The organism is Streptomyces sp. CT34 (genome assembly GCF_000805335.1).
GTDB lineage: Bacteria > Actinomycetota > Actinomycetes > Streptomycetales > Streptomycetaceae > Streptomyces.
Map to the genome: position 1 here is coordinate 3924371 of NZ_KN708638.1, position 45995 is coordinate 3970365.

The window sequence follows — 45995 nt, forward strand, 5'->3', positions numbered from 1 at the left end:
CGTCGAGCCGGGAGGGCCAGCGGCCCATCCGCCAGGCGGGCAGCGCGACCCTGGTCAGCAGCCGGTCCCAGCCCGCGTACGCCAGCCCGACCTGCTCCTGGGCGACGATCCGCAGGCCGTAGTCGACGGTCTGGGCGCGCTCGGAGGCGGCGGCGGCCACCCCGCGCTCCATGATCGTGGCGTGTTCGCGGCAGGCGCGCAGCAGCAGCCGGGCCACCCGGCCGACGAAGCGGAGCGGGAGGCCGCGCAGCGGGCCCCGGGTGCGGGCCGCGACCGCGACGGCGGCGTCCAGGCCGCGGATGAAGCGGCGGGCGGCGGCTATGTCGGGGTGCGCCGACGGGCCGGTGCCGGCGACCACCGGGGCCAGCAGGGCGCGCAGCTCGGCGACCCGCATCCACCACAGGAACGGTGAGCCGATCACCAGGACCGGGGCCTCGGGCGCCCGGCGGCCGGCGCGCCGCACGGGCCGCGGCGGGCCGTGGGCGCGGTGCGTACGGTCCTCCAGCCAGCTGTCGCAGTCCGGGGTGAGCGCTATCGCGGACGGGGCGGGGACGTCGAGGCGGTCGGCGAGGTCGCGGACGAGACGGTAGAGATCGGGGGCGGACTCCTCGGAGATCGGCACGGAGGGGCTGAGGGCGGGCCGGGCGCGGACGACGACCGCGGCGACCAGCGCGGCCAGCAGGAGCGTGAGCACGGCGGCCCCGCTGACCGTCCAGCGGGCGATGCCCCAGCCGCCGTCCGCGCCGAGGCCGGCGCCGAGATGGCCGGTGGCGCCGCCCGCGAAGAGCACCACGGCAACCGCGGCGGGCAGTATCGCCGCGGCCAGCGCCGCACCGCGGACGCGGAGTACGGCCAGGGCGCGGGCACGCGCCGCCAGGACGCCTGTTTCCGGACTTGCCACGAGCCTGTACACCCCCTGCTGTCCTGATGGAGCCGGACCGAGAGAACGGAGAGAACACGGGACGGGGATCGGGACGGACGGACGAAGATCATGCGGTGGGTGGGCGAACGAGGTCACTCCCCCACCACTGTGGCACCGGCCACTGACATCGCAATGCCGGTGACCCACTTGCCGGACGCCACCGTGGCAACCGTGCCGGATGAGGGCGCTGCGACCGCAGGACGCTTGCGCGGCACCCTAGTTGGGGGTTGTTGTTTCGTCAGCCGGTTACCGGTGTGGTCACTCGATGGAATGGCTTTGGGTAAAGCCGGGGACCGGTGGCCGGTCGGTCTGGGCCACTTCCCGGGTGTCCGGAAGGCCCGGAAGCGGCCGAGGCATATGCCATGGGGAATGACATATGCCTCGGAGCCACGGGTCCGGCGCGGGCGTACCCGCCGGGAGACGCGCTACGCCTCCGCCGCCGCCTTGGCGGCGATGTCGGTGCGGTGCTGGGAGCCGTCCAGGGAGATCCGGCCGACGGCCCGGTAGGCGCGCTCCCGGGCGGTGGCCAGGTCGACACCGGTGGCCGTGACGGACAGCACCCGGCCGCCCGCGCTGAGCACCGCGGCCCCGTCGCGCCGGGTGCCGGCGTGCAGCACGTACGCCTCGGGGGCGTCCTGCTCGGCCACGTCGGCCAGGCCCTCGATCGGGTCGCCGGTGCGCGGGGTCCCCGGGTAGTTGTGGGAGGCGATGACGACGGTGACCGCGGCGCCGTCGGTCCAGCGCAGCGGCGGGAAGGTGGCCAGGGTGCCGGTCGCGGCGGCGTGCAGCAGGCCGGCCAGCGGGGTCTTGAGACGGGCCAGCACGACCTGGGTCTCCGGATCGCCGAACCGCGCGTTGAACTCGATCACGCGGACCCCGCGGGAGGTGATCGCCAGGCCCGCGTAGAGCAGCCCGGAGAAGGGGGTGCCGCGGCGCCGCAGCTCGTCGACGGTGGGCTGGAGCACGGTCTTGTGGACCTCGTCGACCAGCTTCGGGTCGGCCCAGGGCAGCGGGCTGTAGGCGCCCATCCCGCCGGTGTTGGGGCCCTCGTCGCCGTCGTGGGCGCGCTTGAAGTCCTGGGCGGGCTGGAGCGGGACGACGGTCTCGCCGTCGGTGACGGCGAAGAGCGAGACCTCCGGGCCGTCCAGGAACTCCTCGATGACGACGCGGTCGCAGGCCAGGGCGTGGGCGCGGGCGGCTGCCACGTCCTCGGTGACGACGACGCCCTTGCCGGCCGCCAGGCCGTCGTCCTTGACCACGTACGGGGCGCCGAAGGCGTCCAGCGCCTCGTCGATCTCCTCGGGGGTGGTGCAGACGTAACTGCGGGCGGTGGGCACGGCCGCGGCGGCCATCACATCCTTGGCGAACGCCTTGGAGCCCTCCAGCCGTGCGGCCCGGGCCGAGGGGCCGAAGACCGGGATGCCGCGGTCGCGTACGGCGTCGGCGACGCCCGCCACCAGGGGAGCCTCGGGGCCGACGACGACGAGGTCGGCCTCCAGGCGCGCGGCGAGTTCGGCGACGGCCGCGCCGTCAAGGGCGTCCACACCGTGCAGTTCGGCCACCTCGGCGATGCCGGCGTTGCCGGGAGCGCAGTGCAGCGCGGTGACGTCGGGGTCGAGGGACAGAGAGCGGCACAGGGCGTGTTCGCGGGCGCCGCCGCCGATGACGAGGACCTTCACGGGTGCAGCCTAGACGAGCGGGGCGACGGGCCGGATGCCGGCCCGCAGGGCGGCGGGCGCGACCCCGGACGCGGGCCGCCGGGCGGCCGGAAACCGTCCGCCCCCGCGGCGGCGACTCTTTCGGGTGAGATCCGCGGCGGCCCTGTACCCGATCCCGCACCACTTCCGGGCGGAAACGGCGGGACCGCGGACCGGTGGCCAGCCGTTCGGAGGTAGGAAAGGGGACGTGCGCAGTCGCCGTCTCGTACGCCACGGGCGCACCGCACATGTCCGTACAGAGGGAGCGCACGGGTGAGTCAGCCGGAGATGCAGCCCGAGGGTCCCCCTCGGGGGGAGGGCGGGCGGGAACGGGGGGACCGCGGGCGGTACCCGGACCGCTTGTGGGACCGGCGGCGGCCGGCGCGCCGGGCCACCGACCGGATGCGGGGCCGGGGCGATCTCATGGGGCGGGCCTTTCCCGGCGGTGACTGGGGCGAGCCGGCCGACCGGCTGGACGCGCTGTACCTGTGGACCGAGGAGAACGCGCTGCGCACCGCAGACTGGTATCTGCACGACCGGCTGGCCAAGCGCCGGGGCGCGCGGGCGCTGCGGATGGGCACCGCGGCCGGGGTGACCGCGGGCGGGGCGCTGCCGCTGCTGGACCTCGCCGGGGTGTGGGGGCACGGGGCGCCGTGGGGGGCGCTGGCGCTGCTGCTGGCGGCGGTCTGTGTGGGCGGCGACCGGTATTTCGGGGTGACCACCGGCTGGATGCGCGATCTGGCCACCGCGCAGGCGATCCACCGGCGACTGGAGGCGTTGCAGTTCGACTGGGCGTCCGAGGGGGTGCGCGAGGTGCTCGGACCGACGGAGGGCACCGCGAGCGAGGCGGCGGAGCGCTGCCTGGCGGTGCTGCGGCGGTTCAACGAGGACGTCGGCGAGCTGGTCCGGGCCGAGACGGTGGACTGGATGGTGGAGTTCCGGTCCGGGCCGGTGCCGCAGGCCACGCAGGCGGTGCTGCCATGGGCTGCGCCGCGGCGGGAGGGCGCGGGGCAGGCGGGGCGGTTCGCGCTGCCGCCCGGTGCGCGGCCGAACATGCCGCGGCAGCGGCCACCGGAGACGCCCCGCTGAGGGCTCGCCGGGAGCGCGGTGGAGGACGGACCGGGCGGGCCGGCGGGGGGCGTGGCGTCCCCCGCCGGCCCGCCCCGGTGCGGTGCCCGGGCCGGTGCGGTGTCGGTACCGGCGGTGCCCGTACCGGTACCGCCGGATCAGCTGAAGACGATCATGGAGCCCTGGCCCAGGCTCCGGGTGGCGGCGGCGTGCAGCCCGAGCCAGACGTGCCGCTCCCTGGCGAACGGGCCGTCGTCCAACGGGGCCGCGCCCGCCCGCTCCTCCAGCGAGGTGGGGCCGGCCGGCGGCGCGGGCGCGGCCGGCGGGTTGGCCGGGTCGATGCCGAGGGCCGGTGCGACCAGTTCGAGGTCGCGCAGCAGACCGTGGGAGGACCCCAACGGGCCGCCGCCGGCGAGCAGTTCGTCGTTGGCGAGCGGGTGCGGGAAGTCGACCGGGACGTACGCGCCCGCGTGGTCGTAGTGCCAGACCAGATGGGACTGCTGTGCGGTGGTCTCGAACATCTCCAGCAACTGCTCGTAGTCGCCGCCCAGTTCGTCGACCGGGGTCACCTCCAGGCCGCACAGCCGCAGGAGGTAGGCGCGGCGCAGGAAGTGCAGCGCGTCGTAGTCGAAGCCGGCGACCGGTGCCACATCGCCGGAGAGGCCCGGCATGTAGCTGAAGACCGGGACCGTCGGCAGGCCCGCCTCGGCCAGCGCGCTGTCGTAGGCGGCGATCTCCTCGGAGAACGGGTTGTCGGGGCTGTGGCACAGCACATCGACGAGGGGTACCAGCCACAGGTCACATGCCACGGGTGAGGGCTCGCTTCCGGTCGGGGACGGGGACACCGGCGCACGTACAGCTACGGGTACGGCCCATTACGGCCGATGGTCGGGACAGCGTAGTGCTACCCGGGCTTTCCGACGAGAGCGAGGGAGTGCTCGTTGTACTCGGCGATCAGCCGCTGGGCGTCCGGCAGGTCGTGCCGCAGGAGGGCGTCGGCGAGTTCGCCGTGGCCGTGCCAGAGGCGGCCCCTGAGCTGCGGCTCGCGGCGCAGCAGGGGCACCGCGAACATCCAGGTCTGGACGCGGAGCCGGTCGAGGAAGTCGCTGATGTAGGCGTTCTTGACGATGCCGCTCAGCTCGCGCCAGAACCGCAGGTCGTAGCCGATGAGGACGTCCAGGTCGCCGGCGCGCGCGGCGCGTTCGGCCTCCTCGGCGCGGCGCCGGATGGAGATCAGCACCTCGGCGGGGGTGGCCAGCAGGGCCCGCTCGGCGCCGCTGCGGAAGATGCCCTCGATGATCAGCGTGCGGGCCTCGACCATGGCGCGGAAGTCGTCGGCGGTGAAGGCGTGCACCTTGAAGCCGCGGTGCTGCTCGACGTCCAGGAGACCCTGGGCGCACAGGTCGAGCAGCGCCTCGCGCACCGGCGTCGCGGAGACGCCGTACTGGTCGGCGATCTCCTTGACGGTGAAGGGGTGGCCGGACGGCAGCCGGCCGGCCAGCACCTCCTCGCGCAGCGCGTCGGCGATCTGCTGGCGCAGGGTGCTGCGCCGTATGACTGAGCTCTCTCCGCCGGCGGCCATCCGGTGCGTCTCCTTCGACGTCCATGACCGCAGGTGAGCGCGGCCCTCGCCCACGATAGGCGAGGGCCGCCGGGGGCCGCCCACGATGGGTGCCGCGGCCGGCCGGCTCAGGCGGTGTGCGCGTCCGCGGCGGACAGCGCCTCGTCCAGGGCGGCCAGGCCCTCCTTGGCCTCGGCCTCGGTGATGGTGCAGGGCGGGACGACATGCGTCCGGTTCATGTTCACGAAGGGCCACAGGCCGCCGCGCTTGCAGGCCGCGGCGAACTCGGCCATCGGGGCATTGGCGGCGCCGGACACGTTGTACGGCACCAGCGGTTCCCGGGTCTCCTTGTTCTTCACCAGCTCCAGGGCCCAGAAGACGCCCATGCCACGGACCTCGCCGACCGAGGGGTGCCGCTCGGCGAGGGCGCGCAGCGCCGGGCCGATCACCGTCTCGCCGATCTCCGCGGCGTTCTCCACGATCCGCTCCTCGGCCATCGCGTTGAGGGTGGCGACGGCGGAGGCGCAGGCCAGCGGGTGGCCGGAGTAGGTCAGGCCGCCGGGGTAGGGCCGCCGGTCGAAGGTGGCGGCGATCCCGGCGCTGATGGCGACGCCGCCGAGCGGTACGTAGCCGGAGTTGACGCCTTTGGCGAAGGTGAGCAGGTCGGGGGTGACGCCGAAGTGGTCGGCGGCGAACCAGCGTCCGGTACGGCCGAAGCCGGCCATCACCTCGTCGAGGATGAAGACGATGCCGTGGCGGTCGCAGATCTCGCGGACGCCGGCGAGGTAGCCGGGCGGCGGGACCATGATCCCGGCGGTGCCCGGGACGGTCTCCAGGATGATCGCGGCGATCGACTGCGGGCCCTCGAAGGCGATGGTCTCTTCCAGGTGGGCCAGGGCGCGCTCGCACTCCTGGGCCTCGTTCTCCGCGTGGAACGGCGAGCGGTAGAGGAACGGGCCCCAGAAGTGGACGACGCCGGCCGAGGCGGTGTCGGAGGGCCAGCGGCGCGGGTCGCCGGTCAGGTTGATCGCGGCGGCGGTGGCGCCGTGGTACGAGCGGTAGGTGGACAGCACCTTGGCGCGGCCGGTGTGCAGCCGGGCCATCCGGACCGCGTTCTCCACGGCCTCGGCGCCGCCGTTGGTGAAGAAGATCTTGTCGAGGTCGCCGGGGGTGCGCTCGGCGACCAGCCGGGCGGCCTCGGAGCGGACGTCCACGGCGAAGCCCGGGGCGATGGTGCAGAGCCTGCCGGCCTGCTCCTGGACGGCCGCGACGACCTTGGGGTGCTGGTGGCCGATGTTGGTGTTGACCAACTGGGAGGAGAAGTCGAGGTAGCGGTTGCCGTCGTAGTCCCAGAAGTACGAGCCCTCGGCACCGGCGACCGGCAGCGGGTCGATCAGGCCCTGCGCGGACCAGGAGTGGAAGACGTGCGCGCGGTCGGCGGCCTTGACGGCGGCGCCGGTTGCCGGGTCGGGATGCTTCGTCGTCACGGTCGGTACCTCGGAATCGCTCGCGGGGGTCCGCCGCTGGACAGGAACGGCGAACGGCTCCCAGCCTAAGGATCACGGTCCGCCGACCGGTACCGACACTTTGTATGGCGCTCACCACGCGCGCGGACAGAATGTCTACGGTCTGGAGGAAACTCCAGGGATGCCCGGGGTGGGATCCAGGGATGCCCGGGGGGCGGGATGCCTCCCCCGGGCTCCGTCAGGAACCCCGGCGCCCGGTGTGCGGCGCGCGGGTCGCGGCGCTCAGGCCGCCGCGGTGGGAAAGGCGGTGCGGACCGCCCCTTGCCAGTGGTCGGCGTACAGATGGGGCCGCAGCGCCGACAGCCCGGCGCAGTACTTGGTGAACTCGGCGGCCCGGAGCCCGTATCCGGTCAGCAGCCGGTCGGCCTCGGTGAGCCGTCCGCAGGTCTTGGTGTCGACGAGGACCAGCCCGCCGTCGGCCCGTACGGTGCGGCCGGTCTCCAGGTCGCGGCAGAGGAGGGCAGCGTCGCAGGTGACGCGCTGGCCGTCCGCCACGAAGGTCGTCCGCTGGTGGTCGGTCTCCAAGGAGCGGCCCAGTTGGGTGGGGGCCTGGATGCCGTACGTGCGGTCGAGCACGGCGGCGAGGAAGCCGCGCGGGGCGTCGCCCAGGGCCGCGGCACCGGGCAGCAGCGGCCGGCGGTGCTTGACCGTTTCGCCGTGCCGCCCCTTGAGCTTGATCTCGAACTGCCGCTCTCCGGTGTCGGCGTAGAGCCGTTCGCGGATCTTGTAGCGGAGCCGGCTGCCCTGCCGGTGGTCGTGGAAGGAGCGCAGGTCGGGGGTGTCGTAGTAGAGGCAGTGGTAGCGGAACCAGCGGCGGCCGTTGATGCACAGCACCGCGAACGGGCCGCCGGGCCGCCGCCGGTCGGTGAGTTCGGCCGCGAAGGCGGCGAAGACGTCGACCGGGACGAGGTAGGTGCTGCTGTAGCGGGCGAGGAGTTCGGCGCGGGCCTGGACCTCGGCCAGCGGAACCGGTCGGGCGGCCATCGCGGCGCGCGCGACGGCTCGTACGGCGGGTATCACACGGTCTCCTTGGGATGGGGGACGGGGGATCGTGCACGCCTTGGCATCGTGAGGTGTCTGTCGTCGCTCTGTGCGGCTGTGTCTCTCTGCGCTTGCGTCCCTGTGCTTGCGTCTCTGTGCTTGTGTCTCTGTGCGGTTGTTCTCCGCTCTCGACGATCGGTAACCCCGGAAAGTTCCGGGTCGCGGAATCAGTCATCCATTCCGTCAATTCCCGGACAGGGACGGCTCGTTGACGACACCACAGCCCATCGGCACACCGGCCCGTACACCGCGCCGCGGGGAACCCCTCCCTCGTGGACGGCGGCGACACGACCCGCCCCTGCGGGCGCACGCCTTGGCCGAATACCGCCCCACCGGCCGGTGGTACGGCCTCGATATCCTCACCGCGGACGAGTTGGCGCTCCCACTGGGCGGGGCCGGTGAGACCGTGCTCCGGATGGAGGCCACCGGGCCCACGTACGACTGCCGGTTCGCGGCCACCCTCAGCGTGGTCTCCGGCCCGCCCGACACCTGCCGCCCCGGCTCCGCCAGCACGCTGGAGCCGATGGCCGGCAAGCTGCGGCGCACCTTCGACGACGCGGGCGGCCTGGCGCCGCTGCTCTATACGAAGACGGGGTGACGGCACCGGCGTACTGCCAGTGCCGCCACCCCGTGCGGCGGCCGGCCCCGACGGGACCGGCCGCCGAGGCCGTGCCGGATTCCTCCGGCTCCCCCGGATTCCTCCGGATTCCTTACGACAGGAACGAGTTGATCTCGATGGTCTCGTCCCGGCCCGGGCCCACGCCGATCGCGGAGATCGGGGCGCCCGACATCTCCTCCAGCGCCTTGACGTACGCCTGGGCGTTCTTCGGCAGGTCGGAGAAGGTCTTCGCCTGGGTGATGTCCTCGGACCAGCCCGGCAGCATCTCGTAGACCGGCTTCGCGTGGTGGAAGTCGGTCTGGCTGTAGGGCAGTTCCTCGACGCGCTTGCCGTCGATCTCGTAGGCCACGCAGACCGGGATCTGCTCCCAGCCGGTGAGGACGTCGAGCTTGGTGAGGAAGAAGTCCGTCAGGCCGTTGACCCGGGTCGCGTAGCGGGCGATGACCGCGTCGAACCAGCCGCAGCGGCGGTCGCGGCCGGTGGTGACACCGCGCTCGCCGCCGATCCGGCGCAGCGCCTCGCCGTCCTCGTCGAACAGCTCGGTCGGGAACGGGCCGGCGCCCACACGCGTTGTGTAGGCCTTGAGGATGCCGATGACCCGGCTGATCTTGGTCGGGCCGACGCCCGCGCCGGTGCAGGCACCGCCCGCGGTCGGGTTCGAGGACGTGACGAAGGGGTACGTGCCGTGGTCGATGTCGAGCAGGGTGCCCTGCCCGCCCTCGAAGAGCACGACCTTGTCGTTGTCCAGGGCGTTGTTGAGGATCAGGGTGGTGTCGGCGACATAGCCCTTGATCTGGTCGGCGTAGCCCAGCAGTTCCTCGACGACCTGGCCGGCCTCGATGGCGCGGCGGTTGTAGAGCTTGGTGAGCAGCTGGTTCTTGACGTCGAGCGCCGCCTCGACCTTCTGGATCAGGATCGACTCGTCGTAGAGGTCCTGGACCCGGATGCCGGTGCGGTTGATCTTGTCGGCGTAGGTCGGGCCGATGCCGCGGCCGGTGGTGCCGATCTTCCGCTTGCCGAGGAAGCGTTCCGTCACCTTGTCGACGGTGATGCCGTACGGCGTGATCAGGTGCGCGTTACCGCTGATCAGCAGCTTGGACGTGTCAACGCCGCGCTCGTTGAGTCCGCTCAGCTCGGAGAGCAGGACCGCCGGGTCGACGACGACACCGTTGCCGATGACCGGGGTGCACCCCGGCGAGAGGATTCCGGAAGGGAGAAGGTGCAGTGCGTACTTCTGGTCGCCGACGACGACCGTGTGGCCGGCGTTGTTGCCGCCCTGGTAGCGCACCACGTAGTCCACGGACCCACCGAGCAGATCGGTGGCCTTTCCCTTGCCTTCATCACCCCACTGAGCACCGAGCAGCACAAGTGCGGGCACAGGCGTACACCCCTTCCGGGCGGGGCATGTCCAACGTGCGTGGATGGCGTGGCGTCGCGTGTTCGCGCAGACGTCATCGCCAGAGCCGTCGGACCGGTGCCCCGGAATAGACGAAGCCCCTGGCGCAATAGCGCAAGGGGCTCTTGCACCGAGATGCTACCTGAGGAAGGACCGAGGTGTCGGCGCAGCCTTCTGGGCACTCTCCCGCGGACTCCGTTCGGGGGTGCCCCCTGCTTGTGGTCATCGACCCGGTAGCCCGCAGTACGGACGGCGAGTCCGTACGGATCGCGAAGGATGTCCTGTGCGCGGGCGCGGGAGCGAAAATCTGTCTCCCCGAGGGGCCCGAGGAATTCGCCAGGGCGCTGGCCCGGCGCGGCCACCGGCGCCCGGTGGTGATCGGCGACGACCGCGCGCTCCTGCGGGTCGTGGGCCTGCTCCACAGAGAGCGGGAGCTGGCCGGGGTGCCGCTGTCGATGGTGCCGGTGGGCGCGCCGGCCGCGGTCGCGCTGAGCCGGACGCTGGGCGTCCCCACGGACGCCGTCGCCGCCGCGCGCGCCGTACTGGACGGCGGGGAGCGGCCGATGGACCTGCTCACGGACGACAGCGACGGCATCGTGCTGGGCGGGCTGCGGATCCCCTGCGGGCACGGGGCACCGCCGGAATACGGGGCGCACGGCGATCCCGGGCAGTGCGGCGGCTACGGCCCGCCGGGTGCCGTCGGGACGACCGGGTATACGGGCGAGGCCGGGGCCCCTGGAGACGACGCGGCGGACCCCGGGGGCGGCCACCGGCCCTGGTGGCGGCCGGCCGCCAGGACCGCCCGGACGGCGCTGTCGCTGCTTGCTCCGGCGACCGGGCTGGGCGGCCGGCGCGGACGGGTGCCGGCGCAGCGGCTGCGACTGCGGGTCGAGGCGGACGGGGCCCTGCTGGCGGACCTGGACCGGCCGGTGCGCGGGGTGTCGGTGGTGCCGGGCAGGGTGCGTACCGAGGGCGGCGCCGGTCCGGACGGCGCGGATGCCGCGGACGGCGCGAGCGGTACGGCCGGCGCCCACGGGCCGGCGGCACCGGACGTTCCGGCCCCGTCCGGCGGGCTGGCCGAGGTGGTGGTCCACTGGGCCGGCGGGGGGCACCCCCTGCGCGCCTCGGCGCGGGCGGTGACGGTGTCCGGGGCGGACTTCCACTACCGGGCGGACGCGCTGGTCGGCGGCCCGGTCAGGACGCGCACCTGGACGGTGCAGCCGGGGGCCTGGCGGTTGCAGTTGCCGCTGCCGCGTCGGGACTAGGAGCCGGGCCTGTCCGATGGGCCAGGCCGGGCCGATGGGCCAGGCCGGGCCCGGGGAGCGGCCGGCGCCGGGCTCTCAGCGCCGGGGGGCCTCGGCCGGGGCCGTGCCGTTCTGGTCGGCGCGCAGCCGGCCGACGTGGTTGCGCCAGCGGTCCATCAAGCCGGTGAGCTCGTCCTGAAGGAACTCGATGAAGGCGAGGGTCTCGGCGATCCGGCGGCCCGCGTCGGAATCCTCGCCCAGGCTCTCGACGCCTTCACGCAGGGTGTGCTCCCAGCGGACGAGGACGCTGTCCCGGCGGGTGAGCGCCTCGTACCACTGGTCGCTGTGGACGCGGTACCGGTCGCGGCGGGAGCCCGGCTCGCGCTCGCGGCTGACCATGCCCACCTGGGAGAGATAGCGGATCGCGCCGGAGACCGCGGCGGGGCTGACCTGGAGCCGCTCGCCGAGTTCGGCCGAGGTCAGCACGCCGGTGTCGGAGGCGAGCAGGCAGGCGAAGATCCGGGCCGGCATACGCTGCATCCCGGCGTCGACCATCTGCGCCGCGAACCGCTCGACGAACGTCGGAACGGCGTCGTCACGGATGTCACGGACGTCACGGCCATCGTGGTCGGCACGGCCGTCGCGGTCGTCGCGCCCGGCTGTGTCCCGTGCGTCCCGTGCGTCGGGTGTGTCCTGTGCGGTCCGTCCGCTCTGCCGGTCGCTGCTGCTCTGCCGTCGCTGCTCACCCATACCCGCATCATCTCCCCTGATCAGAGCCACTTCGCCAACTTTATACGGTTTCTTAACTTCACAAATTTATGAATCTAGCGTACCTTCGGAATCATGACGAAGGCGATCAGCGTGTCCGGCCTCCACAAGTCCTTCGGCCGGACACAGGCGTTGGACGGCCTCGACCTCGATGTCGAGGCCGGTGAGGTGCACGGCTTCCTCGGGCCCAACGGCGCGGGCAAGTCCACGACGATCCGGGTGCTGCTGGGACTGCTGCGCGCCGACCGCGGCACCGCCCGGCTGCTGGGCAAGGACCCCTGGCAGGACGCGGTCGCGATCCACCGCCGCGTGGCCTATGTGCCCGGCGACGTCACCCTGTGGCGGAATCTCTCCGGCGGCGAGGTCATCGACCTCTACAGCCGGCTGCGTCAAAGGGGCGGCGCGGAGCGCCACCGGTGGGGCGGTGGCGGGCTGGGGGCACCTCCCAGCGGTAGCTGGGGGAGGGCGGGCGGGCTCGACACCGCGCGCCGGGCCGAGCTCCTGGAGCGCTTCGAGCTGGACCCCACCAAGAAGGGGCGCACGTACTCCAAGGGCAACCGCCAGAAGGTCGCGCTGGTCGCCGCCTTCGCCTCGGACGTCGACCTGCTGATACTCGACGAGCCGACCTCCGGGCTCGACCCGCTGATGGAGGAGGTCTTCCAGTCGTGCGTGGCGGAGGAGCGCGACCGCGGCCGTACGGTGCTGCTCTCCAGCCATGTGCTGTCCGAGGTCGAGGCGCTCTGCGACCGCGTCAGCATCATCCGCAAGGGCCGCACCGTGGAGTCCGGTTCCCTCGGCGAGCTGCGGCATCTCACCCGTACGTCCGTCGTCGCCGAGCTCGCCGGATCGCCCGAGGGCCTCGCCAGGCTGCCCGGCGTCCATGGCCTGGACGTGCGGCCGGGGGCGGGCGGCGCGGGCTGCCGGGTCCGGCTCCAGGCCGACACCGACCAGCTCGACGCCGTGCTCCGACTGCTCGGTGCGGCGGGCGTGCGCAGCCTCAGCAGCACCCCGCCCACTCTGGAGGAGCTGTTCCTGCGCCACTATCAGGACGACGTCCGCCGGCCGGGCGGCGCCCGCACCGAAGGGGCGGTCGCGCGATGACCGCGGTAGCGGCGGCCCCCGCCCGCGCCGGGGGAGCGCGCCATCTCGCGGGCACCGGCGCCCTGTTGCGCCTCGCGCTGCGCCGCGACCGGCTGATGATCCCGGCGTGGGTGCTGGTCCTCGGACTGTCCGTCGCCGGCATGGGCTCGTCCCTCCAAGCGCTGTACGACACCGCCGCCAAGCGCGCCGAGCTGGCCGCGTCGATGAACGCCAACGCCTCGCTGCGCGCGCTGTACGGACCGGTCCTCAGCGACTCCGTCGGCGGCCTGGTCGCCTGGCGGATGGCCGGATTCGGCGCGGTGCTGGCCGCCGTGATGAGCCTGCTGATCGTCGTCCGGCACACCCGCGAGGAAGAGGAGACGGGCCGTCAGGAGCTGCTCTCCGCCGCCATGGTGGGACGCCGGGCACCACTGACCGCGGCCCTGCTGGCGGCGCTCGTCGCCAACGCCGGGCTCGCCGTGCTGATCGCCGCCGGACTCGCCAAGTCCGGGCAGCCGGCGGGCGGTTCGCTCGCGCTCGGCATCGCGGTCGGCGGCGCAGGCATGTTCTTCGCCGCCCTTGCCGCGATCGCCGCGCAGCTCACCGAGAGCGCCCGGCTGGCCAAGGGCCTGACCGGCGCGGCCCTCGGGCTGGCCTTCGCGCTGCGCGCCGCCGGTGACGCCGCGGCGGCCCCGGCCAGGGCCGCCGCCAAGGGGAGCGGCGCCCCCCTGCTCACCTGGCTCTCGCCGGTCGGCTGGTCGCAGAACCTCCGGGCGTACGCCGGTGAGCGCTGGTGGGTGGTGCTGCTCTTCGCCGCCGCGACGGCCGTGGCGACGGCGGCGGCGTACGCCCTCACCGCCCGCCGCGACGTCGGGATGAGCTTTCTGCCGGCCCGCCCCGGACCGGCCCGCGCGCCGCGGTCGCTGGGCGGCCCGTCCGGCCTGGCCTGGCGGCTCCAGCGCACCACCCTGCTGGGCTGGACGGCCGGCTTCGCGCTCGCCGGTGCGGCGTTCGGCGGGATCGCCAAGGGGGCCGCGAGCATGGTCGGCGGCAATCAGCAGACCCGCGAGATCTTCGAGCGGATGGGCGGCCAGCGGGGGCTGACCGACGCCTTCCTGGCCACGATGACCGGCATGCTCGGCATGATCGCGGCGATCTACGCGGTGGGCGCGGTGGTCCGGATGCGCGCCGAGGAGACCGGTGACCGCGCCGAACCGGTCCTGGCGGGCGCGGTGGGCCGTATGCGCTGGGCATGCGGTCATCTGGCCGTCGCCGTGGCGGGCAGCGCCGTGCTGCTGGCCGCCGGCGGGCTGACCCTGGGCGTCAGTTACGGCGCCTCGGTGGGCGATATCGCCGGCCGTACGGGTCCGGTGCTGGCCGCCGCGCTCTCCCAGCTCCCGGCGGTGTGGACCCTCGCGGGGCTGGCGGTGCTGGTCTTCGGCCTGCTGCCGAAGGCGACCGGCGCCGTCTGGGCCCTGGTCGGCGGCTGCCTCGCCCTGGGCTGGGTCGGGCCCGCCCTCGATCTCCCCCAGTGGGCGATGGATCTCTCGCCGTACGGGCATCTGCCCAAGCTCCCCGGCGGCACGGTGACGGCCGCGCCCTTCCTCTGGCTGCCGGCCCTGTCGGCGGTCTTCATATCCGCCGGCCTGACCGGCTTCCGGCGCCGCGACATCGGCTGACCTCCAGTCGTGCGCCGCCCGAGCTGTAGCGGACTCCGGCGGCGCACTCCCGCCGGCCCACCGCACTGTCCACAGCCTGTGGACAGTGCCCGCCGGAAGCGCTGTCCGACATGCCCTCCCGGTGTGCCGACCGGCCGGCGCACCGGCCGCGCAGGTACCCGAAAGGAGATCATTATGGCGCCGCCCACCCGCCGTGGCGGCCGGCCGGGCCCCTCAGCCGCCCGGTGTCACCAGCCGCGCCTCGTACGCGAACACCGCCGCCTGGGTGCGGTCGCGCAGCCCGAGCTTCACGAGAATCCGGCTGACATGCGTCTTCACGGTCGATTCGGCGACGACGAGATGGGCCGCGATCTCACCGTTCGACAGCCCCTGGGCCACCAGCACCAGCACCTCCGTCTCCCGCTCCGTGAGATCGCCGATGCGCTCCTGGGCCGGCGCACGGGGCGAGCCGAGCCGGGAGAACTCGCTGATCAGCCGCTTGGTGACGGTGGGGGCGAGCAGCGCCTCCCCCGAGGCGACGATCCGCACGCCCTCGGCGAGCTGGCCGGCCGAGGCGTCCTTGAGGAGGAAGCCGCTGGCTCCGGCGCGCAGCGCCTGGTAGACGTACTCGTCCAGGTCGAAGGTGGTCAGCACGAGCACCTTGGCGTCCGCGTCGGCGGCGACGATCTCGCGGGTCGCCTCCAGGCCGTTCATCTCCGGCATCCGGATGTCCATCAGGACGACATCGGGCCGCAGGACCGCCACCTTGTGCACCGCCTGCCGGCCGTCGACCGCCTCGCCGACGACCTCGATGTCCGGCATGGCGTTCAGCAGCACGGAGAAACCCTCGCGGACCATCACCTGGTCGTCGACGATCAGCACGCGGATCATGCCGCACCCCCGCCCGGCGTGGTCTCGCCCGCCGTGTTCCCCGCGGGAATGAAGGCCGCGACCTCGAACCCGCCGTCCTCGGTGTGGTCGGCGGTCATCTCCCCACCCAGCATCTGCACCCGCTCCCGCATACCGAGCACCCCGTGCCCGGCGCCCGGGGACGGCTTGGCGAGCCGGCTCGGGGCACCGTTGACGATCCGCAGCCCGAGCCCGCCCAGGACGTACGAGATCTCCACCCGGGCCTCCGCGCCCGGCGCATGCCGCAGTGTGTTGCTCAGCGCCTCCTGCACGATCCGGTACGCGGACAGCTCGACGCCCTGCGGCAGCGGCCGGGGCGCCCCGGTGATCACCGCCTCGACGGTCAGACCGGCGCTGCGGACGCTGCCCAGCAGCCCATCGAGACTGGCGAGCGTCGGCTGCGGGGCCTCCGGGTCGCTCTCGGCGAAGGCGTCCGGATCCTCGGAGCGGACCACGCCCAGGATGCGGCGCAGTTCGGTGAGCGCGGCGACCGCGTTCTCGCGGATGGTGGCGAAGGAGGTGGCGAGTTCGGGCGGGGTGTCCGCCACCCGGTACGGCGCCGCCTCGGCCTGGATGGCGATCACCGACATATGGTGCGCGACGACATCGTGCAGCTCGCGGGCGATCAGGGCGCGCTCCTCCAGCAGGGTGCGCCGGGAGCGCTCCTCGGCGGTGACGCTCTGCGTCTCGACGACCTGCCGGCGCTCCTCGCGCCAGGCGCGGATCGCCGCGGCGGAGACGAGGACGACGCCGGAGAAGAAGGCCACCTCGGTCATGCCGCCCACGGCACCCCCGCCGGCCAGCGTCGACAGCACCGCGCCCGGCACGAAGGTGACCAGCCACATCTCCACCGCCAGCCGCGGCCGGGTGCGCAGCACCACCAGCGTCATCACAGCGAGGTGGATGGCGAAGGCCGCGCCGCCCCACGGGCTGCCGTACGGGCCGAAGACCCGCATCCAGACCAGCCCCAGGACGACCGACAGCAGCGACAGCCAGAAGGCGCCCACCGGCCGGAAGAGGGTGAGCGCCGGCGGCGCGGCGAGCAGCAGCGCGGACCCCGCGACGAGGACGCCGCGGATCGGCCCCATCTCATAGCTCACGGTGAAGGACGCCAGGAAGACGCACACCGCGAAGAAGCCGACGGCGGAGTGCGGCAGCCAGCGCGCCGCGCGCTTGACCCGCCCCGGCAGCCACGGCACCCACCGGTTCAGCTTGGCGTCGTCCAGCGGCGGCATCGGGCGGAGGGCGAAGGCGTCGACGAGCAGGTCCTGGCGCAGGGTGTGCAGCGCGCCATGGGCTATGCGGGCCTCCGAGCGCAGGGTGCTCTGCGTCTGGGTCGTCTCATTCACGCAGACAACGGTAAGCAGCGAGCGCCGCCCGGGCGTCCCCACGGAAGCGGATCTGCGGGCGTCCGTCTCAGGTACTACGTGGACGGGAACGGCTGCCCCGCAGGTCACACGGGCGACGGGCGGTCGCCGCCGGCGCCAGGGTCATATCGGTCACATCCGGATATCCAGCGCAAGGCAGGCGGCTGTGACACTGCCCGGCCGATCGATACCGGCCTCCAGACACGGACTGCCGCCCCGCCCTCGGCCGAGGTCATGCCCTCGGCTGCCGTCCCGCCCGACGACCACCGTCCCGCCCGGTGGACGCCGTCCCGCCCGGTGGCTACCGGCCGGTATCGGCCCCCCGGCCGGGGTCCGCCGGGAGCCCCCAGGTCTCTCCCCGCTCCCCCCGGGCTCTCCCCCCTCCGCCCGGCATCCCGCCGTCAGCCCGTCCGCCGGCCCTCCTCGCGCAGCAGCGCGAGGAGGGTGCGGAAGGCGGCGGTACCGGGCGTGATGGGTGCGAAGTGGCCGACGTCCGGGAGTTCGCGGAGCTCCGTGGCCGCGGGGTGGGCGGCGGCGTAGCGGCGCGAGAGGTCCGGCGGGACGTCCGGGTCGGCGGTGCCGTGCAGCAGCGTGACCGGGACGCCGGCGGGCGGGTGGGCCATCGGGTCGGCGGCGGCCAGGCGTGCCGCGAACCCCGGCCCGGCGCCGAGCAGTTCGGCGACCGCGCCGTTGCTCAGGCCCAGCTCGTGCGCGCGGGCCAGATCGGCGACCGGCGCGACCGCGACGACCCGGGTCACCGGCGCGCCGGGGCGGGCGGCGGCGAGCAGCGCGAGGTGCCCGCCCGCCGAGTGCCCCACGAGGACGACGCCGCGGTGGCCCGGCGCGGCCCCCGCCGCACCGCCGGCCCCATCGCCGGACGCACTACCGGCCCCCGCCGCGGCTTCGGAGCCGGGCACCGCACCGACCGCCGCGCCCCGGGCCGCGCCGATGGCCGCCGCCGCGTCCGCGAACGTCTGCGGCGCGCCGCCGCCCGCGCCCACCCTGCGGTACTCGGCCAGGGCGACCGGCAGACCGTGGCGGGCCAACTCGGCGGCGCACGGCGACAGATGGCGCCGGTCGTACGCCGCGCGCCAGAACCCGCCGTGCAGCAGCACCACCAACGGGCCGCCGGGACCGGCCCCGGCCCCCGGCTCCGGCCACCGCCCGTACAGGTCCACCAGCTGGTCCGGATGCGGCCCGTACGCCACCGTGCGGACCGGCGCCACCGGGGCGAGCCCCAGCAGCGCCGCCTCCTCGCCGGCCGCGCTCACCCGCCGTCGCCGCCGGCCGCCGGGCCCTCCGCGGCCGGCGGCCCCGCCGCCGTCGCCGCCGCACCGGGCCCCTCGGCCGCCTCGCGCTCCGCCTGCTCCCGTAGCACCTCGCCGAGCACCCAGGCCGCCCGCTCCGCGTCCGCGAAGGTCGTGTAGAGCGGGGTGAAGCCGAAGCGCAGCACGTCCGGGTGGCGGAAGTCGCCCACCACGCCGCGCCGGATGAGCTCGTCCATCACCTCACCGGCACCGACCGCCTCCAGCGACACCTGGCTGCCGCGCCGCCGGTGCTCGTACGGCGTGACCGAGCGGACCCGGCCCGGCGGCGCGTACTCGTTGACGCACTCCAGGAAGAAGTCGGTCAGCGCCAGGCTCTTGGCGCGCACCTCCTCGATGGAGACGCCGTCCCAGACCTCCAGCGCCGCCTCCAGCGCCAGCATCGACAGGATGTCGGGGGTGCCGACCCGGCCGCGCACGATGCCGTCGGCCGGGGTGTAACCGGGGTCCATCCCGAACGGGTCGGCATGCGAGTTCCAGCCGGGCAGCGGTGACTCGAACCGCTCCTGGAGGCTCTCCCGGATGTAGAGGTACGCGGGCGAACCCGGGCCGCCGTTGAGGTACTTGTACGTGCAGCCGACGGCGAGATCCACCCCGTGCGCATCCAGCCCGACCGGCAGCGCACCGGCGCTGTGGCACAGGTCCCAGACGGCGAGCGCGCCCGCGGAGTGCAGCGCGGCGGTGATGCCGGGCAGGTCGTTGAGCTCACCGGTGCGGTAGTCGACGTGGTTGACCAGCGCGAGCGCGGTCCGCTCGGTGACCTCGTCGGCGATCCTGGCGGGCTCGACCGGGCGCACCGCGAGACCGGCCATCCGGGCCGCCGAGCGCGCGATATAGCCGTCGGTCGGGAAGGTCGTGGCGTCGACCAGGATTTCCGTACAGCCCTTTCCGGCCATCCGGATGCCACCGACCACCGCCTTGAAGATGTTGACGCTGGTCGAGTCGCCGACCACCATCCGGCCCGGCGCCGCCCCGACCAGCGGCGCGATCCGGTCGCCGATCCGCTCGGGCGCGGTCCACCAGCCCGACTCGGTCCAGGACCGGATGCGCAGCTCGCCCCACTCACGGGTGATGACGTCCGCGATCCGGCCGGGCACCGAGCGGGGCAGCGCGCCCAGCGAGTTGCCGTCCAGGTAGACGGTGTCCTCGTCGAGGACGAAGCGGTCACGGGTGGTGGTGAGCGGCCCGGCGGCGTCCAGCTCCGCGGCGCGCACCGCCTCCTTGCGCGGGCCGGAACCGCCGGACGGGCCGGAACCGCCCGACGGGCCCGAATCGGCGGACGAGCCCACGGACTGCCGCGGCGTCACCGGGCGCTCCGGGCTCCCGGCGCCCTCGGAGCGCTGCACCCCGCTGATCTCGGGGCTCTCGCCGTTCTCAGGACTCTCGCTGTTCTCAGGACTCTCAGACATGGCTTCGCGCCGTCCACAGCTCGGGGAAGACGTTCTTGCGGGCCCGCTTCTCCAGCCAGGCGACTCCCGCGGACCCACCGGTACCCATTTTCGCCCCCATCGCCCGCCGGGTCGCCACCAGATGGTCGTTGCGCCAGCGCCAGACCAGCTCGGCGACATCGGTCAAGAGCTCGCCGAGCCGGACCAGTTCGGACTCCTGCGGCCCGGCGAAGATCTCGGCCCACACCGCCTCGACGGCCGGGTCCGGTTCGTAGCGCAGCGCCGGGTCCCGCCGGAGCACGGCCGCCGGGACGGCATGGCCGCGGCGCGCCAGCAGCCGCAGCACCTCGTCGTACAGGCTCGGTTCCTGGAGCGCCTTCTCCAGTTCGGCGTGCTCCTCGGTGGCGCCGCGGTGCGGCACCAGCATCGACGCGGACTTCTCGCCGAGCAGGAACTCCAGCCGCCGGTACATCGCGGACTGGAACCCGCTCCCCTCGCCGAGCGCGGCACGGTAGGAGTTGAACTGCGCCGGGGTCAGCCGGGCGAGCGGCTTCCAGGCGGCGTTCAGCGCCTCCAGCTCGTACGTGGAGCGGCGCAGTGCGTCCATCGCCACCGTCAGATCGTCGCGGCGCAGCGCATCGGCGGCGGTCTGCCACTCATGGACGATGACGGTGAACCACAGCTCCATCACCTGGGTGGTGACCAGGAAGACCATCTCGCCGGGGTCGTCGGAGTGCGGCTGCTGGAGATGGGTGAGGACCCGCGCCTGGACGTAGTCCTCGTACGGGGTGGTGGTGCAGCTGCCGATGCTCAGGTCGGGACCGAACGGCGGGTCCGCATCGAGGGCCTCGGGCCCCTCGGTGAGCTCGGCGGCCTCAGGGGCCTCGGCGTCCGGCGCCGGCGGGCGGTGCGCGGGATCGGTGGGAGACGGATGCGACATGAGGGACTCCTCAGGTGCGAACTCCGGGTAGCGGTCCGCTCCTTCCTTGTCGGCACGGGAGCCCCGGTCCCCTCAGGCTCGGGATGACCCGGCCCACTGAAATCATCGGTGCTGGGCTACCACCGCGCAAGGGTTGGCCGCGGGCATGCGGCCGGTCCCCGGGGCCCCGGCCCCCGGGGGCCCCGGCCGTACGGCGCGGGAGCCGTCCCGCCCCGTACGGCGGGTGCTCCTGCCAGGACAGCGCGTTCCCGTCAGGACAGCATCCCGGCCGTCAGGACGACGTGTCGGCCGTCAGGACAGCGGTTGGCCGTCAGGACAACATGTTCCCGTCAGGACAGCGTGTCGGCCGCGGTCGGCGAGGAGTCCCGCAGGAAGGCCGTGCAGCGCTCGTACTCGTCCTGCTCACCGATCGCCTGGGCGGCGCGGGCGAGGGCGTGCAGCGCCCGCAGGAAGCCGCGGTTGGGCTCGTGCTCGAAGGGCACCGGGCCGTGGCCCTTCCAGCCGGCCCGGCGCAGCGCGTCCAGGCCACGGTGGTAGCCGGTACGGGCGTAGGCGTACGACTCGACGGTCCGGCCGGCCTGGAAGGCGTCGTCCGCGAGCTGGGCCCAGGCCAGCGAGGAGGTCGGGTACTTCGCGGCGACATCGGACGGCGCCGTGCCCGACGCGAGCAGCTCGCGGGGCTCGGGGTCGTCGGGCAGATGGGTCGGGGGCGGTCCCCCGAGGAGGTTCTCGTGAATGGGCATGGTCCCAGTTTGCCTGGTCGCTGCGCTGGGCTTGCACCCCACGTTGTCGGCTTTCCCGCCGTGGGGGGTGGCTTCGTTGCGCCTGCGGCGCGGGGCTGCTTCCCGCCGTTCCGCTGCGCTGGGCATGCACCCCACGACGTCCCGCCGTACCGGTGCGCCGGGCTTGCGCGCGACGTTGTCGGCTGTCCCGCCGTGGGGGTTGTTCGCCGTTGCGCCTGCGGCGGGCGGGGCCGCTGCGCGGGGCTTTCGGGGTGCGGTGACGGGTCTGCGGGGTGGGGTGTCCGGACTGCTGCGCTTTACGTCCGGACACCCCACCCCGCAGGCCCGTCGCCTCCCGTGGGTGGTGGGAAAACGGTGGGTGGTGGCTGGGGGTTCTGCTACGGGCCCGGGTCTTCCGGGTCGGGGGTGGTGTCGCCCGGGTCCAGGGGCGGGGAGCTCACACCGCAGTGGTACGTGCACTCGGCGTGGCAGGGCTCCGGGGTCCGCAGGATGTCGCCGCGGACGGTCAGCCAGGCGGTCAGCGCGCCCAGCAGCAGCACGAGCGCGCACAGCAGCATGGCCCGCCGGAAGGACGCCGAGAAGTCGGCCGACGAGCGGTACGCCTCCGGGCCCATCCCGGCCAGCAGCGGCAGCGCGGCCACCGCCACCAGGCTCGCGGCCCGTGCCGCCGCGTTGTTGATGCCGCTGGCCAGGCCCGCCCGGTCCACGTCCACCGAGGCCAGCACGGTGGCGGTGAGCGGGGCGACCAGGGTCACCATCCCGACGCCCAGCACCACGAGTGCCGGCAGGACGTCGGCGAGGTAGGACGCACCAGGGCCGACCCGGGTCATCAGCAGCATCCCGGCCGCGCAGAGCACCGGGCCGGCGGTGAGCGGGATACGCGGTCCGATGCGCTGGCCCAGCTCGCCCGAGCGGGCGGACAGCAGCAGCATCAGCACGGTCGTGGGCAGCAGCGCCGTACCGGCCTGGAGCGCGGAGTAACCCGCTACGACCTGGAGCTGGAGCACGGTCAGGAAGAAGAACCCGCCGAACGCGGCATAGACGCACACCGTCACCGCGTTGACCGCGGTGAACTGCCGGACGGCGAAGATCTTCGGCGGCAGCATCGGATCGGCCCGCCGGCGCTCCGCCCGGACGAACGCCACCCCGAGCAGCACCCCGGCCACCGCGGGCCCGATCACCCCCGGTGCGACGCCCTTTCCCGGTGCCGCGATCAGCGCGTAGGTCACCCCGGCCAGCGCCAGCGCGCCGAGCACCGCACCCGGCACGTCGAAGCCGCGCACCCCGCGGGCGCCCCGCTCCCGGGTCTCCGGTACGTGCCGCAGCGCCACCGGTACACAGACCGCCGCGAGTGGCACGTTCAGGAAGAACACCCAGCGCCAGCCGGCCCCGTCCACCAGCCAGCCGCCGATGAACGGGCCGATCGCCGCGGCCACCCCGCCCAGCCCCGACCAGGCGCCGACCGCCCGCGCCCGGTCGTCCGGGTGGAAGACTGCCTGGATCAGCGCGAGCGAACCGGGGGTGAGCAGCGCCCCGCCGACGCCCTGGAGCGCCCGCGCCGCGACCAGCACCCCGGCGTTCGGCGCCAGCCCGCACACCAGCGAGGCCGCCGCGAACCACACCACGCCGATGACGAAGATCTTGCGCCGCCCGAGCCGGTCGCCCAGCGCCCCGCCCAGCAGGATCAGCGAGGAGAGGGTGAGCATGTAGGCGGTGACGGTCCACTGGAGGACCGCGAGATCCGCGTTGAGGTCCGCGCCGATCCGCGGCAGCGCGACATTGACGACCGTGCTGTCGAGCATCGCCATACCCGACCCCAGCACGGCCGTCGTCAGCACCCGGCGGCCCTGCGGCGAGGCCAGCCGGATCCCGCCGGGCTCATCCATGGCGCGGCTCACTCATACCGTGAGCATGCCCCGCTTCGCGTCCGGCTGCCCGCGGAGAGCCGGACCGGCCCCGGACGCGGCAGGGCCCCGTACCCGGAACGGATACGGGGCCCTGGTGAACCGCGGTGCCTACTTCAGCTTGGTGCCCGTGGAGCGCAGGTTGGCGCACGCCTCGGTGACGCGCTTGGCCATCCCGCCCTCGGCCAGCTTGCCCCAGCTGCGCGGGTCGTAGGTCTTCTTGTTGCCGACCTCGCCGTCGACCTTCAGCACACCGTCGTAGTTGCGGAACATGTGGTCCGCGACCGGTCGGGTGAAGGCGTACTGGGTGTCGGTGTCCAGGTTCATCTTGACCACGCCGTTCTCCAGCGCGGTGGCGATCTCCTGCTCGGTGGAGCCGGAGCCGCCGTGGAAGACGAAGTCGAACGGCGCGGTCTTGCCGTACTTGGCTCCGACGCCCTGCTGGAGGTCCTTCAGCAGCTCGGGACGGAGCACGACGTTGCCCGGCTTGTAGACGCCGTGGACGTTGCCGAAGGAGGCGGCGAGCAGGTAGCGGCCCTTCTCGCCCAGACCCAGCGCCTCGGCGGTACGCAGCGCGTCCTCGACCGTGGTGTAGAGCTCGTCGTTGATCTCGTGGGTGACGCCGTCCTCCTCGCCACCGGTCGGGGTGATCTCGACCTCAAGGATGATCTTGGCGGCGGCGGCCTTGGCCAGCAGATCCTGGCCGATGGCCAGGTTGTCGGCGAGGGTCTCGGCGGAGCCGTCCCACATGTGCGACTGGAACAGCGGGTTCTCGCCGTTGGCGACGCGCTCCGCGGAGATGTCCAGCAGCGGGCGGACGTAGCCGTCCAGCTTGTCCTTGGGGCAGTGGTCGGTGTGCAGCGCGACGGTGATGTCGTACTTCTTGGCCACCACATGCGCGAACTCGGCGAGCGCGACGGCGCCGGTCACCATGTCCTTGTTGTACTGACCGCCCAGGAACTCCGCACCACCGGTGGAGATCTGGATGATGCCGTCGCTCTCGGCCTCGGCGAAACCACGCAGCGCTGCGTGCAGGGTCTGCGACGAGGTCACGTTGATGGCCGGGTAGGCGAACTTGCCCGCCTTCGCCCGGTCCAGCATCTCGTTGTAGATCTCAGGAGTTGCGATGGGCATCTGTCCGCTCCTTGTATGTGCGGGGTGTGCGTTCTTGGCCCTGACCAGGGGGCGACGACTTCGCCGTGGCACATCTTCCCAGACTCGCTGCTCAGCTCCACATCGCCCGTTCGGCGGGCCCGCGCGGGCGGCGGGCCGTTTCACGTGAAACGCCGTGCGCCGTTTCACGTGGAACGGCCCGCCGGGTCTCCCCCGGCACGCCACACGCGCCTTGAATCAGCAGGTCAGAGCAGGTCCCGCGGACCGGCGCTCAGCTGAGGCCGAGGTCCCCGAGCCGGTATCCGGTGATGTACGGGAGCCCGGCGTCGGCGATGGCCGAAGCGGCACCCCGGTCGACGATCGTCGCAACCGCAACGACCTCGGCCCCGGCCTCCCGCGCCGCCTCGACGGCGGTCAGCGGCGAGCCACCGGTGGTGGAGGTGTCCTCGACGACCAGCACCCGGCGGCCCGCGATGTCCGGGCCCTCGATACGGCGCTGCATACCGTGGGCCTTCTGCGCCTTGCGCACGACGAACGCGTCCAGCCGCCGGCCGCGCGCGGCGGCGGCGTGCAGCATCGAGGCGGCCACCGGGTCGGCACCGAGCGTCAACCCGCCGACCGCGTCGTACTCCACATCGGCGGTGATGTCCAGCATCAGCCGACCGACCAGCGGCGCCGCCTGGCTGTCGAGGGTGATCCGGCGCAGGTCGATGTAGTAGTCGGCCTCCTTGCCGGAGGAGAGCGTCACCTTGCCGTGCACCACGGCCTTGTCCTTGATCTGCTGCAGCAGCTCGCCGCGCACGTCGTCAGTCATGCGCATGAGCTTAAGACAGAGCCTGTGGCCGGCCGGGCCCGCCGGCTACAGCGTCCGCCAGGTCCACGTCGTGGAGATCTCCAGCGGATCGATCAGGGTGACCAGGCGCGGGGCGGTGTTCAGTCCGTTCGGCGGGCCGGACTGCGGCTCGACGCAGACCGCCGCCTCCTGCTCGTCGTAGACCACGACCCATTCGGCACGGCTGGACACCGTCAGCTCCAGCCGCTCCGGCCAGGTGAGCGTCACCTCGACACCGCGCGGCATCCCGAAGCAGTCGTCCCAGGGGCCGGGCTTCGGCGGGATCCGGCGGCCGGTCGGCAGATGGTCCGGCCCGCGCTCCTCCTGCCACTCGGCGGCGAAGTCGATGCGGACGTCCCCGCCCGTACCGAGGTTCCGCAGGAACCACGGGTGCCAGCCGGCCTGCGCCGGGAAGGAGTCCCCGGTCGCCTCGACGCCCATGGTGAGCGTCAGCGAACCGCCGTCCTCGGCCAGCTCGACGACCTGGGTGACGGTCCCCGGGTACGGCCACGGCGCCGCCGGATCGGTCAGCTCGTAGGTGAAGGCAGCCGAGGTGCCGCCGGCACGCACGGTGCGCCAGCGGACGTCGCGGCCGGTGCCGTGGATGGCGTGCGGCGGCGAGTTCACCGGCATCCGGTGCCGCTCGGCGCCGTTGCGGAACTGGCCGTTCTCGATCCGGCCGCACCACGGCACCATCGGGAAGCAGCCGTACTTGTCGCCCTGCCGCAACAGCTCCGTGCCGCCGACGCGCAGACTCCCGATCCGGCAGCCGCTCTCCGGATGAACGGTCAGTTCGGTGTCTCGGGCGGCCAGCCGTACGCCGTCCGCCCCGCGCGTACCGGCCGCGCTCTGCGTGGTGTTCTCGGTGCTCACGGAAGCGACCCTAGCGGTGCTGCGGCAGCCCCGCCGGTCACCGGCACCGGCAGGGGGACGGCCGGCCGGCGACCGCCCTGGTCAGCGGCGCCGCCGCAGCACCCGGCCGACGACCACCGCCGACGCCAGCACCACCGCGGCGGCGGGCGCCGCCCAGCGCAGCGTCGCCGAACCCGCGCTCGTCTCGGGCGCCGGCACCGGCGCGTACCGGCCGCGCGGCGGGGCGTGGTCCACCTCCTCCGCGCTGCGCCCGATCATCGTCCGGCGGGCGTGCGCGGCCTCCGCGGGCACCGAGCCGTGCGCGGCGCCGATGCCGTCCGACGCGGCCAGGTCGTCCCCCAACTCGCCGTCGAGGTCGTCCTCGTCGTCTCCGTCGACGACGTCATCGACCTCGTCGACCTCGTCGACCTCATCGACCTCATCGACGGAGAAGTCGTCCATCGCGCCGGCCGCGGCTGCCTCCTCGGCGTCCTCGACGACGCTGACGTCGTCCTCCGCGTCGCTGTGCGGGGCGAGCGACGGCGGCGGCACCTCGGTGTCGAAGACGCTCTGTGGCACCGGCCCGCCGCCGGCCTCCGGCTCCGCCACCGGCCGCTCCTCCAGATCGGCCGCGAGGTTCTGCGCGAAGCGGTCCAGCAGCCGGCGCCCGGCGGTCCGGACGGCGTTGCCGTCGGCGTCGGCCAGCCGGCCGTCGCTGCGGACCGTGCCCCGGCAGGTCAGCAGCGTCCCCGGGCCGGGTTCGGTGGCGGCGGACAGCCGTACGGTCAGCTTCAGCGCCACCGCCCCGTCGCCGCGCGTCTCGGCGCCGGTCGCCTCGACGGTCAGCGGCGCGGTACCGCCGTCCGCCGCGCCGCCGCTGACGGTCAGCGCCCCGCGATAGGTGATGGAGGAGCTCCCGACGCGCAGTCGCAGCCGGCCTTCGGGGCGCTGCGGGTCCGCATCGGCGTCGAGTTGGACTCCCGGGACGCAGCGCGCCACCCGCTCCGGCTCGGTGAGTGCCTGCCGCACGGTCCCGACGGGAAACGGGACGTACACCTCATGCTCCATGGCATGGGAGCCTAATTCCTTCATCAGCGCCAGGGGGAGCCCTATGTGGATGTGCGTGGTCCCCGCGTCGGGCCCGTGCGCTCACTCCAGATACCGGGGACGCATCAGCGTCGACGGCGACAGGCCGGGGATCCGGTCCCGTACCGCGCCCTGCCGCCCGGCCCGCAACTCGCCGAGGACGACGGACGCCGCCGGCGGTGCGTCGGGGGCCGGGGCCGGCCGCGGCGGCTGCCGCGCGGCCAGGAGGAAGCCCCAGTACCTGCCCCCGCTCGGCGGGGCGGCGCGCGGTACCTGCCAGAGGTGCGGCACCGCCGCGGGCGCCCGGTCGCCCACCCCGGACCGGCCGAACGCGACATACGGCGCGACCGAGCGGTCGAGGCCGCCCGAGAAGTCCGAGAGCCGCCCGGGGATGCGGTACGGGAGGGTCGCCAGGCCCACCGACCGCAGGGTCGCGTCCACCGTCCAGTACGTCCGCGGCCGGGCGCGCGGCGGTCCGGCGTGCACCACCATCCGGCCGTCGTCGGCCAGCAGCCGCAGGGCGAGGCCGTAGAACTCCTGGGAGTAGAGCTTGGTGCTCTCGGTGATCCCCGGGTCCGGCAGATCGGAGACGATCACGTCGTAGCGCTCCGCGCGCCACCTCTGGCCCGAAGCGGCCTGCTGCCGCAGCCAGTTGAACGCGTCGGCGGTCACCACCCGCACCCGCGGATCACGCAGCGCCCGCCCGTTGAGCGACGACAGCCCGGGGTCCGTGCGCGCCAGCCGCACCACCCCCGGGTCGATCTCGACGACGGTGACCGAGCGGACCGTGCGGTAGCGCAGCAGCTCGCGCACCGCGAGGCCGTCGCCGCCGCCCAGGACCAGTACCCGGCGGTGCGGGCCGCCCGCCATCGCCGGGTGCACCAGCCCCTCGTGGTAGAGGAATTCGTTGACCGCGCTGACCTTCAACCGCCCGTCGAGATACAGCTCCAGCGGCCTGCCGGAACCTTTCCTCCCCCGCCCCGCACCGCTCCCGCCGCCGCGCGGTCGTCCCGTGCCGCCGGTCAGCACCACTTCCTGGATGCCGGTCTGCACCGCGACCCGGGCCGCCGACCCGTACACCGCCTGCCGGGCGGCCTGTTCGAACGGCTCGGCCAGCACCACGCCGGTGGCGAGCAGCCCGAGCACCAGCACGTTGGCGACGAGCAGCGCCCAGCGCGTACGGGTGGTCAGCTCGCGCCCGAAGAGCCACAGCACCAGCACCGCGCCGGCCACCGCGTTGATCCCGCCGGTGACCAGCGCACCGGTCAACTGGCCCAGACAGGGCAGCAGAAGAAAGGGGAAGGCCAGCCCGCCGACCAGCGCGCCCACATAGTCGGCGGCGAACAGATCGGCCACCGCACCGCCCGCGTCCTGCCGGCGCACCCGCTGGATCAACGTCATCAGCAGCGGGACCTCGGCACCGATCAGCGTGCCGATCGCCAGCGAGAAACCGACGAGCGCGGAGCGGGACTGCCCGAACCACGCGAAGCAGGCGTAGAGCGCCATCGCGGAACTGCCGCCGACCAGTGCGAGGGCCGTCTCGACCACCCCGAAGCCGACCGCGGCCCGGCAGCGCAGCCGCTTGGCCAGCAGCGCACCGACCCCCATCGCGAAGACCATCACGGAGAGCACGACCGACGCCTGGGTGACCGAGTCGCCGATCAAGTAGCTTGCCAGGGCGACCAGTTCGAGCTCGTAGACCAGACCGCAGGCAGCGCAGACGAAGACCACCGCGAGCACCAGCAGCCGGCCGACCCCGGACGGCACCGGCAACCGGGCCGGCATCATGGCCTCGGGCGGCCCGAGGGCGCCGCCGGCAAGGAAAGGCTCTGGCGGGTCGATCATGACATGAACGCTACGTGACGACGGGGTGGCCCTATGTCACCCACACGAGTGCACTCTAGGTGCCACACACACCAGTTGGCACCTTCACGGACGTGACGGAACCAGGGCCCGAACCACCCCCGCCGCCAACGCCCGTCCGGCGGCCCTCAGGCCGCGACCACCGCCCGCACCCCGACCCGCGTACGGGTCGCCACCAGCCGCCCCTCCTGCGGATAGGCGTGCCAGGTCCGCCAGCGCACCTGCCCCTGCTGACGCTGCGCCAGCATCGCGGTGAAGGCGTGCGGCGAGCCCGGGAACGTACCGGCGAGGCCGTGCGGATGCTCCGCGACCAGCGCGAGCAACTCCTGCGCCCGCCCGGCGAACGAGCCGCGCGACAGCGTCTCGACATGCGCCGCGAACTCGTACTCCCAGTCGCCCAGCCGCTTGGCCACACCGAGCGGCAGCGGCGTGCTGCTGCCCGGCATACAGGCGACCGTCTCGGAACAGTTGCCGCGCTCCTCTTCCAGCAGCACCTGATGGGACGCCCCGAGCAGTCTCAACTGCACGCGGGCGTCGTTGAGTTGGAGATCCAGTACGGCCAGGGCCGGCAGGGGTTCCCTGCCCAGGGCCCAGGCGAGATCGGATGCGCGGGTATCGGTGTACGTCGTTTTCAGGGTGGTGAGCATGGGTCGGCTCCGCAAGCACGCAGTGGATGGTGGGCCGGCCCGCCCGAGAAGGATCAGGGATGTACGACTGCCTGCCGGCTCGTGCCCACGTGGGGTCCGAGAACTGGGGGATTCTCAATGGAGAGGGAATCATGAATGGCGCGCCGCCCACAGCGATTTTACCCAGCTTCGCCGGGTTTCCATCCCCTAGAGGGCCATGCAGTTCACCTGTTCAACAACCAATCCCACAAGGGGAGTTGAGCGTTTCACGCCATACGCCGAGCGCATATTCCAGGCCGCATTGGCTGCCCGCATGTGTACCGCCGGAGACCGGGTACGAGCGCGACACAACGGCCATTTCCACCAGGAAAAGCGGAGTGCCCACGACCGCGCGCGGGACATCCGCCGCGACCGTGGGCACATTCGTGCGAGTTCCCCCAGGGGCCTGTCAGGGTCCCCTTAGGGCAGCCCCTCAGGAACTGCCGCAGCCGCCACCGCCGCAGGACGAGTGCCCGCCGCAGGAGTGGCCGCCGTGGTGGCCGCCGCCACCGCCGCACGAGGGGGGATGGTGGTGGTGCCCGCCGCTCGAAGCGGAACCGGCGTCGCCGGCCCCGGCCGCCCACCAGCTGCCGCCCCCACTGCTGCTCCGGGAGCCCGTGTACGCGCCGTACTTGCTCCGCTTCCGGCCGGAGCCGCCCCGCGAGGCCACCCCCACCAGCCCCAGGACCACCACGCAGATCACCGCGAAGAACAACAGGCCCATCATTCCTGCCTCACACTCCTTTCATTCCCCCGAAGCGTGTGGGCACCTCCCACGCCCTTCAGGCAGTGGGGGAGCATCGCTCCGTCCGGCGCCGGTGCGCCGCCGCGGCGCCGTACCGCGCCGCCGGCCGCGCTCTCCGGCGGCTCTCATGGTCTGTCTCTCGTGCAGGGGCTGATGCCCGGCCGAAGAGGGCTCAATGCACAGTTGAGGAAGTCCAGAGGTTCGGCGCAGGATGGCGCGCATGGACCGACCGCTGCTCAACCGCCGCCTCGCCGCCTTCGGCACCACGATCTTCGCCGAGATGTCGGCGCTCGCCCAACGCACCGGCTCCATCAACCTCGGCCAGGGCTTCCCGGACGCCGACGGTCCGGAGGAAGTCCGCGAAGCGGCGGTGCGCGCCCTACGGGACGGCCGCGGCAACCAGTACCCCCCGGGGCCCGGAATCCCCGAGCTGCGCACCGCCGTCGCCGCCCACCAGCAGCGCTTCTACGGGCACCTGGGGCTGTCGTACGACCCCGACACCGAGGTCCTGGTCACCGCCGGCGCCACCGAGGCGATCGCCGCCTCGCTGCTCGCCCTCCTCGAACCGGGCGACGAGGTCATCGCCCTGGAGCCGTACTACGACTCGTACGCCGCCTGCATCGCGATGGCGGGCGGCAGCCGCGTCCCGGTGACGCTGCGCCCCTCCCCGGAGACCGGCACCTACCACCTCGATCTCGACGAGCTGCGCGACGCGGTCACCGACCGCACCCGCCTCATCCTCCTCAACACCCCGCACAACCCCACCGGCACCGTCCTGACCCGCGACGAGCTCACCGCCGTCGCCGAACTCGCCGTGGAGCGCGACCTCCTGGTCGTCACCGACGAGGTCTACGAACACCTCGTCTTCGAGGGCGAGCACCTCCCGCTCGCCTCGTTCCCCGGCATGCGCGAGCGCACCGTCACCATCGGCTCGGCCGGCAAGACCTTCTCCTTCACCGGCTGGAAGGTCGGCTGGGTCACCGCGTCCCCCGAGCTGACCGCGGCCGTGCGCTCCGCCAAGCAGTTCCTCACCTACGTCTCGGCCGGCCCCTTCCAGTACGCCGTCGCCGAGGCCCTCGCCCTCCCCGGCAGCTACTTCACCGCCCTCCGCGACGACCTGCGCGCCAAGCGCGACATCCTCGCCAGCGGCCTGGCCGACGCCGGCTTCCAGGTCTTCCGGCCGGCCGGCACGTACTTCATCACCACCGACATCCGCCCGCTCGGCGAGCAGGACGGCTTCGCCTTCTGCCGTGCCCTGCCCGAGCGCGCCGGCGTGGTCGCCATCCCGAACGCCGTCTTCTACGACCACCAGGACCAGGGCGCCCCGTTCGTGCGCTTCGCCTTCTGCAAGAGCACCGCGACCCTGGAGGAGGCGGTGAGGCGGCTGAAGCGGCTCTGAGACCGCGGTGCTCCGGTGAGGGGGCCGCCACCCGTTCGGGCGACTGCGGTCGCGGCCGGGGGCGGGGCCCGGGGAATCTGGGTGCGGACCGGACAGGCCCCAGCGGTCCGGTGCCCCGACCTGCCCCCGGCGCGGAGGCGCGCCCCCGAACCGGAGGTGTCCCGTGTCCGCCGAGGCCGCCGAACCGCCCGAGACCGCCGAACCGCCGGCGTCGGTGCGGGCGGCGGAACCGGGCGGGCGGCCGGGGTCCGTACGGGAGCGGGTGCGGGCGGAGCTGCGGCGGGCGCGGACCGCGCTGGTGCTGTTCGCCGGGGTCCGGGCCACCGGGTTGCTGTGCACCGCGGCGTGGGCCTGGCACACCGGGCGGCATCCGCGGACGCTGCTGGGCGGGTCCTGGGACTCCAGGTGGTATCTGAACATTGCGCTGCACGGCTACGGGGCGCCAGTGCCGGCCGGGATGTGGCCCGATCTGCCCGGCGCGGACCTGGCGTTCTTCCCGCTGTACCCGTGGCTGGTGCGGGCGGTGGGAACGGCCGCCGTCCCGGTCGGGGCGGTGAACGCCGCCCTACTGGTCTCCTGGACGGCGGCCGGGGTGGCCGCCTGGGGGATCCACGCGGTCGGCGAGCGGCTGCACGGGCGGCGCACCGGAACCCTGCTCGTCGTCCTGTGGGCGCTGCTGCCGCAGGCCGTCATCGAGTCGCTGGCGTACACCGAGTCGCTGCTGACCGCGCTGTCCGCCTGGTCCCTGTACGCGCTGCTGACCCGGCGCTTCCTGCGGGCCGGGGTGCTGGCGGCGACGGCGGGGCTGGCCCGGCCCAACGGGCTGGCCGTCGTGGCGGCGGTGGGGGCGGGGGTGGCCGCGGAGCTGTGGCGGCGGCGGAGCGGCAGAGCCGGGGAGGGCGGCGGCCGGGGGCCCGGACTGCGGCCGGTGGCGGCCGTGCTGGTCGCGCCGGCCGGCTGGCTGGGATATGTGCTGTGGGTCGGGGCGCGGACCGGCGGCGGGCCGCTCGGGTACTTCGGCGTACAGGAGCTGTGGGGCTCCCGCTTCGACTTCGGGCGCGACACCCTGCGGGAGATCAGGCACCTGGTGCTCCTCGGCGCCCCGCCGGTGCACTTCATGACGATCGCGGTGGTCGCCGTGGCGCTGCTGCTGTACGCGCTGCTGGTGCTGGACCGACCGCCGGTCGCGCTGCTCGTCTACACCACGGTCCTGGTCGCCCTCGCGCTCGGCGGCACCGGCTACTTCCCGTCGAAGCCCCGCTTCCTGCTGCCGGCCTTCCCGCTGCTGCTGCCGGCCGCACGGGCACTGGCGCGGGCCCGGATCCGCACCGCCGTCCCGGTCGCCACCGCGCTCGCCGCGCTCTCGCTCGGGTACGGGGTCTATCTGCTGGCGATCGCGTCGCTGCCGTTGTGACGCCGTTACAGCGGCCCTCCCCCGGGACGCGCCGCCGTAACGGCGTCACAGACGACACGGGCCCCGGGAAACCGACAACGGTCGGCTCCCGGGGCCCGCGCAGCCGGGGTGCGGGTCGGACAGGGCTCAGCCCTCGTCGTCCCCCGGCTTCTCGTCGGAGTCGCCTTCGATCTCGGCCTCCAAACCGAGCTGCTCGACGATCCACTTGTCGAATTCGATCGAGGCGCGAACCCAGCTGACCGTGCTCGACACGAAGTGTTCGAGCGAGACACCGGTGCCGACCAGCATCGATGCCTCACCGATCAGACGGACCGTGCCGTCGTCATGGGTGTGGGTGTACGCCTTGGGCCACAGCGTCCGGCGGTTCCAGTCGTCGATCGCCTCCAGCAGCTTCGACTTCTCGTCGATGCCGTGGGCACGGTCGTAGAACGTGCGGACGGAGAAGATCTGCTGCTCCTCCTCGCCCCGGAACATGAAGTACGTGCGGAACTGCTCCCACGGGGCGGCGAGGTCACCCTCCTCGTCGACTACGTACTTCAGCTCCATCTGGTCGAGGAGCTGCTTGACCAGGTCCTGGTCGGGCACGACGGGACCATCAGGCCCCGACGGCTGCGGTTCGGGCTGGCCCCCGAAATTCGGAATCGAGGACGGGTCGATGCTCACCGTGGAAATCCCTTCGTATGGTCCCTGCCATCCTCCCCCATATGCGCCCCGTCGTGGCAACCCCGGCCGGCGGACGGGGCGCATCCGCGGTGACCGGCGGGCGCGCGCCCCGGCCGGAACGGTCAGCCGGCCGGGCGCGCCGCCGCCACCGTCAGGCCCTCGCCGTCCCCGTCCACATCCACCCGGACGGTGTCCCCGTCGAGCACCTCGCCCGCCAGGATGGCGCGCGCCAGCTGGTCGCCGATGGCCGTCTGGACCAGGCGGCGCAGCGGCCGGGCACCGTACGAGAGGTCCGGCGCCGGGGCGTCGACGACCGGTTCCCGGCCGAGCCAGGCGAGCCAGGCCAGCGCCCGGTCGGTGACGTCCAGGGTGAGCCGGCGGTCGCCCAGCCGGCGCTGGAGGTGGCTCAGCTGGATCTGCGCGATCCGCTGGAGCTGGTCGGTGCCGAGGGGGTGGAAGACGACCAGGTCGTCGAGGCGGTTGAGGAATTCGGGGCGGAAGGAGGCGCGGACGGCCTCCAGCACCTTCTCCTTCTTCTGCTCCTCCTTCAGGAGCGGGTCCATCAGGAAGGCGGAGCCGAGGTTGGAGGTGAGGATGAGGATGGTGTTGCGGAAGTCGACGGTGCGGCCCTGGCCGTCCGTGAGGCGGCCGTCGTCGAGCACCTGGAGCAGGATGTCGAAGACCTCGTGGTGGGCCTTCTCGACCTCGTCGAGCAGCACCACGCTGTACGGGCGGCGGCGGACCGCCTCCGTGAGCTGGCCGCCCTCCTCGTAGCCGACGTAGCCGGGCGGCGCGCCGACCAGCCGGGCCACGCTGTGCTTCTCGCCGTACTCCGACATGTCGATCCGGACCATCGCCCGCTCGTCGTCGAAGAGGAAGTCCGCCAGCGCCTTGGCCAGCTCGGTCTTGCCGACGCCGGTGGGGCCGAGGAAGAGGAAGGAGCCGGTGGGCCGGTCCGGGTCGGCGATACCGGCGCGGGTGCGGCGCACCGCGTCGGAGACCGCGCGCACCGCCTCGCTCTGGCCGATCAGCCGCTTGCCCAGCTCCTCCTCCATCCGCAGCAGCTTCTGGGTCTCGCCCTCCAGGAGGCGCCCGGCCGGGATGCCGGTCCAGGAGCCGACCACGTCCGCGATGTCGTCCGGGCCGACCTCCTCCTTGACCATCGGCTCCTTGGTGCCGACGCCCTTGGCCGCCTCCTGCTCGGCCTCCACCCGCGCGGCCTCCGCCAACTCCCGCTCCAGGGACGGGATCTCCCCGTACAGCAGCTTGGAGGCGGTGTCGAAGTCGCCGTCGCGCTGGGCGCGTTCGGCCTGGCCGCGCAGTTCGTCGAGTCGCTCCTTCAGCTCGCCGACGCGGTTGAGGCTCTGCTTCTCCTTCTCCCAGCGGGCGGTCAGACCGCGCAGGTCCTCCTCCTTGTCGGCGAGGTCCTTGCGCAGCCGCTCCAGCCGCTGCACGGAGCCGGCGTCGGTCTCGTTGCGGAGCGCCAGCTCCTCCATCTTGAGACGGTCGACGGCGCGCTGGAGCTCGTCGATCTCGACGGGGGACGAGTCGATCTCCATCCGCAGCCGGGAGGCGGCCTCGTCGACCAGGTCGATGGCCTTGTCGGGGAGGAAGCGGGAGGTGATGTAGCGGTCCGAGAGGGTGGCCGCGGCGACCAGCGCGGAGTCCGCGATCTGCACCTTGTGGTGGGCCTCGTAGCGGCCCTTGAGCCCGCGCAGGATCGCCACCGTGTCCTCGACGGTCGGCTCGGCCACCAGCACCTGCTGGAAGCGCCGCTCCAGCGCCGGGTCCTTCTCGATGCGCTCGCGGTACTCGTCCAGCGTGGTCGCGCCGACCATCCGCAGCTCGCCCCGGGCCAGCATCGGCTTGAGCATGTTGCCCGCGTCCATGGACGAGTCGCCACCGGCGCCCGCGCCCACGACCGTGTGCAGCTCGTCGATGAAGGTGATGATCTGGCCGTCGCTGTCCTTGATCTCGGCCAGTACGGTCTTCAGCCGCTCCTCGAACTCACCGCGGTACTTCGCGCCGGCGACCATCGCACCCAGGTCGAGCGCGACCAGCCGCTTGTCGCGCAGCGACTCGGGGACGTCGCCCTTGACGATGCGCTGGGCCAGCCCCTCGACGACGGCGGTCTTGCCGACGCCCGGCTCGCCGATGAGGACCGGGTTGTTCTTGGTACGGCGGGACAGCACCTGCACCACCCGCCGGATCTCGTGGTCCCGGCCGATGACCGGGTCGAGCTTGCCCTCGCGGGCCGCCGCGGTGAAGTCCGTGCCGAACTTCTCCAGCGCCTTGTACGTGCCCTCCGGGTCCGGGGTGGTCACCCGCCGGCCGCCGCGGCTCGCCTCGAAGGCGGCCAGCAGCTTCTTGGCCGTGGCGCCCTGCTGCTCCAGCAGCTCGCCGGTGCGCCCGCCCTTGGCGGCGATGCCGACGAGGAGGTGCTCGGTGGAGATGTACGCATCGCCCAGGTCCTTGGCCCGCTGGGCGGCGTCCGCGATGACGGCGAGCAGCTCGCGGTCCGGCTGCGGCGGTGCCACGGTCGAGCCCTGCACGCTGGGCAGCCCGGCGAGCAGGCGCTCGGCCCCGGAGCGCAGCGCGGCGGCGTCCGCCTCGACGGCCGCCAGCAGGTCCATGATGTTGGCGTTGTCATCCGCCCGCCCCGCCAGCAGCGCGAGCAGCAGATGCGCGGACGTCATGTCCGCGTGCCCGGCGGTCACCGCCCGCTCGTTGGCGGCGGTCAGCGCCTCCCGGCTCTTGTTGGTCAGCTCGGCGTCCACGTCCTCGTGCTCCTCCTCGTGTGCTGTGCGCTGCGCGCGCTCCTGCGTACCGATCCTGCCGCGGGGGCCAGCCCTGCTTTGGCCAACGTGCGATAAGTTGAGTCTATTCCACTCAAGGCGCTCGATCACGCTTCCGAGTGAAGATCCGACCATCGGCCGCTTCCGCCAGCCATGGCCGGCAACACTGGCCTTCGACCACAAGGAGGTGCAGCATGACGGCTATGGCATACGAGCCGATGGCCACAGACAAAGAATCCCTCCTGGACTTCTTTCTCAGCCTGGACACCCCTGAGGGATTCCGGGCCGAGCTCATCGAGGGGGACATTGTCGTGACGCCGCCGACCGACGGAGATCACGAGGACTACCTGGGCGTCGTCAACGAGCAGGTGTACGGGGAGTCGGCAACTCCCATGCGGATCTCGGGCTACAAGGGACTCGTCCTTTCCAGCTCAGGTGACCATCCCGAAGACCATGTGATCCCTGACGCCACCATCGCCCCACGCTCATTGCGCCTTTTCCGGGGTGCCCCACCATGGATGCCCAGTGACGGTGTTGCCATGGTCGTCGAAGTGACATCGACCAAGCCCAGTAACGACCGCGAGGGCAAGAGGCGCGCCTACGCCCGCGCCAGCATTCCGCTCTACCTCCTCATCGACCGCGACAAGTCCACGGTGACCCTGTTCAGCGATCCGTCCGCGGGAGACTACGTGGGCAACATCACCGTCCCCTTCGGCAAACCCGTCCCCCTCCCCGCCCCCTTCTCCTTCGACCTCGACACCAGCGAATTCCTCTAGCCGGCGGGGCCGGTCTCCGGCCCCCAACTACCCTGGCCCCATGGCCCACGACCTGAGCGCCCTCAGTCCCGAGTACCTCGCCTTCTGGGGCGAGTACTTCATGCCCACGCTGACGACCCTGCGTACGGACGGCACACCGCATGTCGTGCCGGTCGGTGTCACCTACGACGCCGGGCAGCGGATCGCGCGGATCATCACCCGCAAGGACAGCACCAAGGTCAAGAACGTCCTGGCCGCCGGAGCCGACGGGGCCACCGTGGCGGTGTGCCAGGTGGACCGCGGTCGCTGGGCGACGCTGGAGGGCGTCGCCCGGGTGCGCACGGACGCCGAGTCGGTGGCCGACGCGGTGCGCCGGTACGCCGAGCGGTACGGCCGGACCCCGGAGCCCAACCCCGATCGCGTCATGATCGAGATCTCGGTGACCAGGGCACTCGGACGAGCCTGAGCGCCAACGGCCAACTCCCTTCCGCGAGTTCCACCAGCCCCGTTCCGGACCCGTGCCCGTGCCAGGCGGCACCGGCCACGCGTACTGGTCCGGACCTGGCCGAAACCCGCCCCTCCGGATCCGCCACAGGGCGCCTTCCTGGTACTCAGGAACGGCAGGAACGAACACCTCCGTACAACGGCGAGCGGCATCGGACCTGTCCCGGGCACAAAGACGGCAGCTGGAGGCCGCATGGCGTCGGCATCAGGTATCGCGACGACCGTTCCACGCCGTCCGCGCCCCGCCCCTCCCCGCCCGTACGCCGAGAACTGCCCCCGGTGCGGCGGCCAGTTGGCCGTGAACCAGGACGGCTGGAAGATCTGCCACGCCTGCGGATACGCCTCGCCACCCGGTACAGCCCCTCCACCGCGGGCCCTCGGCGGGGGTATCGTCGCCCCCACAGTCGCCACGCCCCGGAGGGCACGATGAACTCGGTCCGAGTGACGGCGATCGCCTGCCTGATGCCGCTGTCCGAGCTGGACGAGGATCCGTTCCTGGTCGATGACCGCAGCCAGCACGACATGTGCAAACAGTGGGCGGCTGCCCGTGACTACCACCTGACCTGCCAGCTCAGCCTGCACCAGCTGCGCGCCGACCACAGCGCGCTGTGGAGCGACGTCGAAGAGGGCCTGGTCGATGTGTTCGTGACGCCCAACCGCCGGGCGCTGGAGTACGCCATCGACGGGGCCGACGAGTTCAGCGCCCGGTGCGCGGCGGCGGGCGTCCGCCTGGAGACCGCCGATCTGGACGAGCCGGTCTATACGCTCACGATGAAGTCCCATGTGCACCGGCGGCTTTCGATGCCGACCGCGGGATACAACGGCTGCTGACGGTAGGGAAACGGCGCGGGAGGGGCCGGGGTGGTGATCCCCGGCCCCTCCCGCACACGTACGAGGCGGTGGCGCTGCCGCGCTACTCCGACGACCGCTTGGGCCGCCACACCACCAGCGCACTGGTCTGCTGGACGTCCTGATACGGCACCAGATCACGGCGGTACGAGGCGTGCACCGCCGCTTCCCGCTGCCGCATCGCGCTGGCCGCGCCCTCCAGGGCGCCCTGGAGTTCGGCGACCCGCTGCTGGAGGGCCGCGACCTGGTTCTCCAGCTCGATGATGCGCTTGATGCCGGCGAGGTTGATGCCCTCCTCCTGCGACAACTGCTGGACGGTGCGCAGCAGTTCGATGTCGCGGGCGGAGTACCGGCGGCCCCGGCCGGCGGTGCGGTCGGGGGAGACCAGGCCCAGGCGGTCGTACTGCCGCAGGGTCTGTGGATGCAGGCCGGAGAGCTGAGCCGCGACGGAGATGACGTACACCGGCGACTCATCGGTCAGTTCATACGGGTTACGACGCTGCCCGCCCCGGCTGTCCATCTCAAGCTCCCTTCGCGGCCTGGAACAGCTCCGCCCGCGGGTCCGGTCCCGCGGTCGCCTCGCGATAGGTCTCCAGCGACTGCCTCGCCTTGTCGCTGAGATCCCCGGGAACGAGCACCTCTATGGTGACCAGCAGATCACCGCGGGTGCCGTCCTTACGGGCCGCGCCCTTGCCGCGGGCCCGCATCGTGCGTCCGTTGGGAGTGCCGGCCGGCAGCTTGAGCTTCACCGGCGGGCCGCCCAGCGTCGGCACCTTGATCTCGCCACCGAGCGCGGCCTCCGGGAAGGTGACCGGCACCGTGATGGTGAGGTTGTCGCCCTTGCGGCCGAAGACCGGGTGGGCGTCGACATGGACGACCACGTACAGATCGCCGGCCGGGCCGCCCTGTTCACCGGGAGCGCCCTTGCCACGCAGCCGGATCCGCTGCCCGTCCGAGACGCCCGCGGGGATGCGGACCTGCATCGTGCGGGCACTGGTCGCCCGCCCGCTGCCCTTGCAGACGTCGCAGGCGTCCTGGGCGATCAGGCCGCGGCCCTTGCAGTCGGCGCACGGGTCGGTGAGCGAGAAGCCACCGCCCGCGCCCCGGCTGACCTGGCCGGTGCCGACACAGGTCGGGCAGACCCGAGGCGTACCGTTTTTGTCGCCGGTGCCGGAACACGCCTTGCAGGGCGCCTGACTGGACATCCGCAGCGGGACCGTGGCCCCGTCGACCGCCTCGGTGAAGCTGAGCGTCACCTCGGACTCGATGTCCTGGCCGCGGCGCGGCTGCGTGCGCGTACCGGTGCCGCCGCGGTTGAACAGGCCGCCGAAGACGTCCCCGAGCCCGCCGCCGAAGCCGCCGGCGCCGCCGCCCTGACCGTGCGAGCCCCCGAAGAGGTCGCCCAGGTCGAAGTTGAAGCTGCCGCCGCCTCCGGGGCCGGGCCGGAAGCCGCCGTTGCCGAACAGCGCCCGTGCCTCGTCGTACTCCTTGCGGCGCTTGGCGTCGCCCAGGATGTCGTTGGCCTCGGAGATCTCCTTGAAGCGCTCCTCGGCCTTGGCGTCGCCCTTGTTGGCGTCCGGGTGGAACTCGCGGGCGAGCTTGCGGTACGCCTTCTTGATCTCCGCTTCCGTGGCGTCCTTCGGGACGCCGAGGACCTTGTAGTAGTCCTTCTCGACGAAGTCCTTGGTGCTCATCCCCGACGTCCCTCCTTCCGCGCGGTTCTCTCTGCCGCCACTGCGTCAGCCCTCGTCCGGGCCACCGCTCTCCTCGTCCGAAGCCTTGGCCCCCTTGACACCCTTGGAGCCCTTGGCGTCCTCGTCGGAGGCGGACTTGGTGCTCTGCGCACCCGGCTGCGGTTCGGCGACGGCGACCCGCGCGGGGCGGATCGTCCGCTCACCGATGCGATACCCGGGCTGCAGGATGGCGACGCATGTCGTCTCCGTCACGTCCGGCGCATACGAATGCATCAGCGCTTCGTGGATCGTCGGGTCGAAGGGCTCGCCCTCCTTGCCGAACTGCTGCAGACCGAGCTTGGCGACCACGGTCTCCAGCGATTCGGCAACCGACTTGAAGCCGCCGACCAGTTCGCCGTGCTCACGGGCCCGGCCCACGTCGTCGAGTACCGGAAGGAGCTCGGACAGCAGATTCGCCGCGGCGATCTCCTTGACCGTGACCCGGTCCCGCTCCACCCGGCGGCGGTAGTTCTGGTACTCCGCCTGGAGCCGCTGGAGGTCCGCCGTGCGCTCGTTGAGCGCCGAACGCACCTGGTCCAGCTGCGCCTGGAGCGCCACGTCCTGTACGTCCCCGGCCGGGGCCGAGCCCGCCTTGTCGGCGGACTCGGCCTGCGCCGCGTCTTCGGGGGCGGCGTCGGAGGGGACGTCGGGCTTCTCGTCGAAGCCCGGGGTCTCCTCCGTCACGCCGCACCGTCCTTCTTGGGCTTCTCCTCGTCGACGATCTCGGCGTCGACGACGTCGTCCTCGGCCTTGCCCTGCTGGCCGGCGTGGGCGCCCTCGGCACCGCCGGCGGCACCCTGCGCGGCCTGGGCGTCGGCGTACATGGCCTGGCCCAGCTTCTGCGAGACGGCCGCGACCTTCTCGGTGGCGGTGCGGATCTCGGCGGTGTCCTCGCCCTTGAGCTTCTCCTTCAGCTCGCCGACCGCGGTCTCGACCTCGGTCTTCACCTCAGCGGGGACCTTGTCCTCGTTGTCCTTGAGGAACTTCTCGGTCTGGTAGACCAGTTGCTCGCCCTGGTTGCGGGTCTCGGCGGCCTCGCGGCGCTTGTGGTCCTCGTCCGCGTAGCGCTCGGCCTCCTCACGCATCCGGTCGACCTCGTCCTTCGGCAGCGAGGAGCCGCCGGTGACGGTCATCTTCTGCTCCTTGCCGGTGCCGAGGTCCTTGGCGGTGACGTGCATGATGCCGTTGGCGTCGATGTCGAAGGAGACCTCGATCTGCGGGACACCGCGCGGGGCCGGCGGCAGACCGGTCAGCTCGAACATCCCGAGCTTCTTGTTGTACGCCGCGATCTCGCGCTCGCCCTGGTAGACCTGGATCTGCACGGACGGCTGGTTGTCCTCGGCCGTGGTGAAGATCTCCGACCGCTTGGTCGGGATGGTCGTGTTGCGCTCGATGAGCTTGGTCATGATGCCGCCCTTGGTCTCGATACCGAGGGACAGCGGGGTGACGTCCAGCAGGAGGACGTCCTTGACCTCGCCCTTGAGGACACCGGCCTGGAGGGTGGCGCCGATCGCGACGACCTCGTCCGGGTTGACACCCTTGTTGGCGTCCTTGCCGCCGGTCAGCTCCTTGACGAGCTCGGCGACGGCCGGCATACGGGTCGAGCCGCCGACCAGGACCACGTGGTCGATGTCGGACAGCGCGATGCCGGCGTCCTTGATGACGTTGTGGAACGGGGTCTTGCAGCGGTCGAGCAGGTCCGCGGTCAGCTGCTGGAACTGGGAGCGGGTGAGCTTCTCGTCCAGGTGCAGCGGGCCCTCGGCGGAGGCGGTGATGTAGGGCAGGTTGATCGTCGTCTCGGTGGACGACGACAGCTCGATCTTCGCCTTCTCCGCGGCCTCGCGCAGGCGCTGGAGCGCCATCTTGTCCTTGGAGAGGTCGACGCCGTGGCCGTTGGCGAACTGCTTGACCAGGTAGTCGACGACGCGCTGGTCCCAGTCGTCACCACCGAGGTGGTTGTCACCGTTGGTGGCCTTCACCTCGACGACGCCGTCGCCGATCTCCAGCAGCGAGACGTCGAAGGTGCCACCACCGAGGTCGAAGACCAGAATGGTCTGGTCATCCTTCTCCAGGCCGTAGGCCAGGGCGGCGGCGGTCGGCTCGTTGACGATCCGCAGGACGTTGAGACCCGCGATCTCGCCGGCCTCCTTGGTGGCCTGGCGCTCGGAGTCGTTGAAGTAGGCGGGGACGGTGATGACCGCGTCCACAACCTTCTCGCCCAGGTACGCCTCGGCATCCCGCTTGAGCTTCTGCAGGATGAAGGCGCTCATCTGCTGCGGGTTGAAGTCCTTGCCGTCGATGTTGATCTTCCAGTCGGTGCCCATGTGGCGCTTGACCGACCGGATGGTCCTGTCGACGTTGGTGACCGCCTGGCGCTTCGCGACCTCGCCGACCAGCACCTCGCCGTTCTTGGCGAAGGCGACGACGGACGGCGTGGTCCTGGCGCCCTCGGCGTTGGTGATGACGGTGGGCTCACCGCCTTCGAGAACACTGACGACGGAGTTCGTCGTGCCCAGGTCGATGCCGACCGCACGTGCCATTTCGATTCCTCCAGCTGACTTGAGTGGAACAGGCTCAAGAGTGCAGCACAGGTCCGAACCTGTCAACAGAGCTGAGTCGGACGCGCTCAACTTTTATATGGGCCTTATCCTCACCGGGCCGCCACTCAAGACGCGGAGCCCCGGCGGGGGGGTTGCCCGCGCGACACAGATCACCGGCCGGGCGGCTTCATGAGGCCCGGAATACTGGGTAACCTCAGCCGCAGACCAAAAAAGTTACTGCTTAGTAGTTCCGCTCGGATCCGGCTGATCTGGTCCCGCAGATCCCTCAGATCCCGCAGATCCCTTTAGATTTCGCCCGCTCTCGCAGGTTCGAGGAGCCCCCAATGCAACTCGCCGCGATCATCGTGTCGCTGGTCCTAATCGCGGTCGGCGTAGCGCTGTTCGGCCGTGCCATCCTGCAGATCTACCGCCAGCTGCGGCTCGGCCAGTCCGTCCCCGCCGGTACCCGCACCGACGAGCCCGTGCAGCGCACGGTCACGGTCGCCAAGGAGTTCGTCGGCCACACCCGGATGAACCGCTGGGGCGTCGTCGGCGTGGCGCACTGGTTCGTGGCGGTGGGCTTCCTCACCCTGCTGCTGACGATCGTCAACGCCATCGGCCAGCTCTTCAAGGCCGACTGGCTGCTGCCGGTCCTCGGCAACTGGCTGCCCTGGGAGCTGTGGGTCGAGGGCATGGGCACGCTGACGACCCTGGGCATCATCGCCCTGATCGTCATCAGGCAGCTGAGCAGGCCGGGCGGGGCGGGCCGCAAGTCCCGCTTCGCGGGCTCCAACATCGGCCAGGCGTACTTCGTCGAGGGCGTCATCCTGATCGTCGGCATCTGCATCGTGATGCTGCACGCGCTGGAGGGCGCCCAGCACGGCGTCGACCACTACGAGGCGGCGTACTTCGTCACCTACCCGGTGGTCGCGGCCCTGAAGGGGCTGAGCGTCGGCACGCTCCAGAACCTGACGTACCTCTTCGCCGGCATCAAGATCGCGACGTCCTTCATCTGGATGATCACGGTCGCCCTCAAGACCGACATGGGCGTGGCCTGGCACCGCTTCCTGGCCTTCCCCAACATCTGGTTCAAGCGCGAGGCGGACGGCGGAACGGCGCTCGGCGCGCTCCAGCCGATGACGTCGGCCGGCAAGCCGATCGACTTCGAGGACCCGGGCGAGGACGACCAGTTCGGCGTCTCCCAGATCGAGCACTTCTCCTGGAAGGGCCTGCTGGACTTCGCCACCTGCACCGAGTGCGGCCGGTGCCAGTCGCAGTGCCCCGCCTGGAACACCGGCAAGCCGCTCTCGCCGAAGCTGCTGATCATGTCGCTGCGCGACCACGCGCACGCCAAGGCGCCGTACCTGCTCGCCGGCGGCGGCAAGGACGCCGAGGGCAACGAGAAGGGGACCGAGGAGCAGCTCAAGGACGTGCCGGCCGCCGCCCTGGCCGAGGCCGAGCGCCCGCTGATCGGCACCCTTGAGGAGAACGGGGTCATCGACCCCGACGTGCTGTGGTCCTGCACCACCTGCGGCGCCTGCGTCGAGCAGTGCCCGGTCGACATCGAGCACGTCGACCACATCGTCGACATGCGCCGCTACCAGGTCATGATCGAGTCCTCGTTCCCGTCCGAGGCGGGCACGATGCTCAAGAACCTGGAGAAGAAGGGCAACCCCTGGGGCCTGGCCAAGAAGCAGCGGCTGGCGTGGACCAAGGAGGTCGACTTCGAGGTCCCGGTCGTCGGCAAGGACGTCGAGGACCTCACCGAGGTCGACTACCTCTACTGGGTCGGCTGCGCCGGCGCCCTGGAGGACCGCGCCAAGAAGACGACCAAGGCGTTCGCCGAACTCCTCCACATCGCCGGCGTGAAGTTCGCGATCATGGGCGGCGACGAGGCGTGCACCGGTGACTCGGCCCGCCGTCTGGGCAACGAGTTCCTCTTCCAGCAGCTGGGCCAGCAGAACGTCGAGGCGCTGAACATGGCCTTCGGCGAGGACAGTGACGATGAGTCGACGAAGAAGCCCAAGGCGTCGAAGAAGATCGTCGCGACCTGCCCGCACTGCTTCAACACCATCGCCAACGAGTACCCGCAGCTGGGCGGCGAGTTCGAGGTGATCCACCACACCCAGCTGCTCCAGCACCTGATCGACGAGGGCAAGCTGATCCCGGTCACGCCGGTCGAGGGCCTGATCACGTACCACGACCCGTGCTACCTGGGCCGCCACAACAAGGTCTACACACCGCCGCGCGAGATCATCGCCAAGGTGCCGGGCCTGCGCAACGAGGAGATGCACCGCCACAAGGAGCGCGGCTTCTGCTGCGGCGCCGGCGGCGCCCGGATGTGGATGGAGGAGCGGATCGGCAAGCGCATCAACAACGAGCGCGTCGACGAGGCTCTCTCGCTGAACCCCGACATCGTCTCCACCGCCTGCCCGTTCTGCCTGGTCATGCTGACCGACTCGGTCAACGGCAAGAAGAACGACGGGAAGGCCAAGGAGTCCGTCCAGGTCGTCGACGTGGCCCAGCTGCTGCTGGACTCCGTCAAGACCCCGATCGACCCGCCGTCGGACGACGCGGAGTCGGCGGACGCGCCGGAGCCGGCGCCGGCGAAGTAGGTTCTCGGCGTTCCGCCCTTCCGCTGCGCTTTGCCTGCGTCCCACGTTGTCGGCTTTCCCGCCGTGGTGGTTGTTCGCCGTTGCGCCTGCGGCCCGTCCGCTGCGCTTTGCCCGCCCGACGTTGTTGGCTTTCTCGCCGTGGCGCCTGCGGCGGGCGGGGCCGCTGCCCTTCCGCTGCGCTTGGCCGGCTTCCCACGTTGTCGGCCGTCCCGCCGTTGCGCCTGCGGCGGGCGGGGCCGCTGCGCCCTTCCGCTGCGCTTTGCCTCGCCCAACGTTGTCGGCCGTCCCGCCGTGGGGGTTTGTCGCCGTGGCGCCTGCGGCGGGCGGGGCCGCTGCGCGGGGCTGTCGGGTGCGGTGACGGGCCTGCGGGGCAGGGTGTCCGGACTGCTTCGCTTTACGTCCGGACACCCTGCCCC

38 protein-coding genes and 1 pseudogene are annotated in these 45995 nt (G+C 72.5%); 11 read left to right on the top strand and 28 right to left on the bottom strand.

Annotated features, from left to right (window positions below):
• Both RZ84_RS41235 and purD read right to left on the bottom strand, forming a co-directional pair.
• A pseudogene (locus RZ84_RS41235) lies at window positions 1–913 on the bottom strand (hypothetical protein); the annotation flags it as partial.
• A 434-nt stretch (window positions 914–1347) separates the two neighbouring features.
• Window positions 1348–2601, bottom strand: coding sequence for a phosphoribosylamine--glycine ligase (purD, locus tag RZ84_RS17130; protein ID WP_043265040.1), 1254 nt, complete (start codon window positions 2599–2601; stop codon window positions 1348–1350).
• 291 nt (window positions 2602–2892) lie between these two features.
• On the opposite strand from purD, the gene RZ84_RS17135 reads away from it, so the two are divergent.
• Complete coding sequence (locus RZ84_RS17135) at window positions 2893–3708, top strand: SLATT domain-containing protein (protein ID WP_043265041.1); 816 nt, start codon at window positions 2893–2895, stop codon at window positions 3706–3708.
• Window positions 3709–3845: 137 nt separating this feature from the next.
• On the opposite strand, the gene RZ84_RS17140 is transcribed toward RZ84_RS17135, so the two are convergent.
• The 4 genes from RZ84_RS17140 to RZ84_RS17155 all read right to left on the bottom strand — a co-directional run bounded on the left by RZ84_RS17140 (window position 3846) and on the right by RZ84_RS17155 (window position 7794).
• Window positions 3846–4496, bottom strand: a complete 651-nt coding sequence (locus RZ84_RS17140) for a hypothetical protein (RefSeq protein ID WP_043265042.1) — start codon at window positions 4494–4496, stop codon at window positions 3846–3848.
• 95 nt (window positions 4497–4591) lie between these two features.
• Window positions 4592–5269, bottom strand: a complete 678-nt coding sequence (locus RZ84_RS17145; RefSeq protein WP_043265043.1) for a GntR family transcriptional regulator — start codon at window positions 5267–5269, stop codon at window positions 4592–4594.
• Window positions 5270–5376: 107 nt separating this feature from the next.
• Window positions 5377–6735, bottom strand: a complete 1359-nt coding sequence (locus RZ84_RS17150; RefSeq protein WP_043265044.1) for an aspartate aminotransferase family protein — start codon at window positions 6733–6735, stop codon at window positions 5377–5379.
• 261 nt (window positions 6736–6996) lie between these two features.
• Complete coding sequence (locus RZ84_RS17155) at window positions 6997–7794, bottom strand: VTC domain-containing protein (RefSeq protein ID WP_043265045.1); 798 nt, start codon at window positions 7792–7794, stop codon at window positions 6997–6999.
• A 334-nt stretch (window positions 7795–8128) separates the two neighbouring features.
• Here RZ84_RS17155 and RZ84_RS17160 point away from each other — a divergent pair, with 334 nt between their 5' ends.
• A complete protein-coding gene (locus tag RZ84_RS17160) occupies window positions 8129–8413 on the top strand; it encodes a hypothetical protein (RefSeq protein WP_043265046.1) in 285 nt (94 codons plus the stop codon).
• Between the two features lie 112 nt (window positions 8414–8525).
• Here RZ84_RS17160 and RZ84_RS17165 read toward each other — a convergent pair whose 3' ends face one another.
• The gene (locus RZ84_RS17165) at window positions 8526–9812 is read right to left on the bottom strand and encodes an adenylosuccinate synthase (protein WP_043265047.1); all 1287 of its coding nucleotides are present in this window, start codon (window positions 9810–9812) and stop codon (window positions 8526–8528) included.
• A 236-nt stretch (window positions 9813–10048) separates the two neighbouring features.
• Between RZ84_RS17165 and RZ84_RS17170 the strand changes: the two genes are divergently transcribed.
• Window positions 10049–11095, top strand: a complete 1047-nt coding sequence (locus tag RZ84_RS17170) for a diacylglycerol kinase family protein (RefSeq protein WP_043265048.1) — start codon at window positions 10049–10051, stop codon at window positions 11093–11095.
• 75 nt (window positions 11096–11170) lie between these two features.
• Here the strand turns inward: RZ84_RS17170 and RZ84_RS17175 are convergent, their stop codons facing one another.
• Window positions 11171–11824 carry a MarR family transcriptional regulator gene (locus RZ84_RS17175; protein ID WP_078893854.1) on the bottom strand — a complete coding sequence of 218 codons (654 nt, stop codon included), beginning with the start codon at window positions 11822–11824 and terminating at the stop codon, window positions 11171–11173.
• 93 nt (window positions 11825–11917) lie between these two features.
• Between RZ84_RS17175 and RZ84_RS17180 the strand changes: the two genes are divergently transcribed.
• Window positions 11918–12943: an ABC transporter ATP-binding protein gene (locus RZ84_RS17180; protein WP_043265049.1), complete on the top strand. Its 1026-nt coding sequence runs from the start codon at window positions 11918–11920 to the stop codon at window positions 12941–12943.
• The gene (locus RZ84_RS17185) at window positions 12940–14601 is read left to right on the top strand and encodes an ABC transporter permease (RefSeq protein WP_043265050.1); all 1662 of its coding nucleotides are present in this window, start codon (window positions 12940–12942) and stop codon (window positions 14599–14601) included. Before RZ84_RS17180 ends, RZ84_RS17185 begins: the two co-directional genes overlap by 4 nt.
• Before the next feature lie 213 nt (window positions 14602–14814).
• On the opposite strand, the gene RZ84_RS17190 is transcribed toward RZ84_RS17185, so the two are convergent.
• The 14 genes from RZ84_RS17190 to RZ84_RS17255 all read right to left on the bottom strand — a co-directional run bounded on the left by RZ84_RS17190 (window position 14815) and on the right by RZ84_RS17255 (window position 30294).
• Complete coding sequence (locus RZ84_RS17190; RefSeq protein ID WP_043265051.1) at window positions 14815–15471, bottom strand: response regulator; 657 nt, start codon at window positions 15469–15471, stop codon at window positions 14815–14817.
• Window positions 15468–16838, bottom strand: coding sequence for a sensor histidine kinase (locus RZ84_RS17195; protein WP_052229979.1), 1371 nt, complete (start codon window positions 16836–16838; stop codon window positions 15468–15470). Before RZ84_RS17195 ends, RZ84_RS17190 begins: the two co-directional genes overlap by 4 nt.
• Window positions 16839–17257: 419 nt before the next feature.
• Window positions 17258–18127, bottom strand: coding sequence for an alpha/beta hydrolase family protein (locus RZ84_RS17200; protein WP_043265052.1), 870 nt, complete (start codon window positions 18125–18127; stop codon window positions 17258–17260).
• Entirely contained in the window at window positions 18124–19380 is a 1257-nt protein-coding gene (kynU, locus tag RZ84_RS17205; RefSeq protein ID WP_078894666.1) for a kynureninase, read from the bottom strand. The genes RZ84_RS17200 and kynU overlap by 4 nt, the downstream gene beginning before the upstream one ends.
• 202 nt (window positions 19381–19582) lie before the next feature.
• A complete protein-coding gene (locus tag RZ84_RS17210; protein ID WP_043265053.1) occupies window positions 19583–20509 on the bottom strand; it encodes a tryptophan 2,3-dioxygenase family protein in 927 nt (308 codons plus the stop codon).
• 329 nt (window positions 20510–20838) lie between these two features.
• Window positions 20839–21252: a DUF3151 domain-containing protein gene (locus RZ84_RS17215; protein ID WP_043265054.1), complete on the bottom strand. Its 414-nt coding sequence runs from the start codon at window positions 21250–21252 to the stop codon at window positions 20839–20841.
• 377 nt (window positions 21253–21629) lie between these two features.
• Complete coding sequence (locus RZ84_RS17220) at window positions 21630–23138, bottom strand: MFS transporter (RefSeq protein WP_043265055.1); 1509 nt, start codon at window positions 23136–23138, stop codon at window positions 21630–21632.
• A 129-nt stretch (window positions 23139–23267) separates the two neighbouring features.
• Window positions 23268–24290, bottom strand: a complete 1023-nt coding sequence (gene fbaA, locus RZ84_RS17225) for a class II fructose-bisphosphate aldolase (RefSeq protein ID WP_043265056.1) — start codon at window positions 24288–24290, stop codon at window positions 23268–23270.
• A 250-nt stretch (window positions 24291–24540) separates the two neighbouring features.
• Complete coding sequence (gene pyrE / locus RZ84_RS17230) at window positions 24541–25083, bottom strand: orotate phosphoribosyltransferase (RefSeq protein ID WP_043265057.1); 543 nt, start codon at window positions 25081–25083, stop codon at window positions 24541–24543.
• A 45-nt stretch (window positions 25084–25128) separates the two neighbouring features.
• Window positions 25129–25974 (bottom strand): aldose epimerase family protein, encoded by an 846-nt coding sequence (locus RZ84_RS17235; RefSeq protein WP_043265058.1) that lies wholly within the window; start codon window positions 25972–25974, stop codon window positions 25129–25131.
• A gap of 81 nt (window positions 25975–26055) precedes the next feature.
• A complete protein-coding gene (locus tag RZ84_RS17240) occupies window positions 26056–27021 on the bottom strand; it encodes an SRPBCC domain-containing protein (protein ID WP_043265059.1) in 966 nt (321 codons plus the stop codon).
• Between the two features lie 81 nt (window positions 27022–27102).
• Complete coding sequence (locus RZ84_RS17245) at window positions 27103–28884, bottom strand: polyamine aminopropyltransferase (RefSeq protein WP_043265060.1); 1782 nt, start codon at window positions 28882–28884, stop codon at window positions 27103–27105.
• Window positions 28885–29030: 146 nt separating this feature from the next.
• A complete protein-coding gene (locus RZ84_RS17250; protein ID WP_043265061.1) occupies window positions 29031–29549 on the bottom strand; it encodes a DUF2617 family protein in 519 nt (172 codons plus the stop codon).
• 451 nt (window positions 29550–30000) lie between these two features.
• A complete protein-coding gene (locus RZ84_RS17255; protein ID WP_241777739.1) occupies window positions 30001–30294 on the bottom strand; it encodes a hypothetical protein in 294 nt (97 codons plus the stop codon).
• 238 nt (window positions 30295–30532) lie between these two features.
• On the opposite strand from RZ84_RS17255, the gene RZ84_RS17260 reads away from it, so the two are divergent.
• Both RZ84_RS17260 and RZ84_RS17265 read left to right on the top strand, forming a co-directional pair.
• Complete coding sequence (locus tag RZ84_RS17260; RefSeq protein WP_043265062.1) at window positions 30533–31711, top strand: pyridoxal phosphate-dependent aminotransferase; 1179 nt, start codon at window positions 30533–30535, stop codon at window positions 31709–31711.
• 163 nt (window positions 31712–31874) lie between these two features.
• Window positions 31875–33125 carry a hypothetical protein gene (locus tag RZ84_RS17265; protein ID WP_241777740.1) on the top strand — a complete coding sequence of 417 codons (1251 nt, stop codon included), beginning with the start codon at window positions 31875–31877 and terminating at the stop codon, window positions 33123–33125.
• Window positions 33126–33251: 126 nt separating this feature from the next.
• Here the strand turns inward: RZ84_RS17265 and RZ84_RS17270 are convergent, their stop codons facing one another.
• Window positions 33252–33788: a YbjN domain-containing protein gene (locus RZ84_RS17270; RefSeq protein ID WP_043265063.1), complete on the bottom strand. Its 537-nt coding sequence runs from the start codon at window positions 33786–33788 to the stop codon at window positions 33252–33254.
• 122 nt (window positions 33789–33910) lie between these two features.
• On the bottom strand, window positions 33911–36565 hold the full coding sequence (gene clpB, locus RZ84_RS17275; RefSeq protein ID WP_043265064.1) for an ATP-dependent chaperone ClpB: 2655 nt from the start codon (window positions 36563–36565) through the stop codon (window positions 33911–33913).
• Between the two features lie 212 nt (window positions 36566–36777).
• Here clpB and RZ84_RS17280 point away from each other — a divergent pair, with 212 nt between their 5' ends.
• The 3 genes from RZ84_RS17280 to RZ84_RS17290 all read left to right on the top strand — a co-directional run bounded on the left by RZ84_RS17280 (window position 36778) and on the right by RZ84_RS17290 (window position 38673).
• The gene (locus RZ84_RS17280) at window positions 36778–37359 is read left to right on the top strand and encodes a Uma2 family endonuclease (RefSeq protein ID WP_043265065.1); all 582 of its coding nucleotides are present in this window, start codon (window positions 36778–36780) and stop codon (window positions 37357–37359) included.
• Between the two features lie 40 nt (window positions 37360–37399).
• On the top strand, window positions 37400–37804 hold the full coding sequence (locus RZ84_RS17285; protein ID WP_043265066.1) for a pyridoxamine 5'-phosphate oxidase family protein: 405 nt from the start codon (window positions 37400–37402) through the stop codon (window positions 37802–37804).
• 464 nt (window positions 37805–38268) lie between these two features.
• On the top strand, window positions 38269–38673 hold the full coding sequence (locus RZ84_RS17290; RefSeq protein WP_043265067.1) for a hypothetical protein: 405 nt from the start codon (window positions 38269–38271) through the stop codon (window positions 38671–38673).
• An 82-nt stretch (window positions 38674–38755) separates the two neighbouring features.
• Here the strand turns inward: RZ84_RS17290 and RZ84_RS17295 are convergent, their stop codons facing one another.
• The 4 genes from RZ84_RS17295 to dnaK are packed head-to-tail and all read right to left on the bottom strand — an operon-like array spanning window position 38756 to window position 42964.
• Window positions 38756–39211, bottom strand: coding sequence for a heat shock protein transcriptional repressor HspR (locus RZ84_RS17295; protein ID WP_043265068.1), 456 nt, complete (start codon window positions 39209–39211; stop codon window positions 38756–38758).
• A 1-nt stretch (window position 39212) separates the two neighbouring features.
• Window positions 39213–40385 carry a molecular chaperone DnaJ gene (gene dnaJ / locus RZ84_RS17300; RefSeq protein ID WP_043265069.1) on the bottom strand — a complete coding sequence of 391 codons (1173 nt, stop codon included), beginning with the start codon at window positions 40383–40385 and terminating at the stop codon, window positions 39213–39215.
• A gap of 45 nt (window positions 40386–40430) precedes the next feature.
• Window positions 40431–41108, bottom strand: coding sequence for a nucleotide exchange factor GrpE (gene grpE, locus RZ84_RS17305; protein ID WP_043265070.1), 678 nt, complete (start codon window positions 41106–41108; stop codon window positions 40431–40433).
• On the bottom strand, window positions 41105–42964 hold the full coding sequence (dnaK, locus tag RZ84_RS17310) for a molecular chaperone DnaK (RefSeq protein WP_043265071.1): 1860 nt from the start codon (window positions 42962–42964) through the stop codon (window positions 41105–41107). The genes grpE and dnaK overlap by 4 nt, the downstream gene beginning before the upstream one ends.
• A 344-nt stretch (window positions 42965–43308) precedes the next feature.
• Here dnaK and RZ84_RS17315 point away from each other — a divergent pair, with 344 nt between their 5' ends.
• On the top strand, window positions 43309–45579 hold the full coding sequence (locus RZ84_RS17315; protein WP_043265072.1) for a (Fe-S)-binding protein: 2271 nt from the start codon (window positions 43309–43311) through the stop codon (window positions 45577–45579).
• Window positions 45580–45995: the final 416 nt, after the last annotated feature.

What these genes read in the sequence shown, in the direction of transcription:
- RZ84_RS17220 (WP_043265055.1), bottom strand. Translation starts at nt 23,138, where the DNA reads ATGGATGAGCCCGGCGGGATCCGGCTGGCCTCGCCGCAGGGCCGCCGG.
- RZ84_RS17290 (WP_043265067.1), top strand. Translation starts at nt 38,269, where the DNA reads ATGAACTCGGTCCGAGTGACGGCGATCGCCTGCCTGATGCCGCTGTCC.
- RZ84_RS17260 (WP_043265062.1), top strand. Translation starts at nt 30,533, where the DNA reads ATGGACCGACCGCTGCTCAACCGCCGCCTCGCCGCCTTCGGCACCACG.
- RZ84_RS17215 (WP_043265054.1), bottom strand. Translation starts at nt 21,252, where the DNA reads ATGCCCATTCACGAGAACCTCCTCGGGGGACCGCCCCCGACCCATCTG.
- RZ84_RS17175 (WP_078893854.1), bottom strand. Translation starts at nt 11,824, where the DNA reads ATGGGTGAGCAGCGACGGCAGAGCAGCAGCGACCGGCAGAGCGGACGG.
- RZ84_RS17240 (WP_043265059.1), bottom strand. Translation starts at nt 27,021, where the DNA reads ATGGAGCATGAGGTGTACGTCCCGTTTCCCGTCGGGACCGTGCGGCAG.
- RZ84_RS17255 (WP_241777739.1), bottom strand. Translation starts at nt 30,294, where the DNA reads ATGATGGGCCTGTTGTTCTTCGCGGTGATCTGCGTGGTGGTCCTGGGG.
- dnaK (WP_043265071.1), bottom strand. Translation starts at nt 42,964, where the DNA reads ATGGCACGTGCGGTCGGCATCGACCTGGGCACGACGAACTCCGTCGTC.
- RZ84_RS17280 (WP_043265065.1), top strand. Translation starts at nt 36,778, where the DNA reads ATGACGGCTATGGCATACGAGCCGATGGCCACAGACAAAGAATCCCTC.
- RZ84_RS17145 (WP_043265043.1), bottom strand. Translation starts at nt 5,269, where the DNA reads ATGGCCGCCGGCGGAGAGAGCTCAGTCATACGGCGCAGCACCCTGCGC.
- RZ84_RS17245 (WP_043265060.1), bottom strand. Translation starts at nt 28,884, where the DNA reads ATGATCGACCCGCCAGAGCCTTTCCTTGCCGGCGGCGCCCTCGGGCCG.
- RZ84_RS17285 (WP_043265066.1), top strand. Translation starts at nt 37,400, where the DNA reads ATGGCCCACGACCTGAGCGCCCTCAGTCCCGAGTACCTCGCCTTCTGG.
- RZ84_RS17190 (WP_043265051.1), bottom strand. Translation starts at nt 15,471, where the DNA reads ATGATCCGCGTGCTGATCGTCGACGACCAGGTGATGGTCCGCGAGGGT.
- RZ84_RS17180 (WP_043265049.1), top strand. Translation starts at nt 11,918, where the DNA reads ATGACGAAGGCGATCAGCGTGTCCGGCCTCCACAAGTCCTTCGGCCGG.
- RZ84_RS17210 (WP_043265053.1), bottom strand. Translation starts at nt 20,509, where the DNA reads ATGTCGCATCCGTCTCCCACCGATCCCGCGCACCGCCCGCCGGCGCCG.
- fbaA (WP_043265056.1), bottom strand. Translation starts at nt 24,290, where the DNA reads ATGCCCATCGCAACTCCTGAGATCTACAACGAGATGCTGGACCGGGCG.
- RZ84_RS17295 (WP_043265068.1), bottom strand. Translation starts at nt 39,211, where the DNA reads ATGGACAGCCGGGGCGGGCAGCGTCGTAACCCGTATGAACTGACCGAT.
- pyrE (WP_043265057.1), bottom strand. Translation starts at nt 25,083, where the DNA reads ATGACTGACGACGTGCGCGGCGAGCTGCTGCAGCAGATCAAGGACAAG.
- RZ84_RS17315 (WP_043265072.1), top strand. Translation starts at nt 43,309, where the DNA reads ATGCAACTCGCCGCGATCATCGTGTCGCTGGTCCTAATCGCGGTCGGC.
- RZ84_RS17250 (WP_043265061.1), bottom strand. Translation starts at nt 29,549, where the DNA reads ATGCTCACCACCCTGAAAACGACGTACACCGATACCCGCGCATCCGAT.
- RZ84_RS17185 (WP_043265050.1), top strand. Translation starts at nt 12,940, where the DNA reads ATGACCGCGGTAGCGGCGGCCCCCGCCCGCGCCGGGGGAGCGCGCCAT.
- dnaJ (WP_043265069.1), bottom strand. Translation starts at nt 40,385, where the DNA reads ATGAGCACCAAGGACTTCGTCGAGAAGGACTACTACAAGGTCCTCGGC.